The sequence below is a fragment of the Streptomyces sp. NPDC005775 genome, from assembly GCF_042871565.1.
Classification (GTDB): domain Bacteria; phylum Actinomycetota; class Actinomycetes; order Streptomycetales; family Streptomycetaceae; genus Streptomyces.
In genome coordinates this window covers 1-57,671 of record NZ_JBIAIU010000025.1, presented here as the reverse complement: position 1 = coordinate 57,671, position 57,671 = coordinate 1, and the positions used below count along the sequence as shown (strand labels likewise).

The window sequence follows — 57,671 nt, the reverse complement described above, 5'->3', positions numbered from 1 at the left end:
GCGAGCTGCTCCTCCGGCACCGGGTGCGAGCCGTCCACCACGTGCAGGATGAGATCGGACTCGCCGACCTCCTCCATGGTGGAGCGGAACGCCTCGACCAGGTGGTGCGGCAGGTGCCGTACGAACCCGACGGTGTCGGCGAGCGTGTAGATCCGCCCGCTCGGCGTCTCGGCCCGGCGCACGGTCGGGTCGAGGGTGGCGAACAGGGCGTTCTCCACCAGCACACCCGCACCGGTCAGCCGGTTGAGCAGCGAGGACTTGCCCGCGTTGGTGTAGCCCGCGATGGCGACCGAAGGCACCTTGTTCCGCTTGCGTTCCTGGCGCTTGATCTCGCGGCCGGTCTTCATCTCCGCGATTTCCCGGCGCATCTTCGCCATCTTCTCGCGGATCCGTCGCCGGTCCGTCTCGATCTTGGTCTCACCGGGACCGCGGGTGGCCATGCCACCACCGCCGCTGGAACCGCCGCCGCCCATCTGGCGGGACAGCGACTGACCCCAGCCGCGCAGGCGCGGCAGCATGTACTGCATCTGTGCCAGCGAGACCTGCGCCTTGCCCTCACGGGACTTGGCGTGCTGGGCGAAGATGTCGAGGATCAGTGCGGTCCTGTCGACCACCTTGACCTTGACGACGTCTTCCAGGTGGATCAGCTGGCCGGGGCTGAGCTCACCGTCGCACACGACGGTGTCGGCCCCTGTTTCGAGAACGATGTCGCGCAGTTCGAGCGCCTTGCCGGAACCGATGTACGTGGCCGGGTCGGGCTTGTCGCGGCGCTGGAAGACGGCGTCGAGCACCTGGGCTCCGGCCGTCTCGGCGAGTGCCGCGAGCTCGGCGAGGGAGATCTCCGCGTCGTGCACCGTGCCCGAGGTCCAGACACCGACGAGCACCACGCGCTCCAGGCGCAGCTGCCGGTACTCGACCTCGGTGACGTCCTCGAGTTCGGTGGAGAGTCCCGCCACACGCCGCAGTGCGGCGCGGTCGGAGCGGTCCTGCTGATCGCCGTCCCGCGCTCCGTCGATCTCGTGGCTCCAGGCGACGTCCTCTTCCATCAGGGCGTCGGCCCGAAGGCTTTCGGTGAGGCTCTCGGTGACGTTCTCCGTGGCACTCTGCGCGTCCTGCGCGTCCTGGGGAAGGGAAGAAGAGGAGGTCATTGGATCCTTACGTCGAGAGGAGTGGGTTACGTCAGTCACAACGCGTGACCTCCCGGGATGATTCCCCGAGGGGAGTTTCTCCGGTCCGGCCGCCGCGGCGACTCGTCGATAGTGGCACGGCGGGCCCGGCCCGTCACGCGGGTTTCCCGCTCCCCCGCGGTGTCGTACCGCGCCAGTCCGGATGCCCCGGCATGGGTGGTGTCTTCTTCCCGTACAGCCATCCGTCGAAGAAGGAGGTCAGGTCGCGACCGGCCACCCGGGACGCGAGGCCGGTGAAGTCGGCCGTGGCCGCGTTGGAGTCGCGGTGCTTCCTCACCCAGAGCCGCTCCAGCCGGTCGAAGGCGGGGCTGCCGATCTCCTGGCGGAGCGCGTACAGGACCAGAGCGCTTCCGTCGTACACCACCGGCCGGAACAGGCTGATCTTCTCGCCGGGCTCCGGCGCGGCGGGGCGTGCCGGCGGGCCGCCCTCGGCCCGCCAGCCGTCCGAGCGGGTGTAGGCGTCGCGCATCCGGCGCTCCAGCGGCTTGTCGGCGTGCTCCTCGGCGTAGCGCGCCTCGTACCAGCTGGCGTGTCCCTCGTTGAGCCAGAGATCGGACCAGGTACGCGGGGAGACGCTGTCGCCGAACCACTGGTGGGCGAGCTCGTGGACCATGACCGAGTCCACGTACCACTCGGGGAAGCCGGGCTCGGTGAACAGGCGGCGTTCGAAGAGGGAGAGGGTCTGGGTCTCCAGCTCGAAGCCGGTCTCGGTGTCGGCGACCAGCACGCCGTAGTTCTCGAAGGGATAGCGGCCGACCTGCTTCTCCATCCATTCCAGCTGCCCGGGCGTCTTCCTCAGCCAGGGTTCCAGCTTCTCCCGGTCGGCGGCGGGCACGACGTCGCGCACGGGCAGCCCGTGCGGGCCGGTGCGCTCGACGACGGTGGACCGGCCGATGCTGACCTGGGCCAGTTCGGTGGCCATGGGGTGGCCGGTGCGGTAGATCCAGGTGGTGCGGTCACCGTGCTCGATCCGCCCGGTCCGCTCACCGTTGGCCACCACGGTGAGGTCCTGCGGGGCGGTGACGCGGAAGGTGAAGTACGCCTTGTCGGCGGGGTGGTCGTTGCCGGGGAAGACCCGGTGGCCGGCGTCGGCCTGGTTGGCCATGGCGAGTCCGTCGGCGGTCCGCACCCAGCCCCCGTTGTCCTGCCCGCCCGCGGGGTCGCTGGTGTGCCGGACGGTGATGCGCAGCGGAATGCCTGCCGGGAGGTGGCCCAGCGGCTCGATGATCAGGTCCTCGCCCTCGGCCGCGAAGTCCGCGCGCAGGCCGTTGACGTCGACGGAGCGGACGGTGCCGCCGGTGAAGTCGAGGTTGATCCGGTCCAGCGGCGCGGTCGTCCGCGCGTCGATGGTGGTGACGGCGTCCAGCGGTTCGGTGTTGCGGCCGCGGTAGCTGAGGCCGATGTCGTAGGCGAGTACGTCGTATCCGGGGTTACCGAGGTGCGGGAAGAGCGGGTCCCCGATGCCGAGGGGCACCGGCGCGGGCAGGGTGGCGGCGACGAGGGTGGCCGATGCGGTGGCCAGCAGGGCGGCCCGCAGACGGCGGGAGAGGAACGGCATGGACTACGGCTACCAGCGCCGCCCCCGCCGTACCGGGACGGCGCGCACCGCGCCACCCGAACGAGAAGCCCCGTGGCGGAGGGGCGGGACGGCTGATCAGATCGCGGCGGCCGGGTGCTGGGCGCGGCTCACGTCGTACACGCCCGGTACGTCGCGCATGGCGCGCATCAGTGCCGGCAGCCCTGCGGCGTCGGGGAGTTGCAGGGTGTACGTGTGGCGCACGCGCTGTTCGCTGGGGGGTTCGACGGTGGCGGAGATGACCGCCGCGTCCGCTCCGGCGATTGCCTCGGTGAGGTCCGCGAGGAGCCGGGGCCGCCCGAAGGACTCCGCGACCAGGGTCACCCGGCATTCGGCCGCGTCGCCCCAGCTGACGAGGACCGGCACCCGGCCGACGGCCTCCATCTCGGCCACCGCCGGACACTCCAGCCGGTGCACGGTGACCACGCCGCCGCGCACCGTGAACCCCGTGACGTCGTCGGGGGGCACGGGGGTGCAGCAGCCCGCGAGGCGCACGGTGGTGTCGGGCCGCTCGACCACGGCGCTCACGGTGCGGCTGACCGTCCCGGCGGATCCGGACGGCGCGGGCCGGGCGGACCGGTCGGGCTGCGGGCCGGGCCCGCTGCCGTCGGACGCGCTCGCGGCGGCGGTTTCCGCGTGCTGGGGGTGCGCGGCGAGCCAGCCGGTGATGGCGATGCGGGCGGTGGGTGTCCGCGCGTGGTCGAGCCAGTCGGGCGAGGGTCCGGACGCGGCGTCCTCGGCGAGGAGCGGCTGGACCGTGTCGCCGTCGCCGAGCACGGTGCTGAGCGTGGCCAGCCGGCCGTTCACCCGTGCGCCGATGCAGCTGTGCGCGGCGTCCCCGTACTGCGCGTAGGCGGCGTCGACGCAGCTGGCGCCTGCGGGCAGGCCGAGCGTGCCGCCGTCGGTGCGGAAGACGGTGATCTCGCGGTCCTGGGCGAGATCGGCGCGCAGGGTGGTCCAGAAGGTGTCGGGGTCGGGGGCGGACTGCTGCCACTGGAGGAGCCGGGAGAGCCAGCCGGGGCGGGTGGGGTCGGCCCGTTCGCCGTCGGCCGGTTCGGTGCCCGTCGCCGTGCCGTCGGCGGCGTACGGATTGCCGAGCGCGATGACGCCGGCCTCGGCGACGTTGTGCATGCGGTGGGTGCGGATGAGGACTTCGGCCACCTCGCCGTCCGGACCCACCACGGCGGTGTGCAGCGACTGGTACAGGTTGAACTTGGGCGAGGCGATGAAGTCCTTGAACTCGGAGATGACCGGGGTGAAACAGGTGTGGAGTTCGCCGAGGACGGCGTAGCAGTCGGCGTCCTCGCCGACGAGCACCAGCAGGCGTCCGAAGTCGCTGCCTCGCAGTTCACCGCGTTTGATCCGGACGCGGTGGACGGAGACGAAGTGGCGTGGTCTGACGGCCACCTCGGCGGTGATGCCGGCCTCCCGCAGCACCGAGGCGACGCTGCCCGCGATGGCGGTGAGCGGGTCCGCCCCGGCGGTCGCGGCGGCGATCACCGTGCAGGTGTGCGCGTACTCCTCGGGGTGGAGGATCGCGAAGACCAGGTCCTCCAGCTCGGTCTTGAGCGCCTGAACACCGAGCCGTTCCGCGAGGGGGATCAGCACGTCGCGGGTGACCTTGGCGATCCTGGCCTGCTTCTCGGGGCGCATCACGCCGAGCGTGCGCATGTTGTGCAGCCGGTCGGCGAGCTTGATCGACATCACCCGGACGTCGTCGCCGGTGGCGACGAGCATCTTGCGGAAGGTCTCGGGCTCGGCGGCGGCCCCGTAGTCGACCTTCTCCAGCTTGGTCACGCCGTCGACGAGGTAGCAGACCTCCTCGCCGAACTGCTCCCGCACCTGGTCGAGGGTCACCTCGGTGTCCTCGACCGTGTCGTGGAGGAGGGAAGCGGTCAGGGTGGTGGTTTCGGCGCCGAGTTCGGCGAGGATGAGGGTGACCGCGAGCGGGTGCGTGATGTAGGGCTCGCCGCTCTTGCGCATCTGTCCGCGGTGCGAACTCTCCGCGAGGACATAGGCCCGGTGCAGCACGGAGAGGTCGGCGTCGGGGTGGTGGGCCCGGTGCGCCTCGGCGACATGGCCGATGGCGTCCGGCAGCCGGTCCCGGGAGACCGGGCCGAGCAGGGCGACCCGGCCGAGCCTGCGGAGATCGATCCGGGGACGGCCCCGCCTGCGGATGGGAGCACCTGGGTTGGTGGCCTCTGCGCTCATGGGGCACCTCCGGCAACGTCGACCGGCGGTGGGGAGGTGCGGTCGCGCCTCCGGGCCGGTGCTTGATGCTACCGACCCCACCACGTAGCGGAGTCCGGCTCTCGCCCAGCGTGAAACGGATCACCCATTCGAGCGAAGCCCTGCCGGTTCACCGTTTCGATCATTGCCGGTTCAGCGTTTCGTCCTGTACCGGTCCAATGTTTCGGCCGCTGCCTCAGCGTTCAGATCTGACCGTTCAGCGTTTTTCGCTCTTCATCCGTGCAGCGCTTCGAGCCAGGCCGGATCGATCACGCCCTCCGCGACGATCACGGCCGCCCCGGTCATCTCGATCTCGCCGTCCGGGTGCTCGGTGATCACCAGGGTGCCGCCCGGCAGATCGACGGTGTACGTGACCGGAGCCCCGGTCTCCGCCGGGTCCGCCGCGTCCCGGCGGGCCGCGGCGACGGCCACGGCACAGGCTCCGGTGCCGCAGGAGCGGGTCTCGCCGGAGCCCCGTTCATGGACCCGCATCGCGACATGGCGGGGCCCGCGGTCCACGACGAATTCGATGTTGACCCCGTCGGGGTAGACGGCGGCGGGCACGTACGACGGCTCGCTGAACAGGTCCCCGGCGTGCGCCAGGTCGTCGACGAACGCGATGGCGTGCGGGTTGCCCATGTTCACGTTGCGGGCGTCCCAGCTGCGGCCGCCGACCGTGACGGTGACCCCGTCGCCGGGAATCAGGGCGCGGCCCATGGAGACCGTGACGTCACCGTTCTTGGCGAGGTGCACCTTCTTGACACCGCCGCGGGTGGCCACCGCGAGATCGCCTTCCGCCACGGCACCGGCGCGCTGCAGGTAGCGGGCGAAGACCCGCACGCCGTTGCCGCACATCTCGGCGACCGAGCCGTCGGCGTTGCGGTAGTCCATGAACCACTCGGCCTCGTCCGCCATCGACCGCGCCTCGGGGTGGGCGGCGGACCGCACGACGTGCAGCAGACCGTCACCGCCGATGCCGGCGCGACGGTCGCACAGCCCGGCGACGAGGGACGCGGGCAGGTCGAGGGCGTTCTCCGGGTCGGGAACGATCACGAAGTCGTTCTCGGTGCCGTGGCCCTTGAGGAAGGCGATCTGCGAGGTGGTCACACGACAACTGTACGAGGCCGCGCCGACAGCCCGGCGAACGGCCCGCCGGACGCGGAGAGCGCCCGGACCGGTCCGTTCAGCCCCGCAGGCGTGCCACGCGCCAGACCGCCAGCGCGACCAGTACGGCGCACACCGCCACGTACAGCGCGATCACACGCCAGTCGGCCCGCTCCCCGGAACCTCTGGACGGCAGTCCCGGCCAGGTGTGCCCGACGCGACGGGCGGCCATCATGCCCCAGCCCGCGGCACAGCAGCTGATCAGCAGCCCCAGCATGGCGACCACCGGGCCGCCGTCGCCCACCTCGAAGGCGAGCGGGAAGGCGAACATCAGCGATCCCAGCGCGGCGAGCATGACGATCGGCGCGAGCTGCCAGATACGCAGCCGACGGGCGGGACGCAGCTCGACCTCGACCTCGGGGGCCACCACGAGCTCATCGGGCCCGTCGGGGCTCAGGCGTCCCGCGTCGTGCTGCGTGTCCGGTACGTCTCGTTCCGTGTCGCGAGGGCCGGCCTCCATCGCCACGCGCCCTCCCAACTCGGACTCCACTGGTCGATCGATGCTCGATGATGGCACGCCGCAGGTCGCCGAAATGACGGTCAGGGCTTCCCGATGCCATCACGTGATCAGGCTGTAACCGCTCGTTCGACCAACGCCAGCGCCCGGCCGTGGAGTTCCCCCCGGTGCTCCGCGGCGCCGTTCAGCCACTGGACGCGCGGGTCTCGGCGGAACCAGGAGTCCTGGCGGCGCGCGAAGCGTTTGGTGGCGCGCACGGTCTCGGTGCGCGCCTCGTCCTCGGTGCACTCCCCGGCCAGCGCGGTGAGCACCTGCTGATAACCGAGCGCCCGGGAGGCGGTGCGTCCCTCCCGGAGACCGCGCGACTCCAGGTCGCGCACCTCGTCCACGAGGCCGGCCTCCCACATCCGGTCGACGCGCACCGCGATGCGCTCGTCGAGCTCGGGCCGTGCCACGTCGACACCGATCTGGACGGCGTCGTAGACCGCGTCGTCACCGGGGAGGTTGGCGGTGAAGGGCTTGCCGGTGATCTCGATGACCTCCAGGGCCCGCACGATGCGCCGGCCATTGCTCGGCAGGATCGCCCGGCCCGCCTCGGGGTCGGCCGCGGCGAGCCGCTCGTGCAGCGCTCCGGAGCCGCGCTCGGCGAGCTCGGCCTCCAGTGAGGCCCGGATGCCGGGGTCAGTACCGGGGAATTCGAGGGCGTCGATCGCGCCCTTCACGTACAGACCGGAACCGCCCACCAGGACGGGTGTGCGGCCCTCGGCGAGCAGCCGGTCGATCTCGGTGCGGGCCATGCGCTGGTACTCCGCGACGCTGGCGGTCTCCGTGACGTCCCAGACGTCCAGCAACCGGTGGGGGACAGAGTCGCGCTCGGCGAGTGTCAGTTTGGCGGTGCCGATGTCCATCCCCCGGTAGAGCTGCATGGAGTCGGCATTGACCACTTCGCCCCCGAGCTGCTGGGCGAGGAACACCCCCAGGTCGGACTTTCCGGCTGCGGTGGGACCGACGACGGCGATGACCCGCGGTGCGGGAGCTGGACTTCTCACTGCCACAGTCTCGCAAACCTCGGGGCCGTTCCCGAATGAGTGAGACGCGGGCCGTGGGAAGGCCGCCCGGGCACGGGTCGCCGGGGTAAAATGGTGGCTACATATGGGTGGTTTCTCATGGTTCTGCCGTTTGTCCCACTTAACCGCCGATGCGGCGGCGGGTGAGTACGGGACGGCTCGGCGGGTATCGGGACCGGGGAGAGCACGCGCACGCAGCCCCCAGCAGAGAAGGTGTCCGATGGGCTTCATGGACAATTTGAAGGCGAAGCTGAGCCCGGCGAAGGACAAGGTGAGCGACCTCGCGCAGCAGCACGGGGGCAAGATCGACCAGGGGCTCGACAAGGCCGCGCGGGCGGTGGACGCGAAGACCAAGGGCAAGTACAGCGACAAGATCGTGACCGGCACGCAGAAGGCCAAGGGCGCGGTGGACAAGCTGGCCCAGAAGGACGGGGGCGGTACGCCGCCCGCGCCGGGCAGCACCCCGCCCGCTCCCTGAGACCGGGCCGCAGAACAGCACGAGGGCCGTGGAGCGGCATCGCTCCACGGCCCTTCCGGGTGGCCCGGTGGGTACGGCGACGGGTCAGGACCAGGCTGCGACCATGTAGCCCACGCCGTACGGTGCGTCGTCGTACAGCAGCCGCCCGTCCAGTCCGGCCCCCTCGGCCGCCCCGGCGAGCACCTGCCAGGGCGCGCGGCCCGCGGCCTTGAGTTCGTACGCCAGTGCCTCGTCCAGTGCGATCAGCGCGCCCGTGTCCGCCGCCCCCAGCGCTCGCGAGGCCTCCGCGTCGAATCCGGCGGCCCGCTCGTCCAGGTAGCCGGGCGCCTTCAGGGTGCGACAGGCGCTGCCGTCGCCCATCACCAGCAGCGCGACCCGGTCCGCGCGCCCGGCGAGCGCGCGCCCCGTCTCCGTGCAGCGGCCGGTCTCCAGCGGCTCCCCCACTCCGAGCGCCTCGACCGGGGTGCCCGCCCACCCGGTGCGGGCCAGCAGCCACGCGCCGACCGCGAGCGACGGGGCGAGCGGGCGCTCGGCGACCGCCCCCAGGTCCCGCCCCAGCCGTACGTCGAGGTCCACGCCGAACTCCTGGAAGCCGCCCGTGGCCCCCTCGGGGTGCGGGCCCCGGCCCGCGAGGCCGGCCGGACCGATCACGATCAGCAGATCGGGCCGGGAGGCCGCGAGGACGCCCAGCGCGTCGGTGCACGCGGTCCTCGCTCCATCGAGCTCGGGCGCGGCACCGGCGGCCACCTCGGGGACCAGCAGCGGCGGACAGGGGCAGACAGCGGCGGCGACAAGCATGAGGGGCAGCGTACTGGCCGGTCGCCGGAGCCCGCTCGGGGAGCTCGTACCGGCGCCGTCAGTCGCAGCCGCAGCCCGGTGCCGAGGCGGCGGGCAGCGGCGCCGGGGCGCCGATCCCGGGCAGGCCCAGCATGACGCCGGCCGGCTTGGCGGCCGGCGCGGCGGTGCGCTTCTCCCAGGCGTCCCCCGAACGGGTCCGCCGCACGCCGAGGGGTGCGCCCTCGGCCAGCAGGTGGTGCGGGGCGGCGTAGCTGATCTCGACCGTCACCACGTCCCCGGGCCGTACGTCCTCGTCCGGCTTGGTGAAGTGGACGAGGCGGTTGTCGGGGGCGCGGCCGGACAGGCGGTGGGTGGCGCCGTCCTTGCGGCCCTCGCCCTCCGCGACCATGACCTCCAGCGTGCGGCCGACCTGCTTCTTGTTCTCCGACCAGGAGATCTCCTCCTGGAGGGCGGACAGGCGCATGTACCGCTCCTGGACGACCTCCTTGGGGATCTGCCCCTCCATGTCGGCGGCGGGGGTTCCGGGGCGCTTGGAGTACTGGAACGTGAAGGCGTTGGTGAAGCGCGCCTCGCGGACCGCGTGCATGGTCTGCTCGAAGTCCTCCTCGGTCTCACCGGGGAAGCCGACGATGATGTCCGTGGAGATCGCGGCGTCCGGCATCGCGGCCCGCACCTTCTCGATGATGCCGAGGAAGCGTTCCTGCCGGTACGAGCGGCGCATGGCCTTCAGGATCGTGTCCGAGCCGGACTGCATGGGCATGTGGAGCTGCGGCATCACGTTCGGTGTCTCGGCCATCGCGGCGATCACGTCGTCGGTGAAGTCGCGCGGGTGCGGGGAGGTGAAGCGGACCCGCTCCAGGCCCTCGATCCGCCCGCAGGCGCGCAGCAGCTTGGAGAAGGCCTCGCGGTCACCTATGTCGGAGCCGTACGCGTTCACGTTCTGGCCGAGCAGGGTGATCTCGGAGACGCCTTCGGCGACCAGTGCCTCGATCTCGGCCAGGATGTCGCCGGTCCGGCGGTCCTTCTCCTTGCCGCGCAGCGCGGGGACGATGCAGAAGGTGCAGGTGTTGTTGCATCCGACGGAGATCGAGACCCACGCGGCGTAGGCGGACTCGCGGCGGGTGGGCAGCGTCGAGGGGAACGCCTCCAGGGACTCGGCGATCTCGATCTGCGCCTCCTCCTGGATACGGGCGCGCTCCAGCAGCACGGGCAGCTTGCCGATGTTGTGCGTACCGAAGACGACGTCGACCCAGGGGGCGCGCTCGACGATGGTGTCGCGGTCCTTCTGCGCGAGACAGCCGCCGACCGCGATCTGCATCCCGGGACGCTTCGTCTTCATCGGGGCGAGCCGGCCGAGGTTTCCGTAGAGCTTGTTGTCGGCGTTCTCCCGCACCGCGCAGGTGTTGAAGACGACGACGTCGGCGTCACCGTCGGCGCCCTCGGGCGCCCGTACGTAGCCGGCGTCCTCCAGCAGCCCCGACAGCCGCTCGGAGTCGTGGACGTTCATCTGGCACCCGTAGGTGCGCACCTCATAGCTTTTTCTGACGTCCACTGCTTCGCTCCGGTTGCCGCTGCTCATGCGACAAGGGTAGGCGCTGCGGGGACACCTCCCGTCGCGGGCGGCTTCCGGCCGGCATCACGGCAGCGGCGGCGGGTGTGAGATCCGGCGGCGCCCCTGGCCAGGGCCGGGAACCACCTGGCAGGATCGCCGCCATGCTCCCGGCTCTGTCCCGAATCGGCCGGCGTCGCTCGCTGCGGGCGGGCGCCGCCGCCGTCGTCGTGCTCGGACTGCTGCTCTGGTGGCTGCTCCCCCTCGGGAATCCGGCACCGAACGGAACGCTGACCTTCAGCACAGGGGTGCGCAGCGGCGTCTACCAGCGTTACGGCGAGCGGCTCGAGGGCGCACTCGCCAAGGACCTGCCCCAGGTGTCGATACGACTGCAGACGAGTGAGGGCTCACAGCAGAACCTCGCCCGGGTGGCAGCGGGCGAGGCGGACTTCACCATCGCCACCACCGATGCCGTCGCCACCTATCTGCGCGACGACAAGCCCGGCGCCGAGCGGCTGCGCGGCTGTGTCCGGCTCTACGACGACTACGTCCAGCTGGTGGTGGCCCGGAGTTCGGACATCCGCAGCGTCGCGGATCTGCGGGGCCGTGCGGTCGCGGTGGGGCAGCCGGGTTCGGGCGTGCGACTGCTGGCCGACCGCCTGATGACTGCTGCCGGGCTGGACCCCGTCAACGATGTGACGCCTGTGTCGGTGGGCATCGACACGATGCCCGAGCTGCTGGAGGATGGCCGGCTCGACGCGTTCTTCTGGTCGGGCGGACTGCCCACCACCGCGGTGGCCGATCTGTCGGAACGGTTCTCGATCCGGCTGATCCCGCTGGATGAGCCGCTGATCAAGCAGCTCCAGGCGGCGGGCGGCTCCAGCCGTTTCTACCGTTCGGCCGTGATGCCGGCCGATGCCTACGGCAACGCGCAGCAGGGACAGGCCGTGCCCACCGTGGCCGTCGCCAATGTGCTGGTGACCACGGACCGCACCGACGCGGCGATGACGGAGGCGTTCACCCGGACCGTGATCGACAGCCGCGACCGCATCGGCCGCGAGGTGCACGCCGCGCAGCTGGTGGACCTGCGGACGGCGATCTACACGGATCCGCTGCCGCTGCACGAAGGGGCCAAGCGCTACTACCGCTCGGTCAAGCCCTGAGAGGTTCGAGCGCTACTACCGCTCGGTCGACCCTGAGGGGCTGCGGTGGGTCTCCTCAGTCCTGCGGCCCGTTGCGCGGGACCGAGACCGTCACGCGCAGCCCGTGCGGATCGTTGCGCGCGCAGGAGAGCGAGCCGGCGCTCGCGGCGAGGAGCGCCTTGGATATGGACAGGCCGAGGCCCGATCCCCGTACGTTCTGATGCTGGGAGCTGCGCCAGAACCGGTCTCCGACGCGCTCCATCTCCTGCTCGGTGAGCCCCGGTCCGCCGTCCGCGACGACGACGGTGACGGACGTGCTGTCGGAGGCGACGGTGACCCGGACCTCCTCGTCCCCGGGGGTGAACTTGAGGGCGTTGTCGATGATCGCGTCGAGCGCGCTGGACAGGGCGATGGGGTCGGCCCAGGCGGTGACGGCCCCGATGCCGTCCGCCCGCAGCCGTACGCCCCTCTCCTCGGCCACCGGACGCCAGGAGGCGATCCGTTCGGCGCTGAGGGCGCCTATGTCCGTGAGCTGCAGATCGGCGTCGGCGTGCTCGGCCAGCGCCAGGTCGAGCAGGTCGTCGAGCACCTGGCCGAGGCGCTTGCCCTCGGTACGCACGGAGGCGATCTCCTGGTTCCCCTCGGGGAGTTCCAGGGCGAGCAGCTCGATCCGCAGCAGCAGGGCGGCCAGGGGGTTGCGCAACTGGTGCGAGGCGTCGGCCACGAAGGCGCGCTGCTGTTCCAGCACGTCCTCGACGTTGTCGGCCATCTCGTTGAACGACCGGGCCAGGCGCCTGAGTTCCGGGGGCCCGCCGGACGCCGCCACCCGGGACCGCATGCGGCCGATGGCTATGTCGTGGGCGGCGGCGTCCAGTGTCCGCACGGGGAGCAGGACCCAGCCGGTGAGCCGGTTCGCGGCGCCCACGGCCACCAGCATGGCGATCACCTCCCCCGCGGCGATCACCAGCCAGCCGCGGAGCGTGGCGGCGCGCATCTGGTCGGTGGGTGAGTCGATGACGACGACGGCGATCACGTCGCCGTCCCGCACGACGGGTGAGGCGACGACGACCCGGCCGTCCTGCCAGGGCCAGACCTGCGGCGGATCGTGGCTGCGGCGGCCGAGCAACGCCTCTTTGAACGCCTCGCGGCCCTCACCCTCGGCGGGCAGCAGCCAGGATGCCGGCGCCTTGGCCATGGCGGTGTCGTCGCGGTAGAAGACGCCGGCCCTGATGCCGTACACCGAGTCGTACGTCTGCAGCTCGCCCTGGAGGGTGCGGCGCCGTTCGTCGTAGCCGCTGGTGCGTTCGGTGATGAACTGGGCGAGGGCGGCGAACCGTGCCGTGTCGTCGATCCGGTCGATCACGACGCCCTGTTGCCGGGCCGCCGCCACACTGACGGCCAGGGGGAAGCCGAGCGCGAGCAGGACGCTCGCCATGAGGACGATGAGCAGCGGAAGCAGCCGGGTACGCAAGGGGAACGTGCGCCCTCTACGCGGCCGGCGCGACGAGGCGGTAGCCGACCCCGCGCACGGTCTCGATCAGGGCGGGCAGCCGCAGCTTGGAGCGCAGGGAGGCCACATGCACCTCCAGGGTGCGTCCCGTCCCCTCCCAGCTCGTACGCCACACCTCGCTGATGATCTGTTCCCGGCGGAACACCACACCGGGCCGCTGGGCGAGCAGAGCGAGCAGGTCGAACTCCTTGCGGGTGAGCTGGACCTCGCTCCCGTCGACGCTGACCCTGCGGGTCGGCAGCTCGATGTGCACGTGCCCCAGACGCAGCGCCGCCACGGGGGTGGGCGCGGTGTCCTCGGTGCCCGTCTTGCGCCGGCTGACGGCGTGGATACGGGCGAGCAGCTCCCCGGTGTCGTACGGCTTGGTCACGTAGTCGTCGGCGCCGAGGTTGAGTCCGTGGATGCGTGAGCGGACGTCGGCCCGCGCCGTCACCATGATCACGGGGACGGAGCTGCGCTTGCGGATCTTCCCGCAGACCTCGTTGCCGTCCTGGTCGGGCAGGCCCAGGTCGAGGAGCACGACGCCGAAGGGCTCCGTATCGGTGGGCAGGAGCGCCTGCAGGGCCTCCTCGCCGCTGCGGGCGTGCACCACCTGGAAGCCGTGCCGGGCGAGGATCGCGGACAGGGCGGCGGCGACGTGGTTGTCGTCCTCGACGAGCAGCAGTCTCATGGCCCCCCTTTTTCTTCCGGATGTGCGGTGTCCGTACGGTCGCGTACGCCCCCCGTTACTTCCCCGTACCGGGGCGTTTCACGTCAGGGTGTACCAGGGCATCCACTCCGATGACCGGTGGGCCAGTCAAGTACCCACCCGTTGCATTCGCGTTTCCGTTATGCACCCGGTACGCCCCGGGGCCCTGAAAGGCGTCCCGTTCACACGGAGTGTCCGGTTGCGGCCGGATCGTTATGCTCAATTTCCGCTCAGATGTAATGACGCTGGTCGCACTGCGTCACTAAGGTCCTTCCCAACCGAGGAGGACGGAGCATTAAGCCGATGAGCGGAGTTTCAGTGACCAAGGGCGCCGAGGACGCCGCACCCGCGGCCGGTGACGACCTGGTCGTGCTGAGCAACGTCAACAAGCACTTCGGCGCGCTGCATGTGCTCCAGGACATCGACCTGACGATCGCCCGCGGCGAGGTCGTGGTCGTCATCGGGCCGTCCGGGTCCGGGAAGTCCACGCTGTGCCGCACGATCAACCGCTTGGAGACGATCGACTCGGGCGCGATCTCGATCGACGGAAAGCCGTTGCCCGCGGAGGGCAAGGAGCTGGCGAGGCTGCGTGCCGATGTCGGCATGGTCTTCCAGTCGTTCAATCTCTTCGCGCACAAGACGGTGGTGGAGAACGTGACGCTCGGCCAGCTCAAGGTCCGCAAGGCGGACAAGAAGGCGGCCGAGGACAAGGCGCGTTCGCTGCTCGACCGGGTGGGTGTCGGAACCCAGGCCGACAAGTACCCCTCCCAGCTCTCGGGCGGCCAGCAGCAGCGTGTGGCGATCGCGCGTGCGTTGGCGATGGATCCGAAGGTCATGCTCTTCGACGAGCCGACCTCCGCGCTCGACCCGGAGATGATCAACGAGGTGCTGGAGGTCATGCAGCAGCTCGCCCGCGACGGCATGACCATGGTCGTCGTCACCCACGAGATGGGCTTCGCCCGCTCCGCGGCGAACCGGGTCGTCTTCATGGCGGACGGAAAGATCGTCGAAGAGGCCACGCCCGACCAGTTCTTCAGCAACCCGCGCAGTGACCGGGCCAAGGACTTCCTGTCGAAGATCCTTCACCACTGATGGAGCCTTCGGCGCCGGTCTCCGGACCGGCCGATCACTCACATCGCGTCAACTCTAGGGAATTTCACCATGCAGCTTCGTAAGGTCACCGCCGCCTCGGCCGCCGTGCTCGCCCTCGCCCTGACCGCCACCGCCTGTGGTTCCGACGACAAGGACGACGCGTCCGGTTCGGGCGGCGGCAAGAAGATCACCATCGGTATCAAGATCGACCAGCCGGGTATCGGTCTGAAGACCCCGGACGGCAAGTACACCGGCTTCGACGTCGATGTCGCCACGTACGTCGCCAAGGAACTGGGCTACGCCGCCGCGGACATCACGTTCAAGGAGACCAAGAGCGCCGACCGTGAGACGGCGATCGAGCGTGGCGACGTGAAGTTCATCGCCGCCTCCTACTCGATCAACGACAAGCGTCTGGCGAAGGTCGACTTCGCCGGCCCGTACCTCCTCGCCCACCAGGACATCCTGGTCCGCGCCGACGACACCTCCATCAAGGCGCCCGAGGACCTGAACAACAAGAAGCTCTGTTCGGTCGCCGGCTCGACCTCGGCGCAGAACATCCACGACACGCTGGCCCCGAAGGCGCAGCTCCAGGAGTACGGCGGCTATTCGGAGTGCCTGACCGGCCTGGAGAACGAAGCCGTTGACGCGCTGACCACCGATGACAGCATCCTGGCCGGTTACGCCTCGCAGGACGCCAACAAGGGCAAGTTCAAGCTGGCCGGCTTCAAGATGACCAACGAGAACTACGGCATCGGCCTGAAGAAGGGCGACGCCGACCTCAAGAAGAAGATCAACGACGCGCTGACCAAGATGGTCTCGGACGGTTCGTGGAAGAAGGCCGTGGACGCCAACTTCGGTCCGGCGAACTACAAGAACGAAGAAGCCCCGAAGATCGGCAACGTCGTCAAGTGAAGCAGGGCTGACCGGGCGCGCCGCCACTGAGGGCGGCGCGCCGTGCCCTCCTACACGCGGAAGCGCGGGAGATCGTGTTCGACTTTCTTGATGGTTACGACCTGCTTGGGGCGTTCTGGGTGACGGTGCAGCTCACCGTCTACTCCGCCCTCGGCTCCCTCATATGGGGAACGCTGCTGGCCGGCATGAAGGTCAGCCCGGTCCCCCTGATGCGCGGCTTCGCGACCGGCTACGTCAACGTGGTCCGGAACATTCCGTTGACCGTGATCATTCTCTTCTCTTCGTTGGGTCTGTACTCGACGCTCACCGTCAGTCTCGGTGCGTCCGACATCAAGGACATCAACTTCCGCCTGGCGGTTCTCGCCTTGAGCGCCTACACGGCCGCCTTCGTCTGCGAGGCCCTGCGGTCCGGCATCAACACGGTGCCGGTCGGTCAGGCCGAAGCCGCACGCGCTCTCGGCCTGAGCTTCACCCAGGTGCTGTGTCTGATCGTTCTCCCGCAGGCGTTCCGCTCGGTCGTCAATCCGCTCTCCAACGTGCTGATCGCGCTGACGAAGAACACCACGGTCGCTTCCGCGATCGGGGTGGCGGAGGCCTCATACCTGATGAAGGGCATGATCGAGAACGAAGCACAGCTGCTCCTGATCTCGGCCGTCTTCGCCTTCGGCTTCATCGTTCTGACCCTCCCGACCGGCCTCATCCTCGGCTGGGTGAGCAAGAAGGTGGCGGTGAAGCGATGACTTCGGTGCTCTACGACGCACAGGGGCCGCGCGCCAAGCGGCGGAACATCCTGTACACGGTCCTGTTCGTGCTCGGTGCCGCGGCAGTGGTGTGGTGGGTGTACGACGGTCTCGCCTCCAAGCACCAGCTCGACTGGGTCAAGTGGAAGCCGTTCTTCACCGGCGCCCAGCCGTGGGAGACCTTCATCTGGCCCGGCCTCCAGAACACACTGAAGGCGGCGTTCTTCGCCCTGATCATCGCGCTGCCGCTGGGCGCCCTGTTCGGCATAGGCCGGCTCTCGGACCACCGTCGGGTGCGGGTGCCGTCGGGCGTGGTCGTGGAGTTCTTCCGCGCCATTCCGGTGCTGATCCTGATGCTCATCGCGAACCAGGCGTACTTCGAGTACACCGAACTCGACCCGGAAACCCGCCTGCTGTACGCCGTGGTGACGGGCCTGGTGCTGTACAACGCCTCGGTGCTCGCCGAGATCGTGCGGGCCGGCATCCTGACGCTCCCCTCGGGGCAGACGGACGCGGCCAAGGCGATCGGCATGCGCAAGGGCCAGACCATGGTCTTCGTGCTGCTGCCGCAGGCGGTGACCGCCATGCTGCCCGCGATCGTCAGTCAGGTCGTGGTGATCGTGAAGGACACCGCCCTCGGTGGCGCGGTGCTCACCTTTCCGGAGCTGCTGGCGTCGGTCCGGCCGATGGCCGCGAACTACGGCGCGAACACCATCGCGTGCTTCACGATCATCGCCGTGATCTACATCGCGCTGAACTTCACCCTCACCTCGTTCGCGAGCTGGCTGGAGCGGCGGCTGCGGCAGCGGAAGAAGAGTGACGGCGTAAAGGGCGCACCGACGACGGCCGGTGAGCCGGTGCTGGTCATGGACTCAACCTCCACCTGACGCATCAGCGACGGATCTCCGCGCGAGGGGCGGTGGCGCACGCGCCACCGCCCCTCGCCGCGTTCCGGTGTCACTTGACGCACGCACCCCCAATAGGTTGCATACGTTCTGTGATCGCGCCCCGAGCCTCCGCCGCCGCATCTCCTTCGACGCCGCCCTCCGCCTCAGGGGCCGCCTCGGCCCCCTCGCTCCTCTCGTGCGTTTCCGCGCGGCCGGCCACGAGTGTTGCGGAGGCCGCGCCGTGGACCCGGTGATCATCGTCGGTGCCGGGCCGGTCGGCCTGGTGCTGTCGCTCGCCCTCGCGGCGCAGGGGGTACCCACCGTGCTCCTCGACGAGGACCCGGGCAAGGACGAGACGCGTCCGGCCCGCACGGTCGTGCTGCGCGAGGACACCGCCGGTCTGGTGGAACGGCTCGGTTGCAAGACGCTCCAGGACGAGGGTTTGCGCTGGTCGGGCTGGCGGTCCATGCGGCGCAGGCAGCTCGTACGGGAGCTGCCGCTCGGTGAGGGCTCTGCCGCCGGCGACCTGCCGGCCGCCCCCGTCCACGTACCGCAGCACGCGCTGATGCGGGGTCTGCGGGACGCGGTGGCGGCGCAGGAACTCGTGCAGACGGCCCGGCTCAGCCGCATCGACACGCTGGAGCAGGACCCCGACGGGGTCACCGTGCACACGCGGGAACCAGGTTCCACCTGGTGGCGCGGGAGTTACCTGGTCGGCTGCGACGGCGCGAGGTCCACCGTCCGCAAACTCCTCGACATCCGGTTCCCCGGGCGTACGGCGGTGGAGCGGCATGCCGTCGCCGCACTGCGCACCGAGCTGCCCTGGCCCGGCGAAGCCGTACTGCACCGGCTGCCGCCCTGGCGCACCGGCGGTGCCGAGGTCACCGCGCGGCCGCTGCCGGACGGTGTCTGGCGGCTGGACTGGCTGCTGCCGCCGCGCGGTGAGCTCGTCACGCCCGACGTGCTGGTCACCCGGGTCCGGGACACCCTGGAGGGCTGGTGCGGCGCGACGCCCCCGTACGAACTGCTGGACACCGGCGTGTACACGCTCCATCACCGGCTCGCCCGGCGGTGGCGGGTGAAGCGGGCCTTCCTCGCAGGGGACGCCGCCCATCTGCTGGGCGCCCTGGGCACCCAGGGGCTCGACGAGGGGCTCCGGGACGCCGAGAACCTGGCCTGGAAGCTGGCGCTGGCCTGGCACCACGGCGCGTCCGAGGCGCTCCTCGACAGCTACCAGGCCGAACGCCGGGCCGCCGTCGCCTCCCGCCTGCGCGCCGCCGACCAGTCGCTGCCGATACTGCGGGGCGGCGGGGGCCTTCGGACGCTGGTCCCGGGGATCGCACGGGGGCACGATTCGCTGCTGACCGACGGACATCTTGGCTGTGGGCCACTCGGTGCGCCCCCCTCCTACTCCCATTCCCCCCTTGCGCCCCCACGCGCCGAGGCGCACACCGCGGTGGGTACGCCCCCTGGTGCGCCGGTCGCCGATGTACGGGTCACCGCTCCGGACGGAACGCCCGTACGGCTGCGGGAGCGGCTGGGGCAGGGGCATCTGCTGGTGGTGCTCGTCGCGCCGGGGACCGGCGTCTGGGACCGGCGGCACTGGATGCGGGCCGGGCTCATGCCGCGGCTCGTCGAGACGGTCGACGCCCTTCCGGTGAAGGCCGAACTGCTGGTGGCCGAGAGCTATCCGGGTGCTTCCGCGCACACGGTGCTGCTGGTCAGGCCGGACGGCCATCTCGTGGAGTCGTTCGGAGGGGTCCGGCCGGCGGAGCTCCGCGCGGCGGCGGACGCGGCGCGCGGCGGCGCGACGCCCGCCTCCGTACGCTCCGGCCGGACCGCAGACGTCAATTGACCGACGCGGGCGCACATGGTCTACTCCGGAACATGACCGACACCGATGTGCGCCTGTGGCGGAGGGTCCACATGGACCTGCTCCGCTATGCGGGCTGCGTGTGTCGCCCGTCCTGCTGAATCGCCTTCCCCCGCTCCGCCGCGCGCCGTGACGTGCGTGGCCGGGGCGTCCACGCGAACTCTCAGGACGGTCCCTGTGTCTTCCTCCCCCTCCCCCGCGCCCGTACGCATGCCTGCCTCCGGCCCGACCGCTGCGGATCTGCTCGACTTCGTCCGCCGTACCGCCGCCGACACCGCGCTCATCGCCTCGCTCCCCCTCGACCCCGAGGGCCGTACCTGGATCCGGCTCGACGGGCCCGGCGGCAGTGAGGCATGGCTGATCGGCTGGCCGCCCGGCACCGGAACCGGCTGGCACGACCACGCCGACTCGGTCGGCGCCTTCCTCACGGCGGCCGGCACGCTGAAGGAGCACGCGCTCGCGGCACGACTGCCCACCGATGGCTGGAAGACCCTGGAGCTGGCCGAGGGCATCGACCGGTCCAGGGAGTTGACGGCAGGTCAGGGCAAGGCGTTCGGCCGCCACCATGTCCACGAGGTGCTGAACGAGTCCGCCACGGAACATGCCGTCTCCGTACACGCGTACTATCCGCCGCTGCCGCAGATCCGGCGCTACAGCCGCACCGGCGCGGTGCTCCGTCTTGAGCAGACCGAACGTCCGGAGGACTGGCAGTGAGCGACGTACAGCATGAGGGCGGCGACCACCCGATCGGGATCGACGGGCTCCTGGAGCGGGTCCGAGCCGGATACGAGCGGCTCGGACCCCAGGAGGCGAAGGCGGCGGCGGATGACGGCGCGCTGCTCGTGGACATCCGCTACGCGGCACTGCGGGCACGGGACGGGCTGATCCCGGGGGCCCTGATCGTCGAACGCAACGAACTGGAATGGCGGCTGGACCCGCAGGGGAGCCATCGCGCGGCGGAGGCCGTGAGTCACGGTCTGCGGGTGGTGGTGATCTGCGACGAGGGGTACGCGTCGAGCCTCGCCGCCGAGTCGCTGCACCGGCTCGGGCTGCACCGGGCGACGGACCTGATCGGCGGTTTCCAGGCCTGGCGCGCGGCAGGGCTGCCGGTCGAGGGGTGACCTGCGGCCGCAGCGGCTCGGGGGCCGTCGGTCACGGTCTCGTCGGTTCGCGGGCATCGGTCACCGGCTCGTGACCGCTTCCACCGGGCGGGTCTGCAGGGCCAGCCTGCCGGGCAGCGCCGTCGCGACCAGAGCGAGCAGGGCGGCGCCGCCCACCACCGTCGCGTACACCAACGGCACCACGGTGGGCGCCGCGCCGCCCGTCATGCCGATGCTGAAGGCGGTCAGTACGGCGAGCGCGATGCCGGTGCCGAGGGTGGTGGCGACGACGAGGACCGACAGGGTCTCGATGCGGAGCATCCGCAGCACTTGGCGGCGCGTCGCCCCGGCCAGCCTCAGGAGCGCGAACTCCTTGAGGCGCTCGGAGACCGACATGGCGAGGGTATTGACGACGGCGATGGCGGTGAACGCCAGGATCAGCCCCATGGCGAGCAGGTTGACCTCGGCGTTCTCCTGCTGCCGGTCCGCCTGGAGCCGGTCGGCGGTCGCGGGGGCGACGACCGTGACGCCGGGGAACTCTCCCAGAGCGGCTGTCAGTTCACCGCGGCTCGCGTCCCCTGCGACCAGAACGGTCGCCGCGAGGGGATTGTCCATGTGCGGGGCGACCAGGCCGTGCGGCAGCGTGATGTCGCCGAAGCCCAGCCCCCGCTGGTAGACGGCCGCGACCCTGAGCGTGGCGGGGGTGCCGTCGCCCAGGTGCAGCTTCAGTGCGTCGCCGGGGCGCAGGCCGAGCTGGTCGGCGGCCAGTTCGCTGATGGCGGCGGTGCGGGAACCGGCGGTGAACGCGGCGAGCGAACCGCGCGTCACATCGGGGTCCCAGGTGCGGGCGAGACCTGTCGCGGTGACCCCCTGGGCCCGGTACTTGGTGAGTCCGACCCGGACGGTGGTGCGGACCACCTCCGTCGCGGCGGTGACCCCGGGTGCCGTACGGACGGCATCGGCCGCCTCCGACGGGACGCCGGGCCCCTGCGCGCCCAGCACCCAGGTGGCGCGGGTGCCCTCACGGGCCTGCGCCAGGGCCGCGTCGCCGAGGGTGGGCTGGACGAAGAGAACCGTGCAGGTCATGCCGATGAGCAGGGTGAGCGGGGTGACGACGGAGGCCATCCGGGTGGAGTTCCCGCGGATGTTCGCCGTGGCCAGGATGCCGGTGTGCCCGGCCACCCGGAGCGCGCCCGCCAGCAGGAAGGCGGCCGCCCGGACCAGGAGCGGGCCGAGCAGCGACACCGCGGTGGCCAGCACCACCACGGCCAGGAAGGTGACGGGGGTCGAGGCGGCCTCGGTGTGCAGAATGCTCAGCACGGCGACGAGGACCAGGCCCCCGATGAGCAGGGCCAGACCGGCGGCGATACGGCCCCGGGCCGGGCTGCGGCGCTCGACCGCCGACTCGGCCATGGCCTCGGCGGGGCGGAGACGGGCGATACGACGGCCGGAGATGCGGGCGGCGGCCCAGGCGCCGAGAAGGGTGACGGCGAGGGCGGCGCACGCCGGAAGGATGCCGGCCGTCCGCTCCAGCGTCGCGGGGACCACACCCATGTCGATGAATCGACTGTGCAGCCAACCCGCCAGCGGCAGCCCGGCCAGGGCGCCCAGCACCCCGGCGACGGCGCCTACCACCAGCGCCTCCCTGCCGAGCAGACGGCGGATCTGGCGTGACGTGGCGGCGATCGTACGCAGCAGCGCCAGCTCGCGGTGGCGTTGCTGGATGGAGAGCGCGAAGGTCCCGACGACCACGAGCACGGCGACCAGCAGCGAGGTTCCGCCCATGGCGCCCCCCATGGAGACCAGCTTGACCCGCGCGCCCGCGGCATCCAGGAACTCGACCGGGCCGCGTTCGTCCCCCGTCGAGACCTGGGCGGTGGTGCCGTCGAGGGCTTGCGTGACCCGCTGCTTCAGCCGGTCGGTGTCCGTACCCGCTGCGGGCAGCACACCCAGGGCGGAGACCTGGCCCGGGCGGGCTGCGAGGCGTTCGGCTTCCGGCGTGGAGAAGAACAGTGAGGTCTGCTGCCGGAGTCCGCCGTCGCCGTCCGGGGCGGCGATGCCGCTGACCCGGTAGGTGCGAGGAGCCTGCGTGGACTGCACGGTGAGCCGGTCCCCGGTCGTCAGGCCGGCCCGGTCGGCGAGACCCCGGTCGATCACCACGTCGCCGGCCGAGGCCGGGGCGCGGCCTTCGACGAGGGCGAACGGGGTGAGCGGGGCGGACTCCCAGGAGTGTCCGTACGAGGGCGTGCCGCCGCTGCCCGCACGTTCGGAACCGGCCGGCAACGGCTCGGCGAGGAAGGTCAGCTCGGGGACGACCCCGCGCACACCCTCCAGGGTGCGGATCCGGTCGGCGGTGGCGGCGGGGAGCCAGGCCCGCTCGGTCACCGGTTTGGCCTTGTGCTTGACCTTCGTCTTCCCGTTGCCCTTGTGCTTCACGGTGGTGCGGTGGACGTTCTGGTCGGCGGAGACGACGAGCGGGGTCGCGGCGTAGCGCTCGGTGGCGATCCGGCCGCGCAGGCCGGTCTCCAGGAGGGTGCCGCAGGCGGTGACGAGGGCGGCGGCGCACATGAGGGCCAGCAGCGCGCCGAGAAATCCGCCTTTGCGGTCGCGGATCGTACGCAGGGCGTAGCGCAGCATCATGACGCGTCCGTCTCTCTTCTGTTGTCGTCCGTGCGGACGCCGTGAGGGGCATGGGCGTTCTCGCCGTGAGGGGCACGGGCGTCCTCGCCTGGTCCCGGGAAGGCCAGCAGCCGGGTGTGGACCGTGCGGGCACCGGACGGGGTCTCGGCTTCGGGGCGCTTGTAGCGGTTCATGAGGGCGATGTACTCCTCGAAGAACTGCCGCAGTTCCGGAAGGGTGAGCCGCAGGGAGCCGCGTGAGTACGCATGCGCGTCAGCCCACTCGTCCGTGCCCCCGCAGTCCGCGGCTGCCGCGCTCTCGCGTTGGAGCCGCTCGAAGAGTGCGAGGTCGGCGGCGTACGTGTGACGGTTCAGCTCGTCCATGACGATCCGCATCCCGGGTGTCCGGCGGGACGGCGGCGGGAACCGGCGGTCACCGGGCACGGCCCGCCACCAACGCGCACGGCGCGCGCCCGGATCCTGCGGCACGGTGTCGGCGACGAAGCCGTACCGGGCCAGCTCCCGCAGGTGGTAGCTGGTGGCGCCGGTGTTCAGGCCCAGGGCGCGGGCGAGGATCGCCGAGGTCGCCGGGCCGTGCAGGGTGAGGTGCTGAAGGAGCTGCTGACGTCGGGGCTGGGCGAGGGCCTTGAGGGCGGCCGGCTCCGTGATCTCGGTACCGCCGGGCTTCTCTGGCATGCGTCACACACTGCTCTGTGCACAGATGTCTGCGCACGGGAGCGGTCCGGTGTCTTCGTGGGGGGCTAACCCCCGTGCGGAGGTCGGCCCCCCCACTAACCCTCGTACGGGGCTCACTCCCGCGATACGGATACGGGACTCACCCCCGGCTCGGACGCGGCCGGCCGCCGGCGGGACTCAGCCCCGGACACCCGGAGAGGACTCACTCGCCCTGGACGCCCGGGGGACTCCCCCCCGGATGCCCGGGTGGGATTCATCCCGTACGCGCCGCACCCGCATACGGGCCGCACTCCCGGACCCCGGCACTGCCCCATGCGTGGCCGGGACGTGCCCGCTCGCCGGAAATCCGTTGCGACACACCCGTATGGCCTTGCTCGGGTGGAGCGAACCGCGGACCGGACGGACATTCGCCTCAACGGCGAGAACCACCGCGGCATCGCCATCACACCGCCACGGCATCGCTTCGCCACCGCTACGACGGGGAGCCCCGCACCCATGCCGACCACCGCCACCGCTCTCACGCCCGACGAACTCGATGTCCAGGCCGCTCGCCTCCACGACACGGAGGCCTGGCAGCAGATCGTCACGGGCTGGGACCTCACCGTCCCCGAATCCCCGGGCACCGTCCCACCCCGTGAGGAGCAGGACCGCCCGGCCCCGTCGGGTGACTGGCGCGATCTCCTGTCCGTGCCGGTGGATCAGCTCATCGCCGACACGGTGCGTGCCCTGCCCGCGGCCCTGCCGCGCGAGCGCCCGCTACCCGGGCGTCTCGGTGCGGTACTGCCCGACCGGCTGCACGCCTGGCGGCGCATCGGACAGCCGGAGGTGCAGCCGTCCGTCCATCTCGCCCACGCCCGCCAGATCCTGACCGAATGGGGCTGGCAGAACACGCCCTACCGGCTCCGCAACGCCCGGGGCGCCCGCTGCGTCTGTGGCGCCATGCTCACGGCGCACCGCCTGGGCTATGGATCGGTGCACACCGTCGACCGTGCCGGCGCCTGGCTGATCTCCGAGCTTCGCTCGCAGGGCTGGACCGGGCTGATCGGTCCGTGGAACCGCTACCCAGGACGCACCGCCGCGGACGCCCTCGCCCTGATCGACGCCACCATCAGCCGTGCGGCCCGCGCCGGGCAGTAACGCCGTGACGGCATGACCGGCCAGTCGGACGGCAACGGCGGCGGGGGCACGGGGGCGGGGCATGGGGGCGGCGGCACGGCCGCGGGCCACCGCTGACGCCGAGAGGCTCGACGAGGCACCGGAGGAGCGACAGGCGACGACAACGCTCAGAAGGGCTCGTCCAGCCCCTCGGTGTCCTCGCCCTCTTCCTCCAGGGCCCGCCGCACCACGCGCAGGGCCATGCCCTCCCCGTACCCCTTGCGGGCGAGCATGCCCGCGAGGCGGCGGAGCCGTTTGTCGCGCTCCAGGCCACGGGTGGATCTGAGCTTGCGCGCGACGAGCTCACGCGCCGTCTCCTCCTCCTGCTCGGAGTCGAGCCGGCCGACGGCCTCGTCGATCACGGCGGAGTCCACTCCCTTGGTCCGCAGCTCACGGACGAGGGCGCGGCGGGCCAGACCGCGGCCGTGATGCCGGGAGTCCACCCAGGCATCGGCGAACGCGGCGTCGTCGATCAGTCCGACGTCCTCGAAGCGCGACAGCACTTCTTCGGCCGCCTCGTCCGGGATCTCCCGCTTACGCAGGGCGTCCGCGAGCTGTTTGCGGGTGCGTGGAGTCCCGGTGAGCAGTCGCAGGCATATGTTGCGCGCCTGCTCGACCGGGTCTCGCGGTTCCCCCTTCTCGGCCCTCGACGAGGAGGGGGAACCGCTGTCCCTGGAACGGGAGCGGGAACGGCGCCCCGCCCCCTCACCGAATCCGGCTGCCGAGCCCCCACCTCTGCCACGGCCGGTCCTGGCGACCGGCTCGTGGGAGAGGTCGGACTCGTTGTCGGATCCGGCCGTGTGTCCGGCGGCGAATTCGGAGCCGGGCCCCGCACCGGGATCGGCGGCGCTGCCCGGCCACTCCGTACGACGCGTCACGGTCTAGCTCTTGGCCGCCGCCGACTTGGCCGGCTTGGCCTTGCCGGCCGGAACGGGCACCGACTTCGCCGCACCGTCGGCCGGAGCCGCCGCCGTGCCTGCCGCGTCCGCGCCGGCTTCGGCGGCGGGTTCGGCATCGGGCCGGACTCCGACGCCCAGCTTCTCCAGGATCTTCCTCTCGATCTCGTTGGCGAGATCGGGGTTGTCCTTGAGGAAGTTGCGGGCGTTCTCCTTGCCCTGGCCGAGCTGGTCCCCCTCGTACGTGTACCAGGCGCCGGCCTTGCGTACGAAGCCGTTGTCCACGCCCATGTCGATCAGACCACCCTCGCGGCTGATCCCGTGGCCGTAGAGGATGTCGAACTCGGCCTGCTTGAAGGGCGGCGCGACCTTGTTCTTGACGACCTTGACGCGGGTGCGGTTACCGACCGCGTCGGTGCCGTCCTTCAGCGTCTCGATACGGCGGATGTCGAGCCGGACCGAGGCGTAGAACTTGAGCGCGCGACCACCGGTGGTGGTCTCCGGCGAGCCGAACATCACACCGATCTTCTCGCGGAGCTGGTTGATGAAGATCGCGGTGGTCTTGGACTGGTTGAGCGCGCTGGTGATCTTCCGGAGCGCCTGGCTCATCAGTCGGGCCTGCAGACCGACGTGCGAGTCGCCCATCTCGCCCTCGATCTCCGCACGAGGCACCAGGGCCGCGACGGAGTCGATGACGATCAGGTCGAGGGCGCCCGAGCGGATCAGCATGTCCACGATCTCGAGGGCCTGCTCACCGTTGTCCGGCTGGGACAGGATGAGGTTGTCGATGTCGACCCCGAGCCGCTTCGCGTACTCCGGGTCGAGGGCGTGCTCCGCGTCGATGAAGGCCACCGTGCCGCCGAGCTTCTGCGCGTTCGCCACCGCGTGCAGCGTCAGCGTCGTCTTGCCGGAGGACTCGGGTCCGTACACCTCCACCACACGGCCTCGCGGCAGGCCGCCGACGCCGAGCGCGACGTCGAGCGCGGTCGAGCCGGTGGGGATCACTTCGATGGGCTCGTTCGGCCGCTCGCCGAGGCGCATCACCGCGCCCTTGCCGAATTGCCGTTCAATCTGTGCGAGTGCGGCGTCCAGCGCCTTCTCGCGGTCGTTGCCTGCCATGGGTTCCACCCGATTTGCTTGAGTCGATCGCTTCACGTCAAAGACGCTAACCCCTGCCACTGACAATGGGCCTCGACGTCCTCCCGGCCTGTGGACAACTCCACGGTCGAGCCCGGGAAAACCCGGCCGGAATCCCATGAGAATGGATGTTCGATTTTGGTGTCAAGCGCACCACGCCACACCGACTCGACCTCAGGATAGCGCCCCGAGATCAGGCATTTAGGGCGCAAGGCCCCCATATATGACGTCAGCGTGACATCGGCAGGGAAAGGGGCGATCCAGGCCGGAGAGGGTCCACGTCTAGGAGCGCGGCCGCGGGCCCCGCGGCTCCCCGTCCTCCCCCTGGGCGCCCTCGGCCTCGGGGGCGCGCCAGAGTCGGGGCAGTCGTACGGAGACCGATTCGCCGCGTCGCCCCTGATGGCGCCCGTGCACCCGCGGGTCGTCCGTGACGTCATAGCGCTTCACATAAGCGCCGAGGAAGGCCTGCAGCGTGGCGACGGCCGGGATGGCGATCAGCGCGCCGACCGCGCCCATCAGCGCGGTACCGGCGATGACCGAGCCGAAGGCGACCGCAGGGTGGATGTCGACGGTCTTCGAGGTCAGCTTCGGCTGCAGCATGTAGTTCTCGAACTGCTGGTACACCACGACGAAACCGAGGACCCACAGCGCGTACCAGGGGTCGACGGTGAACGCGATCAGCATCGGCAGGGCGCCCGCCAGATACGTACCGATCGTGGGGATGAACTGTGAGACGAGTCCCACCCAGACCGCGAGCGCCGGTGCGTACGGCACTCCGAGGGCCAGCAGCAGGATGTAGTGCGCGACGCCGGAGATGAGCGCCATCAGACCGCGCGAGTAGAGGTATCCGCCCGTCTTGTCGACGGCGATCTCCCAGGCCCGCAGCACTTCGGCCTGGCGGCTGGGAGGGAGGACGGAGCACAACCCGCGGCGGAGCCGGGGCCCGTCGGCCGCGAAGTAGAACGAGAACAGGAAGATCGTGAGCAGCCGGAACAGACCGCCGAGGACCGTGGTGGACACGTCGAGCACGCCGGTCGCACTGTTCTGGACGTACTTCTGCAGCCAGTCGGAGTGCAGCAGGCTGTCCTGCACCTCGACGCGGGAAAGCTCTGTGCGGAAGGTCTGGTTGACCCAGTTGATCACCGAGTCGAGGTACTTCGGGAAGTCCTCCACCATGTCGACGATCTGCCCCGCGAGCATCGAACCGAGCAGCGCGACGAACCCGGCGCCAGCGATCAGCACGCCCAGGAAGACCAGGAAGGTGGCGAAGCCCCGGCGCATGCCGCGGGCCGACATCCGGCTCACCGCGGGCTCGATCGCGAGCGCCACGAAGAACGCGATCAGCACATTGATCAGCAGACCGATGAGCTGGTCGAAGGCCCAGCTGCCGAGCCGGAAGCAGGCGTAGAGCGCCAGTGCCAGCACCATGGCACGCGGCAGCCAGCCGGGCATGCGGGCCTGCCCGGTGCCGGACGGCGGGGGCGGTGGCGCGGCCGGCGGGACGGGCGGGTCGAGGGGCGGCTGGGTCTGGGCGGTCTCGTCTGTCGGTGCCACGGGGCAAGTCTCGCCTACTGCTCGGCCAACCGGTCGCGCACCCCGGGGACGTCCCGCCCGCCGCACCGCGTCGAGCTGCGCCTCAGCGCTTGTCCGCAGGGATGCCGACGGCCGTGCAGACCCCGCGCCAGACGTCCTTGGCCTCCCACCCGGCGTCGAGGGCCTGGCAGACGGTGCGCCCGCCGAGTTCCGCCATCACATGGTCGCGCGCGAAGGAATCGGCGTACCCCGCGCCGAAGTGGTCCGCCATCCGTTCCCAGAAAATCGTCAACCGCATGCCACCAGTATCCCGCTCCTGAGAGTGCAGCCTGGCCGCCCGGCCCTGTCGGGAGCGCTTGCCGTCCTACGGTCGGTGCATGGCTGGAACCGGAACAAGTCCCCTCGACCGTGCCGAGCAGTTCATCTGGCTCACCGCCCGCGTCCTCGAACAGCGGCGGTTCGCCCATCACTTCCTGGGAGGAAGCGCGGACGCCGTGGAGACGGCACTCGCCGCCTACCTGAACGACGATGGCGGGTACGGGCACGCGCTCGAACCCGATCTGCGCGGCCCCGTCAGTCAGCCGCTGCACACGGCGCACGCGCTGAGCGTCCTCGACTCCATCGACCGCTGCGGCGGACTCCGCGTGGAGCGGATCTGCCGCTTCCTGACCGACGTCTCCACCAAGGAGGGAGCCTTACCCGCTCTGCTTCCCTCGCAACGCGGCTACCCGGCCGCGCCGTTCATCCCGATCGTCGACGATCCGCCGGCCGAGCTGCTGGTCACCGGGCCCGTCGTCGGGCTGCTCCACCGCAATTCGGTGTGGCACGCCTGGCTGTTCCGGGCCACGGACTTCTGCTGGGCGGCCGTCGACGCCCTGGAGGTGTCGCACCCCTACGAGATCGAGGCCGCGGTCGCCTTCCTCGACGGCGCTCCGGACCGGCCGCGGGCCGAGGCCGCGGCCGACCGGCTCGGACGCCTGGTGCGCGACCAGCGGCTCGCCGTCCTGACCCCGGAACGGCGGGCCGAGTACCCCGTGGCTCCCGGGTACGCGCCGGGCGAGCAGCACTTTCCGTACGACTACGCCCGCGCACCCGAATCACTCGCCCGCCGGTGGTTCACCGACGCGGAGATGGATCGTGCGCTGGACCACCTCTCGGCCGGACAGCAGGCCGACGGCGGCTGGCCGGTGACCTGGCGGCAGTGGGCCCCGGGGACCGCCCTGGAGGGGCGCCCCCTGGTCACGCTCCGCGCCCTCCAGACGCTGCAGGCGTACGGGCGTGCCCTCGGCTGAGCGCTGCCGCGCAGGACCGGCGCGCGCCGGCTAGCCGAGCGCGCGCACTCCGGCGGTGACGGCCACCGCGACCCCCACGACGACGAGGAAGGGTGCGCGCAGGACGAGGGCGACGGCCGCCGCGGCAAGGCCCGCACCCCTGGCGTCGAGCACCAGCTGCTGCCCGTCCCCGAAGGCCTGCTGCGCGGTCAGGGCGGCCAGCAGAGCAACGGGCAGGAGGGCCGCGAGACGCTGCACGAGGGGGCGTTCCAGGACGCCGGCGGGCACCAGGAGGCCGAGGAGCTTGGCGAGGTAGCAGCCCGCGGCGGTCAGCGCGATGGCGATCCAGACGTTCATCGGCCGTCCTCCGGCATGGTGCTGCGGGCTTCCCCGGTGACGGGGGCTTCCCCGGTGACGGGGGCTTCCCCGGTGACGGGGGCTTCCCCGGTGGTGCCGGCTTTCACTTTCCCGGCATCGCGGGCTCCCTTGGGGCTCGGTGCCCTGTCCTTGCCGCGTCCCGTCAGGAAGAGGACGACGGGCGCCGCGAGCGCGGACAGCAGTACGGGCACCCCCGCCGGCAGCACGGGCAGCAGGCCGAGGGCGAGCAGAACGGCGAGCGCGGCGGTGACCCGCTCCGTCGCGCTCTTCAGCATCGGCGCGAGCAGGGCGAGGAAGACGGCTGGGCCCGCCGCGTCCAGCCCCCAGGCGGCGGTGTCGCCGAGGGCCTCGGCACCCAGCGCGCCGACCAGCGTGGTGAGGTTCCACAGCACGTAGAGGGTGAGTCCGGTGACGGTGAAACCGATGCGGGCCGCGCGCCGGGTGGGCTGCGGCAGCGTCACGGCGGTCGTCTCGTCGATGACCCACTGGGCGGCAAGGGGACGCACGGCACGGGGCAGCGCGAGAAGCTGTGACAGCCGCAGGCCGTAGAAGGAGTTGCGTACGCCGAGGAAGAAGGCGCCGGCCGCGGCGGTGTAGGGGTTGCCGCCTGCGGCTAGGGCGCCCACCAGGGCGAACTGGGAGGCTCCGGTGAAGACGAGGAGGCTGAGCGCACAGGTCTGCAGCAGGCTCAGTCCGGAGCCGGCCGAGGTGACACCGAAGGCGAAGCCGGAGAGGCCGACGGCTATGCCGACGCCGAGAGCGTCACGCACGACGGCCGCGTCCGGCTTGGCCCCGGGGACGGGCGCACGGCCGTCGGACGGGCCGGCCGCGCTCTGAGGGGGTGCTGTCTGTTCTGCCACGGCCGGCACGCTACTCGCGCAGGCAGGGGCCGGTCTTGTACGTTCTTGCGCGTTCGCGCTGGTAGGCGCCGGGTGGCACCCCCACGATCCGGGTGAAGTGACGGTTGAGATGCGGCTGGTCGGTGAAGCCGACCGCGGCGGCGGCCGCGGCGGGGGCGGTGCCCGCGTCGAGCATCCGTCGCGCACGACGCACCCGGGCGTCGGTGAGCCAGGTGTGCGGCGGCATCCCGTACTGCTTCTTGAAGGCCCGGAGCAGGGCGAACGGGCTCGTGCCGAGTTCGGTGGCCAGCGCCTCCAGGGTGGGGGGCGCGGTCATCCTGGCCTCCAGCACCGCACGGGCACGCACCGCGTCCCGCGCCCCCGCGGCCCGGGGCGCCGGGGCGGGCAGGGCGCTGCCGTGCCGGGTGAGCAGGCGCGTGACCAGGACCCGCAGCACACTGTCCGCCGCCAGTGCGTTGCCCTCCTCCGCTGCCCGGTGGACCTCGCCGATGAGCCGCGCCGCATACCGGTCGGCCACCTCGGTCTCCGTGAAGCCGACGGTGCCGCGGAGGTTCGTCATCTCCGCCGCGATGTCGTTGATCACCTGAGAGGACGGGTAGAGCGTGGCGTACACCCAGCCCTCGGGGACACCGGCCCTGGCGGTGTGCGGCACCTCCGGATTGATCATGACGACGGAGCCCGGTCCCGCGTGGACGGTGCCGCCGGGCAGCTCGACGTCTTCGACGCCCTGGGTGACAGCGCCGAACACATAGCCCTCGTGGCTGTGGCGCGGGAAGGTGTGGCGGATGTAGCGGGCACGCAGCAGGTCGAGGTCGGGCAGTTCCGCGTACTGCCAGTGCCTCGCCCACTCCGCCGGTCCCGCCGCTCCCGCCATGCTCGAATTCTCGCAGCACGCGGTCCGCGGCCCTTCGGCGCAATGGCCGCGTGGGTCGCGAGCCCGGGTCACGGGCGGCCGCACGAGGCCGGCCGGGGGCGGCTTCGGGGCCGTTGTCAGTGGCGGGGTGCACGATGGGGATATGACCGGCTCCGCACTCGATGCGTTCTCCCCCGCGACCCGCAGTTGGTTCACGGGGGCCTTCAACGCGCCCACGGCCGCGCAGGAAGGTGCCTGGCGGGCGATCGGCGAGGGGTCGGACGTCCTGGTCGTCGCGCCGACCGGCTCGGGCAAGACCCTGGCCGCCTTTCTGGCCGCTCTGGACCAGCTGACGGCCGTCCCGCCGCCCGCCGAGGCGAAGAAGCGCTGCCGGGTGCTGTACGTGTCGCCGCTCAAGGCCCTCGCCGTCGACGTGGAGCGCAATCTCCGCTCACCGCTGACCGGCATCCGCCAGGAGTCGGTGCGGCTGGGGCTCCCCGAGCCCGAGGTGCGGGTGGGAATCCGATCCGGCGACACCCCGCCCGCCGAGCGCCGCTCGATGGCGACGCGTCCGCCGGACATCCTGATCACCACACCCGAGTCCCTCTTCCTGATGCTGACGTCCTCGGCGCGCGACGCGCTGGCCGGAATCGAAACGGTGATTCTCGACGAGGTGCACGCGGTCGCGGGCACCAAGCGCGGCGCCCATCTCGCCGTGTCGCTGGAGCGCCTCGACGCGCTGCTGCCCCGTCCGGCCCGGCGGATCGGCCTGTCGGCCACGGTCCGCCCGGTCGACGAAGTCGCGCGTTTCCTGTCGCCCCAGCGGAAGGTGGAGATCGTCCAGCCGCCGTCCACCAAGCGGTTCGATCTGTCGGTGGTCGTGCCGGTGGAGGATCTGGCTGAGCTCGGCGGCTCCCCCGCCACCGACCCGGACTCCGGGCAGACGGACAAGCCGTCGATCTGGCCCCATGTGGAGGAGCGGATCGTCGATCTCGTCCAGGCCCACCGCTCCACGATCGTCTTCGCCAACTCCCGCCGTCTCGCCGAGCGGCTCTGCAACCGGCTCAACGAGATCGCGTACGAGCGGGCCACCGGCGAGACCATGCCCGAGGCCCACTCCCCCGCCGAGCTCATGGCGGAGTCCGGGGCGGCGAAGGGCGCGCCCCCGCTCCTCGCCCGGGCCCACCACGGATCGGTCTCCAAGGAGCAGCGCGCCCAGGTCGAGGAGGACCTCAAGGCGGGCCGGCTGCCCGCGGTGGTCGCCACGTCCAGCCTGGAGCTGGGCATCGACATGGGAGCCGTCGACCTGGTCATCCAGGTGGAGTCGCCGCCGTCGGTCGCTTCCGGGCTGCAGCGCGTCGGCCGGGCCGGGCACCAGGTGGGCGCGGTGTCCACCGGCGTCGTCTTTCCGAAGTACCGGGGCGATCTGGTGCAGGCGGCCGTGGTCACCGAGCGGATGCGCGAGGGGTCCATCGAGGCCCTGCGGGTCCCGTCCAACCCGCTGGACGTGCTGGCGCAGCAACTGGTCGCGATGGTCGCCCTGGACAGCTGGCAGGTGGACGACCTGCTGGCGGTGACCCGCCGGGCCGCCCCCTTCGCCTCGCTCCCGGAGTCGGCCTTCACCGCCGTGCTCGACATGCTCGCCGGCCGCTATCCGTCCGACGCCTTCGCCGAGCTGCGTCCTCGCGTCGTCTGGGACCGCATCGCCGGGACGGTCACGGGACGGCCCGGCGCCCAGCGGCTCGCGGTCACCTCCGGCGGCACCATCCCCGACCGAGGCCTCTTCGGGGTCTTCCTCGCCGGCTCCGACCCCAAGAAGGGCGGCGGCCGGGTCGGTGAGCTGGACGAGGAGATGGTGTACGAGTCCCGGGTCGGCGACGTCTTCACCCTGGGCACCACGTCCTGGCGGATCGAGGACATCACCCGCGACCGGGTCCTCGTCTCACCGGCGCCCGGCGTCCCGGGACGGCTGCCGTTCTGGAAGGGCGACCAACTGGGCCGCCCGCTGGAGCTGGGGCGGGCGCTGGGCGCCTTCCTGCGCGAGCTCGGCGGGCTGTCCCCCGAGGACGCCCGGAAGCGACTGCTGGCGGCGGGCCTGGACACGTGGGCCGTGGACAACGTGTTGTCGTACATCGACGAGCAGCGCCGGGCGTGCGGCCATGTGCCGGACGACCGGACCATCCTCGTCGAACGGTTCCGGGACGAGCTGGGCGACTGGCGCGTCGTCGTGCACTCCCCGTTCGGCGCCCAGGTGCACGCCCCGTGGGCCCTCGCCCTCAGTGCCCGCCTCGCCGAGCGGTACGGCATGGACGCCCAGGTCATGCATGCCGACGACGGCATCGTGCTGAGGCTCCCGGACGCCGACATGATGGGTCTCGACCTCCTCGACTTCGACCCCGCGCAGGACGCGGCCCAGGACGCCGGCGGCGCGCCGCTCCCTCCGGCCAACATGGCCCTCGACAGTGACCAGCCCCCGGTCGGAGCCGCCGATGTCGCCTTCGACAAGGGCGAGATCGCGCAGATCGTCACCGATCAGGTCGGTGGCTCCGCCCTGTTCGCCTCCCGGTTCCGCGAGTGCGCGGCCCGCGCGCTGCTGCTGCCGCGGCGCAGCCCCGGCAAGCGGACCCCGCTGTGGCAGCAGCGTCAGCGGGCCGCCCAGCTCCTCCAGGTCGCCTCCGAGTTCGGCTCGTTCCCCATCGTGCTCGAAGCGGTCCGCGAATGCCTCCAGGACGTCTTCGACGTCCCCGGCCTCACCGAGGTGATGGGTGACCTGGAAGCCCGCCGAATCCGCCTGGTCGAGGTCACCACACCGGAGCCCTCCCCGTTCGCCCGCTCGCTCCTGTTCGGCTACGTCGCACAGTTCCTGTACGAGGGTGATTCGCCGCTCGCCGAGCGGCGGGCCGCCGCCCTCTCGCTCGACTCCCATCTCCTGGCCGAACTGCTGGGCCGCGCGGAACTGCGCGAACTGCTCGACGCCGAGGTCCTGACCGAGCTGGAGCAGGAGCTCCAGTGGCTGGCCGAGGACCGCCGGATCAAGGACATCGAAGGGGTGGCCGACCTGCTGCGCGTCCTCGGTCCGCTCACCGATCCGGAGCTGGCCGAGCGCGGCGCCGAACCTCAGTGGGCGCAGGAGCTTTCCACGGCCCGCCGGGCCATCCGGGTCCGGATCGGCGGGGGCGACCACTGGGCGGCCATCGAGGACGCGGGCCGGCTGCGCGACGCCCTGGGCACAGCGCTTCCCGTCGGCGTCCCCGAGGCGTTCACCGAACCGGTCAAGGACCCTCTGGGCGACCTCCTCGCCCGCTACGCCCGTACGCACGGCCCGTTCACCTCCACCGCGGCGGCCGCCCGCTTCGGCCTCGGCACCGCCGTCACCGACGGAGCGCTGCAACGGCTCGCGGCCTCCGGCCGGATCGTCCAGGGCGAGTTCCACCCCGCGGGCATCGGCCAGGAGTGGTGCGACGCCACGGTGTTGCGGCGGCTGAGGCGCCGCTCGCTCGCCGCGCTCCGCCATGAGCTGGAGCCGGTGCCTCCCACAGCGCTGGCCGGGTTCCTGCCCCAGTGGCAGCATCTCGGCGACAACAGTCTGCGGGGAGTCGACGGGCTGGCGCGCGCCGTCGAGCAGTTGCAGGGCGCGCCCGTCCCGGCCTCCGCGCTGGAGAAGCTCATCCTTCCCAGCCGTGTGAGCGGCTACTCCCCGGCGCTCCTGGACGAACTCACCACCACCGGCGAGGTCGTGTGGGCCGGTGCGGGCGCCCTGCCCGGCAAGGACGGCTGGCTGTGTCTCTATCCGGCGGACAGCGCGCCCCTGCTCCTGCCTCCTCCGCGCCCGCTCGAACTCAGCGCGCTGCACGAGTCCGTACTGACCGCGCTCAGCGGCGGGTACGGGCTCTTCTTCCGCCAGATCGCCGATCAGGTCCGCGCCACCACACACCCGGACTCCACGGATCCGCACCTCGCGGACGCCCTCTGGGACCTCGCCTGGTCGGGCAGGCTCACCAACGACACTCTCGCCCCGCTGCGGGCGCTCCTCGGCTCCGGGCGCACGGCCGGATCGACCGCGCACCGCGCCAAGCGCAATGTTCCGCGCGGCCGTTACGGCTCGCTCACGGCTTCGGCCCGCCCCGTCTCGCGCACCGGGCCACCCACGGTCTCCGGCCGCTGGTCCCTGTTGCCGCCCGCCGAACCCGAACCCACGCACCGGGCACACGCCCTGGCCCGGACTCTTCTGGACCGGCACGGCGTCGTGACGCGCGGCGCGGTCCAGGCCGAGGGCGTCGAGGGCGGCTTCTCCGCCGCGTACCGCGTGCTGTCCGCCTTCGAGGACAACGGGCAGGCGCGCCGCGGCTACGTCGTGGAGGGGCTGGGTGCGGCGCAGTTCGCCATGGACGGCGCCGTCGACCGGCTCCGCGCGGCCTCCACCGCCCGCGACCGTACGGAACCGGGGGTTGACCCCCGGGCCCTGGTCCTCGCGGCGGCCGACCCCGCCAACGCCTACGGCGCGGCCCTGCCGTGGCCCGAGCCCCCGGCCGGGGCCGGGCATAAACCCGGACGCAAGGCGGGTTCCCTCGTGGTCCTGGTCGACGGCGAACTGACGCTGTACATGGAGCGCGGCGGCAAGACTCTGCTGGCCTGGCCCACCGATCCGGACGACCCGGCGCTCCGCGCCGCAGCGGCGGCCCTGGCGGCCGCGGCCCGCGCCGGAGCCCTCGGCACGGTCACGGTCGAGCGCACCAACGGCGCCTCGTCCCTGACCTCGCCCCTCGGCCGCACCCTGGAGTCGGCCGGCTTCCTCGCCACCCCGAGAGGCCTACGCCTGCGCGCCTGACCGGGGGCACACCGAAGGCTGCGCGCCCGAAGCCACGGCCACACCGAGAGGCCCGCACGCCCGAACCCACGGCCACATCGCACCGCCCTGCACCGCGCCACACCGCAGCACCCCACCTCACCCACAGATCAAAGCTCCCCGACCGCACCATCCATCCATCCACCCATCCATCCGGCCTCCCTTCATCCGGCGCATCATGGACGTATGCCCGAAGGAGACACCGTCCTGCAGACCGCGAAGCGACTGCACAGCGCCCTGGCCGACCAGGTCCTCACCCAGTCCGATCTGCGCGTCCCACGGTTCGCCACCGCCGATCTCACCGGCCGGACCGTTCTCGACGTCTCCGCGCGCGGCAAGCACCTGCTGACGCGTATCGAGGGCGGCCTCACCCTCCACAGCCATCTGCGGATGGACGGCGCCTGGCGCGTCTTCGCCCCCCACGAACGCTGGCGGGGCGGCCCCGCCCACCAGATCCGTGCCGTCCTGGCCAACACCACGCACACCGTGGTCGGCTACCGCCTCCCCGTTCTCGAGCTCCTGCGCACCAAGGACGAGGAGCAGACCGTCGGTCACCTCGGCCCGGACCTGCTGGGCCCGGACTGGAACGCCGACACCGCGCTGCGCAACCTCCTGGCCGATCCCGGCCGCCCCCTCGGCGAAGCCCTTCTGGACCAGCGCAACCTGGCCGGCATCGGCAACGTCTACAACTGCGAGCTGTGCTTCCTGGCCCGCGCCACGCCCTGGCTCCCCATCGGACTGCTGCCTGAATCGACGGCCGTCCTCCTGGTCAGCACGGCCAAGCAGCTCCTGGAAGCCAACCGCGACCGCCCGGTCCGCACCACCACCGTCGGCGCCCGCCCCCGAGCCGGCGCCGCTCCGGCGCCCCGTACCCGTCGCCCGGTCGAGAACCTCTGGGTCTACGGCCGGGCCCACCGTCCCTGTCTGCGCTGCGGGGCCCCGATCCGCAAGGTGGAGCAGGACATCCGCCCCACCTATTGGTGCCCCCACTGCCAAACGGGCCCCACCCCCTGACGGGCACCCCGCCACGGCAGGGACTGTTGACGACCCGTCAGATTCGGCCGTACGGTCCGGTCATGCCTCTCGCCGCGTACGACCTCACCGGCCGCTCCGCGTTCGTCACCGGCGCCGGCGGCGGAATCGGCCGGGCCTCGGCCGCCCTGCTGGCGGAAGCCGGCGCCACCGTCCATTGCGCCGATCTCGACGAGAAGGGTCTCCTGGAGACGCTCGCCCTGATCGCAGCCGCAGGTGGCGAAGCCCACACCCATCCGCTCGATGTCACCGACCGCAACCAGCTCCGGGCCGCCGTCGCGGCAGCCGGAGATCTGGACATCCTGGCGGCCGTCGCCGGAATCATGCACACGAGCAGCGTCCTGGAGACCGAGGACGAGGACCTCGACCGCGTGCTCGCGGTCAACTTCAAGGGGGTTCTGTACGCCTGCCAGGAAGTGGCCCGCACGATGGTCGCGCGCGGCGCCCCCGGCTCACTGATCACGATGGCCTCGGGTGCGGTCGACTCCGCGAGCCCGGGCCTGCTCTGCTACAGCGCGGCGAAGGCCGCCGTCGTCCAGCTGACCAAGACCCTGGCCACCGAGCTGGGCCCCCGGGGCATCCGGGTCAACGCGGTCGCCCCCGGCTGGATCCGTACCCCCATGACCGCCCGCCACGACGCGGAGCAGCAGCAGCGGGCCGAGACCACGATGGTGCGCATCTCGCCCCTGGGCAGGGTCGGCGAGCCCGATGACGTCGCGCACACGGTGCTGCATCTGGCGTCGGACGCGTCCGCCTTCATGACCGGCCAGATCCTCCGCCCGAACGGCGGCGTCGCCATGCCCTGGTAGCGCGCCACGCCCTGCCGACGGTCCAGGGCCGGCGGCCCGTACGCCGGGCGGGGCCCTTCGTCCGCCCGGACGGGTTCCAAGCACGCCAGGAACGGCCCGTCCCGCGCCACGACGGGCCGGAGATCGAGCCAGGCATCGACGGGCCGGGAATCGAGTCGGGCATCGACGGGCCGGAGGTCGAGCCAGGTATGGATGAGCTGGATATCAGCGCCTGCCAGGTCCGGCCCACCTCACGCACGCCCTCGGCACACCGCCGCAGCAGACCCGCCCCCGCGTCGAATATCCCGGTCGGCCGGGCGGTCTCGGCCACGTGCACCGGCAGGAGGCTGAGGCCCCATCCACCCGCCGCGACCACACCCTCGACCGGTCCCGCGTGCGCCGGCTCCAGCACCAGCCGGAGCACGGCCCACCACCACACACCGCCGAGCACGAGCGCGGGCACCCATCTCCGCACCATGGCTGCCTCCTTCGCCGGACCCGGGGCCTGTCGTTCGGAGCGCGCGGGGCTCGCGGGTTCGGTGCCAGGCGTGATCCGAACGGAAGACCCTAGCCCTGCCCGCTCCCTCGGCGGGAGAGCGCACCGGCGCAGTACCGGCGCGCACCACGCGCTCGCACGCCACCTACCCACCTACGCGCCGGGCCGCCAGACCGCCTATCCGCCAGACGCCTTAGCCGCCTGACACCAAGACACCAGACGCCCGCCTACCACCTGCGCCCCGCGGACGGCCGCCCATCGCCACGGCGGCCCTGTTCAGAGGGGAGCCCCCACCGCTTCCGGTGGGGGCTGCTCGACTGCCGTTCAGTCCTTGTCGTCACGGTTCAGGGAGTCCTTGACACCGTCGGCGCGCTCCCGGGCCTCGCCCATGGCGCCCTTGGCCTTGCCCTTCGCCTGGTCCGTCTTGCCCTCGGACTCCATGCGCTTGTTGCCGGTCATCTTGCCCATGGCTTCCTTGGCCTTGCCGGCGACCTTGTCCTTGGCGCTCTCGTCGGTCATCACAGCTCCTCGCGTCTTGCGATCCGGCCTCACCGCTATGGGCAGGCCGGCTGGAATGGGGCCCGGCGGAATCCCGCCGGGAGGTCGGAGAAGCCGGTCAGGCGCTCTCCGCCTGGAACATCCACGCGTGCTTCTCGAGGTCAGCGGTCAGCGCGATGAGGATGTCCTGGCTGACCGGGTCGGGGTCGCCCGTCACCTCGATCCGCTCGCGCATCCGGCCGATCACGATGCCCAGTGCGTCGACCAGGGTCTTCACGGCGTCGACGTCCTTGACCCAGCCCTCGGGCACGGAGTCGATGGCCGTGGTGCTGGCGATCGTCGCCGACCGCCCGTCCGGATTGACGCCCAGCGCGGACGCTCGCTCGGCCACCGTGTCCGAGTGCTGGCGGGCGGTGTCGACGACCTCGTCGAGCTGAAGGTGAACGGACCTGAAACGAGGCCCGACCACGTTCCAGTGGACCTGCTTGGCCACCAGGGAGAGGTCGACAAGGTCCACCAGGGCGCCCTGAAGGGCCTCACCCACGGACTTGAGGTCGGTCTCGGACAGCGGGCTCTTCACCACAGACATGCACGTCTCCGATCTGGTATCCGTTCCGTTCAGCACCAACCACGATGGCACAAACGAAGCAAAACGGTCATCCGGGGAGGTGTTCGAAAAGATTGTTCCCCGGTCTCAGTCATGCGCCTGCCCGCAGGAAGCCCGACAACACCCCCCATTTGCGTCCGCCGAACCACGGGGGGACCGATGGGCCGTCCCGGTCACGCCCCGTTGCCCCGTGAACGCACCGGAGCCCCGGCCCGCCCCCTGAAGGGGAAGGACCGGGGCTCCGGTTTCACACCGAACCGCGCGGGTCAGGCGGCGACGACATCCACCGCTTCCGCGGGCGCCTTGATGGTCACCCGCCCCGTCGGTACACCCGTCACCGACGAAACGGAGACGGAATTGAGCATGGGGCGCACCGGTACAGGTACCGGATCGCCGGCCGCTGCCGACTCGGCCAGCTCTGCCAGGGACAGCTCATCGCTCACTTCACGCATGAGCTGGGACATCCGTACATCAAGCGCGTCGCAAATGGCGGAGAGCAGTTCGGAGGATGCCTCCTTCTGCCCCCGCTCCACCTCGGAGAGATAGCCGAGCGAAACTCGGGCGGACGAGGAGACTTCGCGCAGAGTACGGCCTTGGCGCTGGCGCTGCCGACGCAGCACGTCACCAAGCAGGCGACGGAGCAGAATCATCGGTGGCTCCCTCCTCGGACCGCGTAGCCGCATCCTTCACGCCCCACCGTACCGCCTAGCGCTGCGGCCGTGCGGGGAGCGATGTCGTGTTCACTCAGGGCTGCAAACATCAATTCCCCCCGTAGTGTTCCGTATCCTGTGCGCTCGCGTACCCGCCGAGTTCGCCGGAGAGCAGTTCGAGCACGCTCCGCACGCTCTCTCTACGGATGTCCGACCGTCCACCGTTCAACCGCAACGCGGTCACTTTCACGGTGCCGGAGGGGCCGCAGACTGCGACGAAGACCGTTCCGACCGGTTGGCCGTCCTGCGGTTCGGGGCCGGCGACACCGGTCGTCGCCGCTCCCCAGTCTGCGCCGAGCGCCCGGCGCACGCCTGTCGCCATCTGGTGCGCGACCTCGGCATCCACTGCCCCTCGCGTCGTCAGAAGCTCCGCGTCCACGCCCAGGAGTTCACTCTTGAGGGGGGTCGCATACGCCGTCACCGACCCGCGGAAGGCCTGTGAGGCACCGGGGACGGAAGTCAGCTCAGCGGCGACCAGGCCGCCGGTCAGCGACTCGGCGACGGCGAGGGTCTCTCCCCGCCCGACGAGCAGTCGCAGCACCTCGGCCGCGGCAGTCACCGCTCGGCCTCCGCGGCCCCGCGCTTCCCGGAGACCCGTTCCGCGCCGTCGGCCCCCTCAGGGACCGTCCCGGCGGTTTCGGGGCCTCGGAAGACCCGCGCCTCACCCTCGGCGCTCTCCGGCGCCGCCTCGGCGTTCCCGGCGGCCTCCTGGGCGAGGGCCGCCTTCTCCGCCACCAGCCCCTGGCGCCGCAGCACGACGGCCTGGCGGACATAGTCCAGGCCGGTGACGACCGTCAGCACGACGGCCACCGCCATCACCCAGAAGCGCAGCGTGGCCAGCGGGCCGGTCAGCGCCAGGACGTACATCCCGACAGCCGTCCCCTGGGCCAGCGTCTTCATCTTCCCGCCCCGGCTGGCGGGAATCACACCGTGCCGGATCACCCAGAACCGCATCAGCGTGATGCCGAGTTCGCGGAAGAGGATCACACCGGTGACCCACCAGGGCAGGTCACCGAGGTACGACAGGCAGATCAGCGCCGCGCCCATGATCGCCTTGTCGGCGATCGGGTCGGCGATCTTGCCGAAGTCCGTGACCAGGTCGTACTTGCGCGCCAGATGTCCGTCGAACACGTCGGTGATCATCGCGACGGCGAACGCGGCCCAGGCGATCGAACGCCAGGCCGGGTCGTAACCGCCGTCGTGGAGCAGCAGCACGACGAACCCGGGGACCAGCACCAGCCGCGCCATGGTGAGGAGGTTGGCGATGTTCCACAGGCTGGCCTGATTGACGGCCGCAGCACCCAGTTTTCCGCCGCGGGCCGGCGTCGCGCCGGAACCACCTGCCGCGGATGCCGGGACTCCGGTCATCTGGCTACCTCCACAAGCTCACAGCACTCCGCCACCAGATCCACGCCTTCGGTGCCCACTACCTTCGCCTCGACCATACGGCCCGGGACGAGACCCTCGCGTGCGGTGAAGAGCACCTGCCCATCCGTTTCGGGCGCCTGGTGGGCCGCTCTGCCCACGGCGCGCGACTCGTCCTCCGTCGGCTCGACCGACTCGACCAGCACCTGGAGCGACTCACCCACGCGCTCCTCGGCCCGCTGCGAGGTCAGCTCCTCGGCCAGCTGGGAGATGTGCGCGAGACGCTCGGCGATGGTGTCGGCGTCCAGCTTGTTCTCGTAACCGACCGCCTCGGTGCCGTCCTCGTCGGAGTAGCCGAAGACGCCGATCGCGTCGAGGCGGGCACCGGTGAGGAACCGTTCCAGCTCCGCCAGGTCCGCCTCGGTCTCGCCGGGGAAGCCCACGATGAAGTTGGAGCGCGCACCGGCCTGCGGCGCCTTGCTCCGGATGGTGTGCAGGAGCTCCAGGAAGCTGTCGGTGTCCCCGAAGCGCCGCATCGCGCGCAGCACGCCGGGGGCCGAGTGCTGGAACGACAGGTCGAAGTAGGGCGCGACCTTCGGCGTCGAGGTCAGTACGTCGATCAGACCGGGCCGCATCTCGGCCGGCTGCAGATAGCTGACGCGGATGCGCTCGATGCCCTCGACGTCCGCGAGCTCCGGAAGGAGTGTCTCCAGGAGACGGATGTCGCCGAGGTCCTTGCCGTACGAGGTGTTGTTCTCGGAGACCAGCATGACCTCCTTCACGCCCTGCTCCGCCAGCCAGCGGGTCTCGCCCAGGACGTCCGAGGGGCGCCGGGAGATGAAGGAGCCGCGGAAGGACGGGATGGCGCAGAAGGAGCAGCGCCGGTCACAGCCCGAGGCCAGCTTCACGGAGGCGACGGGGCTGGTGCCCAGCCGGCGGCGCAGGGGGGCCCGCGGACCGGAGACCGGCGCGACACCCTCCGGAAGATCGGCGGGGGCCGGCGCGGCCTCCTGCGCGTGACCGGGCAGGGCCACCGCGGCGTCCTGGCGCTCGGCCGGGCTGATGGGCAGCAGCTTGCGGCGGTCCCGCGGGGTGTGGGAGGCGTGGATGCCACCGTTGAGGATGGTCTGGAGGCGGTCCGAGATGTCTGCGTAGTCGTCGAATCCGAGGACTCCGTCCGCTTCCGGCAGGGCCTCGGCGAGGTCCTTGCCGTAGCGCTCGGCCATGCAGCCGACGGCGACGACGGCCTGGGTCCGGCCGTGGTCCTTCAGATCATTGGCTTCGAGCAGGGCATCGACGGAGTCCTTCTTGGCGGCCTCGACGAATCCACAGGTGTTGACCACGGCGACATCGGCATCGGAGGCATCCTCGACGAGCTCCCAGCCGTCCGCTGCCAAGCGGCCTGCGAGCTCCTCCGAGTCCACCTCGTTACGGGCGCAGCCAAGAGTGACAAGGGCGACGGTACGGCGTTCGGGCATGGGCTCAAGACTACTTTGTCCCGGCACTGGCCCTGCCGTGCAGGGTTCGGGAGTCACAGGGAGTGACGAAGGCGGCGAGCGCCCGGCACGATGGCCGGGCGCTCGCCGCCTCGGAACTGCTGGGTCCTGCGATCAGCCGACCTCGGGGTCGCCCTTGGTGTACGAGAGCCGCTCGACCTGTCCCGGCTGGAACTGGTCCTCGACCTTCTTGCCGTTGACGAAGAGTTCGATCGATCCGGCGTTCCCGAGAACGAGGTCGACGCGCTCCTTGTCCTGGAACGTCTTCGACTCGCCCTGCTGGAGGGTTCCGTCGAAGAGGGACCGGCCGTTGTGGTCCTTGGCGGAGATCCAGCTCTTGCCCTGGCTCGCGCTGAGCCTGACCGTCACCTTGTCCTGGGGCGCTGCCGCGATGGCACTGTCCGAGGGGGCCGGCTTGGGATCGACGGGCTTGCTGGACGCCGGCTTGGGTGTGATCTTGTCGGATGTCGGGCCTTCGGCGACCTGGCCGGCGGTCGAGGGCTCGTCACCGCCCTTGAAGAAGGTGAAACCGACGAATCCGACGACGGCCACGATGGCCGCGACCATGGCCGCGGTCCAGTTGGGCCGACGCGGTTCCGAACGGATCCGCTCAGCTTCGAACAGTGGTGCTGCCGGTGTGGGTGCGGGACGGCCGCCGCGCTCGGCGTCGTACTGCGAAACCAGCGGTTCCGGATCGGTGCCTACGGCACGTGCGAGCGTTCGGATATGGCCGCGGGCGTACACGTCGCCGCCGCAGCGGGAGAAGTCGTCCTCCTCGATCGCGTGCACGATGGGGATGCGCACCCGGGTGGACGTGCTGACCTCTTCGACCGTGAGACCTGCGGCGATGCGAGCCTGCTGAAGCACTCGACCGATCGAAGGGCGGTCGTCTTCGGGGGAGTTGCCGATGGACACGGGGGCGCCTTTCGAGCGTGAGCCACCTGCTGGGTGTTCAGTCTAGGGGGGGTACGAAAGGGTGGGGCAACCGGGAGGGACGACTTTGTACGCCATCAGATTCGAACAGAGTCGGATCAGCCGGACCGCCCCGGGAAGGAACATCCTGCTGTCCCTCCCTTCAACTTGACGTACGGCTCGGCGAAACGGTTGCTCGCAAAAAGCTTACGAACCGGTTTCCCCGCGGATCAGTGCCAACACCCCGTCGAGCTCGTCCGGTTTCACCATGACGTCGCGCGCCTTGGAGCCCTCGCTCGGCCCGACGATGTTCCGCGACTCCATGAGGTCCATCAGCCGGCCGGCCTTCGCGAACCCCACCCGCAGCTTGCGCTGGAGCATGGAGGTGGACCCGAACTGGGTGGAGACGACCAGCTCAGCGGCCTGGCAGAGCAGATCGAGGTCGTCGCCGATGTCCTCGTCGATCTCCTTCTTCTGCTTCGTCCCGACCACCACGTCGTCGCGGAAGACGGGGGCCATCTGGTCCTTGCAGTGCTGGACGACCGCCGCGACCTCGTCCTCGGTGACGAAGGCGCCCTGCATACGGGTGGGCTTGTTCGCCCCCATCGGCAGGAACAGCCCGTCACCCTTTCCGATGAGCTTCTCGGCTCCGGGCTGGTCGAGGATGACGCGGCTGTCGGCCAGCGACGAGGTCGCGAAGGCGAGCCGGGAGGGCACGTTCGCCTTGATCAGACCGGTGACGACGTCCACGGATGGCCGCTGGGTGGCGAGCACCAGGTGGATTCCGGCGGCGCGGGCCAGCTGGGTGATGCGGACGATCGAGTCCTCGACATCACGGGGGGCCACCATCATGAGGTCGGCCAGCTCGTCGACGATCACCAGCAGGTACGGGTACGGCGACAGCTCCCGCTCACTGCCCTCCGGCGTCTTGAGCTTGCCGGTGCGCACGGCGTGGTTGAAGTCGTCGATGTGCCGGTAGCCGAAGGCGGCGAGGTCGTCATAGCGCAGGTCCATCTCGCGCACGACCCACTGAAGGGCCTCGGCGGCCTTCTTGGGGTTGGTGATGATCGGCGTGATCAGGTGGGGGATGCCCTCGTACGCGGTCAGCTCGACGCGCTTGGGGTCGACCAGGACCATCCGGACGTCCTCCGGCGTCGCCCTTATCATCACCGAGGTGATCAGGCAGTTGATGCAGGAGGACTTCCCGGAGCCGGTCGCACCGGCCACCAGGACGTGCGGCATCTTGGCGAGGTTCGCCATCTCGTAGCCGCCCTCGACGTTCTTGCCGAGCGCGACGAGCATCGGGTGGTCGTCCTCAGCCGCGTCCGCGAGCCGCAGCACGTCGCCGAGGTTGACCATCTCCCGGTCGGAGTTGGGGATCTCGATGCCGACGGCGGACTTCCCCGGAATCGGGGAGATGATCCGGACGTCCGGGCTGGCGACGGCGTACGCGATGTTCTTGGCGAGCGCCGTGATCCGCTCCACCTTCACGGCGGGCCCGAGCTCCACCTCGTAGCGCGTCACCGTGGGACCGCGGGTGAAGCCGGTGACCGCGGCGTCGACCTTGAACTCGGTGAACACGTTGGTCAGGGACGCGACGATCGCGTCGTTGGCGGCGCTGCGGGTCTTGCCGGGGCCGCCGCGCTCCAGCAGGTCGAGCGACGGCAGCGAGTAGGTGATGTCGCCGGAGAGCTGGAGCTGCTCGGCCCTGGACGGCAGCGGCTGCGACTGCGACCTCTCGGGGGCCGGCTTGGTCAGGTCGGGCACGCCCCCGGACGGCGAGGCGGCCCTCTCCCCCGGCCTCCGGGCGGGCTCCGCCTCCCGGGCGCCGGGCACCGGAGTGCCTGTGCGCTCCCGGTCCACGGACACGCCCTGGGTGAGATCGGCGACGACCGGCGAGGGCGGCATCCCGTTGAGCACCGCCCCGTCGAGCGCGGCGGCCGCGGCGGCCGCGACGTCCACGGCGTCCATCGTGCGGTTCATCGCCGGCTGCACGGAGGGCCTGCGCGGCCTGCGGCGCTTGGAGAGCGCGTCGCTCTCCGCGCGGTCGGCGTCGTACTCCTCGGGCGCCTCGGAACGGCGCACGGAGGAACGTCGCGAACGGGCGGGCAGCGACTCACGCCACTGTTCGTCGTACCGCTCGTCGTCGTCCTCGTCCAGCGCCTCCGGGTCGTACACCGGGTCGATGATCCCCAGCTTGGAACCGAGGAGCCGCAGCCGCTGCGGAATGGCGTTCACCGGGGTCGCCGTCACGACCAGCAGTCCGAAGACGGTCAGGAGCAGCAGCAGCGGTACGGCGAGCACCTCGCCCATGGTGAAGATCAGCGGCTTGGAAGCGGCCCAGCCGATGAGGCCGCCCGCGTCCTGCATGGCCTCGGTGCCGTCCTCGCGCCCCGGCGATCCGCATGCGATGTGGACCTGCCCGAGCACGCCGACGACCAGCGCGGAGAGCCCGATGACGATCCGGCCGTTGGCCTCCGGCTTCTCCGGATAGAGGATCAGCCGTACGGCGACGGCGCCCAGCAGTATCGGCACCAGGAGGTCGAGCCGGCCGAACGCCCCGGTGACGAGCATCTCGACGAGGTCGCCGACCGGGCCGCGCAGGTTCGACCAGGTGCCCGCGGCGACGATCAGCGCGAGGCCGAGGAGCAGCAGCGCGACGCCGTCCTTGCGGTGGGCGGGGTCGAGGCCCTTGGCGCCGCGTCCTATGCCGCGGAACATCGCGCCGACGGCGTGGGCCGCGCCGAGCCAGACGGCGCGCACCAGGCGGTACACACCGCTGGTGGGCGACGGCGCCGGCCTGGGCGCGGCGGCCTTCTTCGCCACCGCCTTCTTCGCCGGTGCTTTCCTGGCGGGGACTGTCTTCTTCGCCGCGGTCTTCCTGGCGGGCGCGGCTTTCTTCGCCGCACCCGGGCCACCGCCGACGCGCTTCGCGGTGCCCGCCGTGCCCTGGGAACCCTTGCCGGACGTACGTGAGGCCATGGGGCCGAGGTTACCGGTGTCTGCGGCAGTGAACACGTGCGCGTGCCGGTTCACCCGACCGTGTCGCCGTACGGCGGCCGCAAACTGACGCGCCCTCACCGGTGACCTGACGTGGAACGCCGGACGCCCGGAACGGTCCGGGGGGGGCGGAGCCCGGCCACCGACCGGCCGCACTCTCCGGCCAGTTGCCGCCACGCCGCACCGAAGGGCCCCGCGGAAAGGGGCGGTCCGCCCTGCGGCCGCGTTACGAGGAGAGGGTGGCGGGTCCGCCGCCGGTGCCGGGCTCCAGCGCGTCCAGCGCCCGGCGCAGGCCGGTCAGCTTCCGTTCGAGGTGAGCGGCGGTGGCCACGGCCGCGGCGTCCGCAGACTCGTCGTCCAGTTGCTTGGAGAGGGCCTCGGCCTGCTCCTCGACTGCCGCGAGCCGTGCGGAGAGTTCGGCCAGCAGTCCGGCGGGCTCCTTCTCGCGGTGCGCGCCCCCGTGTCCGCTGCCCTCCAGCTGGAGCCGGAGCAGCGCCGCCTGCTCACGCAACTGGCAGTTCTTCATGTACAGCTCGACGAAGACCGAGACCTTGGCGCGCAGCACCCAGGGGTCGAAGGGCTTCGAGATGTAGTCCACCGCACCGGCCGCGTAACCCCGGAAGGTGTGGTGCGGACCGTGATTGATCGCGGTGAGAAAGATGATCGGGATGTCCCTGGTCCGCTCCCGCCGCTTGATGTGCGCCGCGGTTTCGAAACCGTCCATGCCCGGCATCTGGACATCCAGCAGAATGACCGCGAAATCGTCCGTCAGCAGCGCTTTGAGCGCTTCCTCCCCTGACGATGCCCGCACCAGTGTCTGATCGAGCGCAGAGAGGATGGCCTCCAGCGCCAGCAGATTCTCCGGCCGGTCATCGACCAGGAGGATCTTGGCCTTCTGCACCATGGCCCGCCCTCCTCGCCCCGGCATTGCACCGGGCGCCGCCCCAGGGGACGGCTCCCTTGCGCCGTCCGTCCTTGTGCCGGTCATGGTAGCCGCACCCCGCCCGGCACCACACCCTGTCACCGCGATGTCACTGTGCACACAGGGAAAACGCGGCGAGAGACCAGAAGGTTCCCCGGAAACCGCGCTCCCACACTCCTCCCGACGGGGTCAGTCAACAAATCACGATCGATGCCCGCAATTAGCGATCACTCTCCGCGCATCCACTGCTCCATAACCGACAGAAGATGATCGGAATCGACCGGCTTGGTCACGTAATCGGATGCTCCGGACTCGATCGCCTTCTCGCGGTCGCCCTTCATCGCCTTCGCGGTCAGCGCGATGATCGGCAGACCGGCGAACTGCGGCATCCTGCGGATCGCCGTGGTCGTCGCGTAACCGTCCATCTCCGGCATCATGATGTCCATCAGCACGACCGTCACATCGTCGTGCTGCTCCAGGACTTCGATCCCCTCGCGCCCGTTCTCCGCGTACAGCACCGAGAGGCCGTGCTGCTCCAGCACGCTGGTGAGCGCGAAGACGTTACGGATGTCGTCATCGACGATCAGCACCTTCTCACCGCCGAACCGGAACGTCCTGCGGGCCTCGACGGGCTCCTCCTGGCCACCGAGCGTCCACGGCTCCTGCGGGGCTTGCCTGTCCGGCGAGGGGGCTGCCCGGTGCGGCAGCGCGGGCTGCTGCGGCGCACCGCCCAGAGCCTTGCGGCGACGCCTCATCAGCCCTGCCGCGCCACCCGCGTCGTGTGCGCCCCCCTGGTCGTGTGCGCCCCCCGGCATCCCGGAAGCCTCCCCGAACGTCTGGAAGCCCTGCCCGGGGCCCGCCTCCGGCAGCCGGCCGCTCTCGACCGCGGCACCATGGATCTCGATGGGGCCGGGGCCGATCTGCGGGTATCCCTGCGGCGGCAGTTCGCTCGGGTGCAGCGGCAGGTACAGCGTGAACGTCGAGCCGCGGCCGGGCTCGCTCGCCGCATGGATCTCGCCACCCAGCAGCCGCGCGATCTCCCGGCTGATGGAGAGGCCGAGGCCGGTCCCGCCGTACTTGCGGCTGGTCGTCCCGTCCGCCTGCTTGAACGCCTCGAAGATCACCAGCATCTTGCTGGACGCGATCCCGATACCGGTGTCCGTCACCGAGAAGGCGATCAGGTCGGCGTCGGCGTCCCGCAGCGAACCGGCTTCCAGCAGCTGTTCCCGGATGGCGTCGGGCACCTCGGCACCGGCGTGCCGGATCACCAGCTCGACGGCGCCGCTGTCGGTGAACTTGACCGCGTTGGAGAGGAGATTGCGCAGCACCTGAAGCAGTCGCTGTTCGTCGGTGTGCAGCGTGGCCGGCAGTTCCGGTGACACCCGTACGGAGAAATCCAGCCCCTTTTCCGCTGTGAGCGGCCGGAACGTCGCCTCGACGTAGTCGACCAGCTGCACCAGCGCGATCCGGGTCGGGCTGACGTCCATCTTGCCCGCCTCGACCTTCGACAGATCGAGGATGTCGTTGATCAGCTGGAGGAGATCGGAACCGGCTCCGTGGATCGTCTCGGCGAACTCCACCTGCTTCGGGGACAGATTGCCCTCGGCGTTGTCCGCGAGGAGTTTGGCCAGAATGAGCAGTGAGTTGAGCGGTGTCCGCAACTCGTGCGACATGTTCGCCAGGAACTCGGACTTGTAGCGCATGGAGACGGCGAGCTGTTCGGCGCGTTCCTCCAGGACCTGGCGCGCCTCCTCGATCTCGGTGTTCTTGACCTCGATGTCGCGGTTCTGCTGGGCCAGCAGCTCGGCCTTCTCCTCCAGTTCGGCGTTGGACGCCTGGAGGGCCTTCTGCCGGTTCTCCAACTCCTGCGACCGGTCGCGCAATTGCTCGGTGAGCTCCTGCGACTGCTCCAGCAGCTTCTCGGTCGTGGTGTTGACGCTGATCGTGTTGACGCTTGTGGCGATCATCTCGGCGAGCTGGTTGAGGAAGTCCCGCTGGATGTGGGTGAACGGCTGGAACGAGGCCAGTTCGATCACCCCGAGGACCTTTCCCTCGAAGAGCACCGGCAGCACGATCACGTGCGCGGGCGGCGCCTCGCCGAGACCGGAGGAGATCTTCAGGTATCCCGGCGGCACGTTGTCCACCTGGATCGTCCGCTTCTCCTCGGCCGCCGTGCCGATGAGCGTCTCCCCGGGCCGGAAGGACGTCGGCATGGAGCCCGCCGAGTAGCCGTAGCTGCCGCGCATACGGAGCTCGTACGCGCCCTCCCTGTCACCCTCCGCACCCAGCGCGTCGGTGTCCCCGGTCGCCGTGGCGAGGAAGAAGGCGCCGTGCTGCGCGGAGACGACCGGGGTCAGCTCGCTCATGATCAGCGAGGCCACGTCGTCCAGATCGCGCCGCCCCTGCATCAGGCCGGAGATCCGGGCGAGATTGCCCTTCAGCCAGTCCTGCTCCTTGTTGGTGGCGGTGGTGTCGCGCAGGTTGGCGATCATCGTGTTGATGTTGTCCTGGAGGGACTGGATCTCTCCGGCCGCGTCCACATCGATCTTGAGATTGAGATCGCCCCGGGTCACCGCGGTCGCCACGGCCGCGATGGCGCGCACCTGACGCGTCAGGTTCCCGGCCATCTCGTTCACCGACTCGGTGAGGTCGCGCCAGGTGCCGTCCACGTCGCGCACCCGCGCCTGGCCGCCCAGCTGCCCCTCGGTGCCCACCTCGCGGGCCACCCGGGTCACCTGCTCGGCGAACGAGGACAGCCGGTCGACCATCGTGTTGATGGTGTTCTTCAGCTCCTGGATCTCACCACGCGCGTCGATGTCGATCTTCTTGGTGAGATCGCCCTCGGCGATGGCCGTGGTGACCGTGGCGATCTGGCGCACCTGCCCGGTCAGGTTGGACGCCATCGAGTTCACGGACTCGGTGAGGTCCTTCCACGTACCGGAGACACCGGGAACCCTCGCCTGGCCGCCCAGCTCGCCCTCCGTGCCCACCTCGCGGGCGACCCGCGTCACCTCGTCGGCGAACGACGACAGCGTCGTCACCATCGTGTTGACGGTGTCCGCCAGCTCGGCGACTTCGCCGCGCGCCTCGACGGTGACCTTCTTCGTCAGGTCACCATTGGCGACCGCGGACGAGACGCGGGAGATGTTCCGCACCTGACTGGTCAGGTTGTTGGCCATCAGGTTGACGTTCTCGCTCAGGTCCTTCCAGATGCCCGTCGCGCCACGCACCCGGGCCTGGCCGCCGAGGATGCCCTCGGTACCCACCTCCCGGGCGACCCTCGTCACCTCGTCACCGAAGTTCATCAGCTGGTCGACCATCGTGTTCACCGTCGTCACCAGTTCGAGGATCTCGCCCTTGGCGTCGACGGTGATCTTCTTGGAGAGGTCACCGTTGGCGACCGCGGTGGTGACCTCGGCGATGTTGCGGACCTGGAGGGTCAGGTTGTTCGCCATGCCGTTGACGGACTGGGTCAGGTCCTTCCACGTACCGGACACGCCCTGCACCTCGGCCTGACCGCCGAGAATGCCCTCCGTGCCCACCTCACGGGCGACCCGCGTCACCTGCTCCGCGAAGTTCGAGAGCTGGTCGACCATCGTGTTGAGGGTGTTCTTCAGCTCCAGGATCTCGCCGCGCGCGTCCACGTCGATCTTCTGCGACAGATCGCCCCGCGCCACAGCCGTGGCGACCTGGGCGATGTTACGGACCTGCGCGGTGAGGTTCCCGGCCATGCCGTTCACCGAATCGGTCAGATCGCGCCACACGCCGGCCACGCCGGGAACCTGTGCCTGACCGCCGAGGCGCCCGTCCGTGCCCACCTCACGGGCCACCCGGGTCACCTGCTCGGCGAAGGCGGAGAGCTGGTCGACCATCGTGTTGATGGTGTTCTTCAGCTCCAGGATCTCGCCGCGCGCGTCCACGTCGATCTTCTGCGACAGATCACCCCGCGCCACCGCCGTGGTCACCTGCGCGATCTGGCGCACCTGGGAGGTCAGGTTCCCCGCCATGAAGTTGACGGAGTCCGTGAGCTCCTTCCACGTACCGCTGACGCCGTCGACCCGCGCCTGCCCGCCGAGGCGGCCCTCCGTACCCACGTCACGCGCCATCCGCGTCACCTGGTCCGCGAAGGAGGACAGCTGCGCCACCATCGTGTTGACGGTGTTCTTCAGCTCCAGCATCTCGCCGGCCACGTCGACGGTGACCTTCTGCGACAGATCACCGTTGGCGACCGCGGTCGTCACCTGCGCGATGTCGCGCACCTGACCCGTCAGGTTGCGGAAGGCCGTGTTGACGGAGTCCGTGAGGTCCTTCCAGGTGCCCGCCGCGCCCGGCACCTCGGCCTGGCCGCCCAGCCGGCCCTCGACGCCGACCTCCCGGGCCACCCTGGTCACTTCCGAACCGAAGGACTGGAGCTGGTCGACCATCGTGTTGACGGTGTTCTTCAGCTCCAGCATCTCGCCGGCCACGTCGACGGTGACCTTCTGCGACATGTCACCGCTGGCCACCGCCGTCGTCACCTGCGCGATGTCCCGCACCTGGATCGTCAGGTTGCGGAAGACGGTGTTCACCGAGTCGGTGAGGTCCTTCCAGGTGCCCGCGGCGCCCGGCACCTGCGCCTGCCCGCCGAGCACACCCCCGCCACCGACCTCGCTGGCCACGCGGGTGACCTCGTCCGCGAAGGTGCGCAGCGTCTCGGTCATCTGGTTGATCGTCTCGGCGAGCTGGGCGACCTCGCCGCGTGCGCTCACCCGCACCTTCTGCGACAGATCACCGTTGGCGACCGCCGTCGTCACCTCCGCGATGCCACGCACCTGGGAGGTGAGGTTCCCCGCCATCGTGTTGACGGAGTCGGTCAGGTCCTTCCAGACCCCGGCCACACCCGGCACCGTCGCCTGCCCGCCCAGTTCGCCCTCGGTACCCACCTCACGGGCGACGCGGGTCACCTCGGAGGAGAACGAGGACAGCTGGTCGACCATCGTGTTGACGGTGTTCTTCAGCTGCGCCATCTCGCCGGCGACATGGACGGTGACCTTCCGCGACAGGTCGCCCTTGGCCACCGCCGTCGTCACAAGGGCGATGTCGCGCACCTGCGCGGTCAGCCGGTACGCCATGGTGTTCACGGAGTCCGTGAGGTCCTTCCAGGACCCGGACATCCCGCGCACCTGGGCCTGGCCGCCCAGCTTGCCCTCGGTGCCCACCTCGACCGCGACCCGCGTCACCTGCTCGGTGAACGCCGACAGCTGGTCGACGAGGTTGTTGACGGTACGGGCGACCTTCAGGAACTCGCCGCGCAGCGGCCGTACCGTCTCGTCCGCCGTGTGCGAACGCAGCTCCATCCGCTGTTCGAGATCACCGTCGGCCACCGCCGACAGCACCCGTCCGACCTCCGAGACCGGACGCGCGAGATCATCGACCAGCTCGTTCGACGCGTCGATCGCGGCGGCCCAGGAGCCCTCGCAGGCGCCCGTCTCCAGCCGCTCGGTGAGCTTGCCCTCCCGGCCGACCACCCGCCGCACGCGCGCGAGCTCACCCGTGAGGTGGACATTGCGGTCGGCGACCTCGTTGAAGACCGCCGCGAGCTCGGCCATGACACCGTCGCCGGACACGGTCACACGCCTGCGGAAGTTCCCGTCACGCATCGCCACCAGACCGGAGAGCAGTCTGTTGAGTGCGGCGGCGTCGACTTCGACGGTTCCATTGCGCTGCTTCTTCACGGGCTGTCCGCCTTTACTGCGCGTGCCTGTTCCCCGCGCCGCCACGTCAGACTCCACCGTGTCCCTCCCGCAGGGGTTGACCGAATCACTCGGGCCTTGTCCGAGAGCTTGCCCAGATCCTCTGTGGCTCACCGCCACTGCCCACCGTCGACGGGTGACCATGAGGACGTCAAATCGTTGAAACGTACCAGGCCGGAACCTGTGGGGGTGCAACCTCCCATGGTTGTCCCACATCCCTCCGGAGGGAAGCCCACACTTGTCCGGTCACAGGCCTGTTCCTGCCCGTCCTTGCCCGAACCCGGCCCTCGTGTATCCGGCACCTGCACGGAGCGTCTAGCCTGGCAGGCGAATCGAAGCGGCGAGAAACGGGCACAGGACTCGGGGAAGCGACGAGACACCAAATGGGGAGTGCTGTGATCACGGCGCGCGCGGCTGCCACCTTCGACCCGGTGGGGCGCTCCGTCGCGACGGCCCGCGCCTTCGTCCGGGACACCCTCCAGGGGTGGGGGTACACCGATGTCGTCGACGACGCCGTGGTCCTCACCAGCGAGCTCGTCACGAACGCGGTGGTCCATGCGGGCACGGCGGCGGACGTACTCTGCCTGCGCACGGACGAGGGCGTCCGGGTCGAGGTCTCCGACCACTACCCGGAACGGGAGATTCCGCTCCAGTCCACCGCGCTGGACTTCGGCAGCCCCGACCGCGAGGGCGGCCGCGGCCTGCTCCTGTGCGCGGCGCTCGCTTCCCGCTGGGGAGTCGAGTACTCCCCCACGCACAAACATGTCTGGTTCCAGCTCGATCTCCCCGACCGCCCGGTGGGCATCCGCTCCGCGGGCCCCCTGCTTCCGGTGGACCTGCTCCCCGTCACCGACGAACGGGTCAGGGTCGCCGTCGTGCAGATCGACAGTTCGGGCTCCATCGCCGCGTGGAACGACGACGCCTCGTTTCTGTTCGGGCACACCGCGGAGCAGGTCACCGGCAAGCAGTTCACCGACTTCACCGCCTGGCCGCAGACCCCGGGCACCAACACCGGCATCGCCGACGCGCTGCGCCTCTCCCGCTGGGAGGGCAGCTACGGCGTCCGTGCCGCCGACGGCCGCACGATCCAGGTGTACGGATCCCACTTGCGCGTCCGTGACACCGGGGGCGAGCCCTCGACGGTGTGCCTGCTGGTACGCGACTACGAACGCGCCGTGCTCCAGTCACCGGTACGCACTCCGGTCTCCGACGCGACCACCGAGAGCCGCACGACGGACCCGTTCGAGGTCTTCATCGGCTCCCCCGCCCCCGACGACCTCGACGGACTGCTCCAGCGCACCGTCGAACGGGCCCGCGACATGCTCGACGCCGACGCCGCGTTCCTGCTGCTCGCGACGGACGACGAGACCGAACTGGAGGTACGGGCCACGACCGGCCTGCCCTCCGCCCGCCAGCGCTTCGCACGGGTCCCCGTCGAGGCCGGCACCGGACGGTACGGCTCCGCACGCATGCCGGCCGTCCACGAGGACCTCGACGCCGTGCCCGGCGCCGTCCCCCTGCTCGGCGACACGGGCATGCGCTCGGTGGTCACGGTCCCGCTGAAGGTCGAGGGCCGCCTGACGGGCTCCCTGGGCGTCGCGGCCGAAGCCGCCGGCCGGTACTCGAACGAGGAGGCGCTGCGCCTCCAGTTCGCCGCCGACCGCATCGCCCTGGCGGTCGAATCCGCCCGCCTGGGAGAGTTGGAACGGCTGCGCCGCGGCTCGCTCTCGTTCCTCGTCGAGGCGTCCGACCTGCTGGCCGGCACGCTCGACCGGGACCAGACACTCGCCCTCATGGCGCAGATGACCGTTCCCACCCTGGCCACGTGGTGTGCCGTCTACACGATCGCGGACCAGTCCTCGGACCCGTACCTCTCCTACGTGCTGCACGAGGACGAGGAGCTCATCGACGGCCTCAAGGCCCTGCTTTCCAAGATCTCGCCGCCGGACCCGGTGCCGACTCCCGGCGCACGTATCTGGTCCGCGCCCTCCGAGGCCGCCCATGAGGCGGCGCTGCGCACCTCGATGCGCAGCATCGGCCTCGGAGACCCGGGCGGCCTCGGCGCGGGCATCCGCTCGACACTCGCCACCGCGGCCGCGGTGGGCGGGGAGACCGTGGTCCTCCCACTCGTCGCCCGCAACCGGGTCATCGGCATGCTCACGCTCGGCAAGCCGTCCGACGACCACTTCCGCCAGGAGATCCTGGAACTGGCCGAGGACCTGTCCCGCCGAGCCGCCCTGGCCCTGGACAACGCCCGCCTCTACTCGGAGCGCACGGCGATCAGCCAGTCCCTCCAGCGCAGCTTGCTGCCCCCGGGCCTGCCCGACGTCCCCAATGTCGAGATCGAGGTCATCTACCGGGCAGCCGGCGAGGGCAACGAGGTGGGCGGCGACTTCTACGACGTCTTCCCGATCCGTGACGGCGCCTACGGCTTCGCCATCGGCGACGTCTGCGGTACGGGCCCCGAGGCGGCGGCGGTGACGGGCCTGGCCCGGCACGCCCTGCGCCTGCTCGCCCGCGAAGGCTTCGGCGGTCCCGCCGTCCTGGAGCGGCTCAACGCCGCCATCCTCGACGAGGGCGCCCGCAGTCGCTTCCTGACCCTCCTCTACGGGGAGTTGTGGCCGCAGGAGAACGGCAGCGCCCTTCTCAAGGTGGTCTGCGCCGGTCATCCGCTGCCGCTGCGCCTGCGCCAGAACGGCTCGGTCGAAGCGGCGGCGGAACCCCAGCCCCTGCTGGGCGTCATCGAGGACCTGGAGCTGTACGAGCAGACGGTGACTCTGGACCCGGGCGACGTCCTCCTGTGTGTGACCGACGGTGTCACCGAACGCCGGGAGGGCACGCGCATGCTCGGTGACGACGGCCTGGCGGACGTACTGGCCAACTGCACGGGTCTCACCGCGGGTGCGGTGGCGGCACGCATCCTGCGGGCGGTGGAGCGATTCGCCGCCGAGCCGGCCTCGGACGACATGGCCATCCTCGCGATGCGCGTCCCCGAGCCCCCGGTCGCTGTATAACGGGCCGGCGCCGGACGGTCGGGAACACCTCCGGATACGAGAAAGGCCCCCGCCATGTGGCGGGGGCCTTTCTCCTGTACGAGCCCCAATGCGGAATCGAACCGCAGACCTTCTCCTTACCATGGAGACGCTCTACCGACTGAGCTATTGGGGCCTTGCTGCCCTGCGGCAACGAGCTAAAGCATACCCTGAATCGGGGGGTGCGCAAAACCGCCTGTCGCACCGTCACCACCCGGCCCCACCAGCCCTGTTCCCACGCAGGGCCCTCTCCCTGGCGACTCCCCCACCACGTGCGCCGGCGAACTGGTCGGGAACGCAGAAAAGCCCCGTGCCACAAGGGCACGGGGCTTTCTACAATAATTGTTCGGCGGCGTCCTACTCTCCCACAGGGTCCCCCCTGCAGTACC

General features: G+C 70.9%; 45 protein-coding genes and 1 tRNA gene (1 of these 46 running past the window's edge). 16 read left to right on the top strand and 30 right to left on the bottom strand.

Going from position 1 to position 57,671, the window contains the following annotated elements:
* The 6 genes from hflX to miaA form a co-directional block, all read right to left on the bottom strand.
* A protein-coding gene (hflX, locus tag ACFYPA_RS36020; protein ID WP_359084815.1) for a GTPase HflX crosses the window boundary here: on the bottom strand, positions 1-1,148 show its 5' portion. Its footprint begins 373 nt before the window's first position; the window shows 1,148 of its 1,521 coding nt (coding positions 1-1,148); it begins with the start codon at positions 1,146-1,148; its stop codon lies off the left edge, out of view.
* A gap of 133 nt (positions 1,149-1,281) precedes the next feature.
* A complete protein-coding gene (locus tag ACFYPA_RS36015) occupies positions 1,282-2,745 on the bottom strand; it encodes a M1 family metallopeptidase (RefSeq protein ID WP_359320343.1) in 1,464 nt (487 codons plus the stop codon).
* Between the two features lie 96 nt (positions 2,746-2,841).
* A complete protein-coding gene (locus ACFYPA_RS36010; RefSeq protein ID WP_359084819.1) occupies positions 2,842-4,974 on the bottom strand; it encodes an HD domain-containing protein in 2,133 nt (710 codons plus the stop codon).
* Positions 4,975-5,226: 252 nt separating this feature from the next.
* The gene (gene dapF, locus ACFYPA_RS36005; RefSeq protein WP_359320346.1) at positions 5,227-6,099 is read right to left on the bottom strand and encodes a diaminopimelate epimerase; all 873 of its coding nucleotides are present in this window, start codon (positions 6,097-6,099) and stop codon (positions 5,227-5,229) included.
* Positions 6,100-6,175: 76 nt separating this feature from the next.
* Positions 6,176-6,616, bottom strand: a complete 441-nt coding sequence (locus tag ACFYPA_RS36000) for a hypothetical protein (protein WP_359320349.1) — start codon at positions 6,614-6,616, stop codon at positions 6,176-6,178.
* Between the two features lie 107 nt (positions 6,617-6,723).
* Complete coding sequence (gene miaA / locus ACFYPA_RS35995; RefSeq protein ID WP_359320352.1) at positions 6,724-7,662, bottom strand: tRNA (adenosine(37)-N6)-dimethylallyltransferase MiaA; 939 nt, start codon at positions 7,660-7,662, stop codon at positions 6,724-6,726.
* 238 nt (positions 7,663-7,900) lie between these two features.
* Here miaA and ACFYPA_RS35990 point away from each other — a divergent pair, with 238 nt between their 5' ends.
* Positions 7,901-8,158, top strand: coding sequence for an antitoxin (locus tag ACFYPA_RS35990; protein WP_359084825.1), 258 nt, complete (start codon positions 7,901-7,903; stop codon positions 8,156-8,158).
* An 84-nt stretch (positions 8,159-8,242) separates the two neighbouring features.
* Here the strand turns inward: ACFYPA_RS35990 and ACFYPA_RS35985 are convergent, their stop codons facing one another.
* Complete coding sequence (locus ACFYPA_RS35985) at positions 8,243-8,956, bottom strand: class III extradiol dioxygenase subunit B-like domain-containing protein (protein ID WP_359084827.1); 714 nt, start codon at positions 8,954-8,956, stop codon at positions 8,243-8,245.
* A 58-nt stretch (positions 8,957-9,014) separates the two neighbouring features.
* On the bottom strand, positions 9,015-10,535 hold the full coding sequence (gene miaB / locus ACFYPA_RS35980; RefSeq protein ID WP_359084829.1) for a tRNA (N6-isopentenyl adenosine(37)-C2)-methylthiotransferase MiaB: 1,521 nt from the start codon (positions 10,533-10,535) through the stop codon (positions 9,015-9,017).
* A gap of 134 nt (positions 10,536-10,669) precedes the next feature.
* Here miaB and ACFYPA_RS35975 point away from each other — a divergent pair, with 134 nt between their 5' ends.
* The gene (locus ACFYPA_RS35975; RefSeq protein ID WP_359084831.1) at positions 10,670-11,668 is read left to right on the top strand and encodes a TAXI family TRAP transporter solute-binding subunit; all 999 of its coding nucleotides are present in this window, start codon (positions 10,670-10,672) and stop codon (positions 11,666-11,668) included.
* A gap of 55 nt (positions 11,669-11,723) precedes the next feature.
* Here ACFYPA_RS35975 and ACFYPA_RS35970 read toward each other — a convergent pair whose 3' ends face one another.
* Positions 11,724-13,118: a HAMP domain-containing sensor histidine kinase gene (locus tag ACFYPA_RS35970; protein ID WP_359320355.1), complete on the bottom strand. Its 1,395-nt coding sequence runs from the start codon at positions 13,116-13,118 to the stop codon at positions 11,724-11,726.
* A gap of 16 nt (positions 13,119-13,134) precedes the next feature.
* Entirely contained in the window at positions 13,135-13,827 is a 693-nt protein-coding gene (locus tag ACFYPA_RS35965) for a response regulator transcription factor (RefSeq protein ID WP_359084835.1), read from the bottom strand.
* Positions 13,828-14,148: 321 nt separating this feature from the next.
* Between ACFYPA_RS35965 and ACFYPA_RS35960 the strand changes: the two genes are divergently transcribed.
* From ACFYPA_RS35960 to ACFYPA_RS35925, 8 genes are all read left to right on the top strand, one after another.
* Positions 14,149-14,937, top strand: coding sequence for an amino acid ABC transporter ATP-binding protein (locus tag ACFYPA_RS35960; protein ID WP_359320357.1), 789 nt, complete (start codon positions 14,149-14,151; stop codon positions 14,935-14,937).
* Between the two features lie 69 nt (positions 14,938-15,006).
* The gene (locus ACFYPA_RS35955) at positions 15,007-15,849 is read left to right on the top strand and encodes a glutamate ABC transporter substrate-binding protein (protein WP_359320360.1); all 843 of its coding nucleotides are present in this window, start codon (positions 15,007-15,009) and stop codon (positions 15,847-15,849) included.
* 74 nt (positions 15,850-15,923) lie between these two features.
* Positions 15,924-16,589, top strand: coding sequence for an amino acid ABC transporter permease (locus tag ACFYPA_RS35950; RefSeq protein ID WP_359320363.1), 666 nt, complete (start codon positions 15,924-15,926; stop codon positions 16,587-16,589).
* Positions 16,586-17,476, top strand: a complete 891-nt coding sequence (locus ACFYPA_RS35945) for an amino acid ABC transporter permease (protein ID WP_359320366.1) — start codon at positions 16,586-16,588, stop codon at positions 17,474-17,476. The genes ACFYPA_RS35950 and ACFYPA_RS35945 overlap by 4 nt, the downstream gene beginning before the upstream one ends.
* A 241-nt stretch (positions 17,477-17,717) precedes the next feature.
* The gene (locus ACFYPA_RS35940; protein ID WP_359320369.1) at positions 17,718-19,331 is read left to right on the top strand and encodes an FAD-dependent monooxygenase; all 1,614 of its coding nucleotides are present in this window, start codon (positions 17,718-17,720) and stop codon (positions 19,329-19,331) included.
* Positions 19,332-19,363: 32 nt separating this feature from the next.
* On the top strand, positions 19,364-19,450 hold the full coding sequence (locus ACFYPA_RS35935) for a putative leader peptide (RefSeq protein ID WP_311307652.1): 87 nt from the start codon (positions 19,364-19,366) through the stop codon (positions 19,448-19,450).
* A 109-nt stretch (positions 19,451-19,559) separates the two neighbouring features.
* A complete protein-coding gene (locus ACFYPA_RS35930; protein ID WP_359084876.1) occupies positions 19,560-20,063 on the top strand; it encodes a cysteine dioxygenase in 504 nt (167 codons plus the stop codon).
* Positions 20,060-20,470, top strand: a complete 411-nt coding sequence (locus tag ACFYPA_RS35925; RefSeq protein ID WP_359084847.1) for a rhodanese-like domain-containing protein — start codon at positions 20,060-20,062, stop codon at positions 20,468-20,470. The genes ACFYPA_RS35930 and ACFYPA_RS35925 overlap by 4 nt, the downstream gene beginning before the upstream one ends.
* A gap of 60 nt (positions 20,471-20,530) precedes the next feature.
* Here the strand turns inward: ACFYPA_RS35925 and ACFYPA_RS35920 are convergent, their stop codons facing one another.
* Positions 20,531-23,089 carry an FtsX-like permease family protein gene (locus ACFYPA_RS35920; protein ID WP_359320372.1) on the bottom strand — a complete coding sequence of 853 codons (2,559 nt, stop codon included), beginning with the start codon at positions 23,087-23,089 and terminating at the stop codon, positions 20,531-20,533.
* Positions 23,086-23,763, bottom strand: coding sequence for an ArsR/SmtB family transcription factor (locus ACFYPA_RS35915; protein ID WP_389136793.1), 678 nt, complete (start codon positions 23,761-23,763; stop codon positions 23,086-23,088). Before ACFYPA_RS35915 ends, ACFYPA_RS35920 begins: the two co-directional genes overlap by 4 nt.
* 495 nt (positions 23,764-24,258) lie before the next feature.
* Here ACFYPA_RS35915 and ACFYPA_RS35910 point away from each other — a divergent pair, with 495 nt between their 5' ends.
* Positions 24,259-24,900 (top strand): hypothetical protein, encoded by a 642-nt coding sequence (locus ACFYPA_RS35910; RefSeq protein WP_359084850.1) that lies wholly within the window; start codon positions 24,259-24,261, stop codon positions 24,898-24,900.
* Between the two features lie 146 nt (positions 24,901-25,046).
* Here the strand turns inward: ACFYPA_RS35910 and recX are convergent, their stop codons facing one another.
* From recX to ACFYPA_RS35890, 4 genes are all read right to left on the bottom strand, one after another.
* On the bottom strand, positions 25,047-25,796 hold the full coding sequence (gene recX, locus ACFYPA_RS35905; RefSeq protein WP_359320377.1) for a recombination regulator RecX: 750 nt from the start codon (positions 25,794-25,796) through the stop codon (positions 25,047-25,049).
* 3 nt (positions 25,797-25,799) lie between these two features.
* Positions 25,800-26,933 carry a recombinase RecA gene (recA, locus tag ACFYPA_RS35900; RefSeq protein WP_359084853.1) on the bottom strand — a complete coding sequence of 378 codons (1,134 nt, stop codon included), beginning with the start codon at positions 26,931-26,933 and terminating at the stop codon, positions 25,800-25,802.
* A 300-nt stretch (positions 26,934-27,233) separates the two neighbouring features.
* Entirely contained in the window at positions 27,234-28,403 is a 1,170-nt protein-coding gene (locus ACFYPA_RS35895) for an AI-2E family transporter (protein WP_389136821.1), read from the bottom strand.
* Positions 28,404-28,587: 184 nt separating this feature from the next.
* Positions 28,588-28,782 carry a DUF3046 domain-containing protein gene (locus ACFYPA_RS35890; protein ID WP_359084854.1) on the bottom strand — a complete coding sequence of 65 codons (195 nt, stop codon included), beginning with the start codon at positions 28,780-28,782 and terminating at the stop codon, positions 28,588-28,590.
* Positions 28,783-28,861: 79 nt separating this feature from the next.
* On the opposite strand from ACFYPA_RS35890, the gene ACFYPA_RS35885 reads away from it, so the two are divergent.
* Positions 28,862-29,776: a hypothetical protein gene (locus ACFYPA_RS35885; RefSeq protein ID WP_389136788.1), complete on the top strand. Its 915-nt coding sequence runs from the start codon at positions 28,862-28,864 to the stop codon at positions 29,774-29,776.
* Positions 29,777-29,806: 30 nt separating this feature from the next.
* Here the strand turns inward: ACFYPA_RS35885 and ACFYPA_RS35880 are convergent, their stop codons facing one another.
* Genes ACFYPA_RS35880 through ACFYPA_RS35870 form a run of 3 tightly spaced genes read right to left on the bottom strand, consistent with a single transcriptional unit; the run spans position 29,807 to position 31,867 of the window.
* Positions 29,807-30,112 carry an AzlD domain-containing protein gene (locus ACFYPA_RS35880; protein ID WP_359084856.1) on the bottom strand — a complete coding sequence of 102 codons (306 nt, stop codon included), beginning with the start codon at positions 30,110-30,112 and terminating at the stop codon, positions 29,807-29,809.
* Positions 30,109-30,993 (bottom strand): AzlC family ABC transporter permease, encoded by an 885-nt coding sequence (locus ACFYPA_RS35875; RefSeq protein WP_389136786.1) that lies wholly within the window; start codon positions 30,991-30,993, stop codon positions 30,109-30,111. The genes ACFYPA_RS35880 and ACFYPA_RS35875 overlap by 4 nt, the downstream gene beginning before the upstream one ends.
* A 10-nt stretch (positions 30,994-31,003) precedes the next feature.
* A complete protein-coding gene (locus ACFYPA_RS35870; RefSeq protein WP_359320386.1) occupies positions 31,004-31,867 on the bottom strand; it encodes an AraC family transcriptional regulator in 864 nt (287 codons plus the stop codon).
* A 142-nt stretch (positions 31,868-32,009) separates the two neighbouring features.
* Between ACFYPA_RS35870 and ACFYPA_RS35865 the strand changes: the two genes are divergently transcribed.
* The 3 genes from ACFYPA_RS35865 (at position 32,010) to ACFYPA_RS35855 (ending at position 38,533) form a co-directional block, all read left to right on the top strand.
* Entirely contained in the window at positions 32,010-36,674 is a 4,665-nt protein-coding gene (locus ACFYPA_RS35865; RefSeq protein WP_359320388.1) for a DEAD/DEAH box helicase, read from the top strand.
* A 204-nt stretch (positions 36,675-36,878) separates the two neighbouring features.
* Positions 36,879-37,706: a DNA-formamidopyrimidine glycosylase family protein gene (locus ACFYPA_RS35860; protein ID WP_359320391.1), complete on the top strand. Its 828-nt coding sequence runs from the start codon at positions 36,879-36,881 to the stop codon at positions 37,704-37,706.
* Between the two features lie 62 nt (positions 37,707-37,768).
* On the top strand, positions 37,769-38,533 hold the full coding sequence (locus ACFYPA_RS35855) for an SDR family NAD(P)-dependent oxidoreductase (protein ID WP_359320394.1): 765 nt from the start codon (positions 37,769-37,771) through the stop codon (positions 38,531-38,533).
* 799 nt (positions 38,534-39,332) lie between these two features.
* Here the strand turns inward: ACFYPA_RS35855 and ACFYPA_RS35850 are convergent.
* From ACFYPA_RS35850 to ACFYPA_RS35805, 10 genes are all read right to left on the bottom strand, one after another.
* Complete coding sequence (locus ACFYPA_RS35850; RefSeq protein WP_359320397.1) at positions 39,333-39,527, bottom strand: CsbD family protein; 195 nt, start codon at positions 39,525-39,527, stop codon at positions 39,333-39,335.
* Positions 39,528-39,624: 97 nt separating this feature from the next.
* On the bottom strand, positions 39,625-40,095 hold the full coding sequence (locus ACFYPA_RS35845; RefSeq protein ID WP_359084864.1) for a DNA starvation/stationary phase protection protein: 471 nt from the start codon (positions 40,093-40,095) through the stop codon (positions 39,625-39,627).
* Positions 40,096-40,379: 284 nt separating this feature from the next.
* The gene (locus ACFYPA_RS35840) at positions 40,380-40,763 is read right to left on the bottom strand and encodes a helix-turn-helix transcriptional regulator (RefSeq protein ID WP_359084865.1); all 384 of its coding nucleotides are present in this window, start codon (positions 40,761-40,763) and stop codon (positions 40,380-40,382) included.
* A gap of 109 nt (positions 40,764-40,872) precedes the next feature.
* Positions 40,873-41,382: a nicotinamide-nucleotide amidohydrolase family protein gene (locus tag ACFYPA_RS35835; RefSeq protein WP_359320400.1), complete on the bottom strand. Its 510-nt coding sequence runs from the start codon at positions 41,380-41,382 to the stop codon at positions 40,873-40,875.
* Positions 41,379-42,191 carry a CDP-diacylglycerol--glycerol-3-phosphate 3-phosphatidyltransferase gene (gene pgsA, locus ACFYPA_RS35830; RefSeq protein WP_359084868.1) on the bottom strand — a complete coding sequence of 271 codons (813 nt, stop codon included), beginning with the start codon at positions 42,189-42,191 and terminating at the stop codon, positions 41,379-41,381. The genes ACFYPA_RS35835 and pgsA overlap by 4 nt, the downstream gene beginning before the upstream one ends.
* The gene (rimO, locus tag ACFYPA_RS35825) at positions 42,188-43,666 is read right to left on the bottom strand and encodes a 30S ribosomal protein S12 methylthiotransferase RimO (RefSeq protein WP_359084870.1); all 1,479 of its coding nucleotides are present in this window, start codon (positions 43,664-43,666) and stop codon (positions 42,188-42,190) included. The genes pgsA and rimO overlap by 4 nt, the downstream gene beginning before the upstream one ends.
* A gap of 132 nt (positions 43,667-43,798) precedes the next feature.
* Positions 43,799-44,599, bottom strand: coding sequence for a RodZ domain-containing protein (locus ACFYPA_RS35820; protein WP_359087069.1), 801 nt, complete (start codon positions 44,597-44,599; stop codon positions 43,799-43,801).
* 204 nt (positions 44,600-44,803) lie between these two features.
* A complete protein-coding gene (locus tag ACFYPA_RS35815; protein WP_359320403.1) occupies positions 44,804-47,578 on the bottom strand; it encodes a DNA translocase FtsK in 2,775 nt (924 codons plus the stop codon).
* Positions 47,579-47,822: 244 nt separating this feature from the next.
* On the bottom strand, positions 47,823-48,500 hold the full coding sequence (locus ACFYPA_RS35810) for a response regulator (RefSeq protein ID WP_359320406.1): 678 nt from the start codon (positions 48,498-48,500) through the stop codon (positions 47,823-47,825).
* Between the two features lie 245 nt (positions 48,501-48,745).
* Positions 48,746-54,232, bottom strand: coding sequence for a HAMP domain-containing protein (locus ACFYPA_RS35805; protein ID WP_359087075.1), 5,487 nt, complete (start codon positions 54,230-54,232; stop codon positions 48,746-48,748).
* Between the two features lie 401 nt (positions 54,233-54,633).
* On the opposite strand from ACFYPA_RS35805, the gene ACFYPA_RS35800 reads away from it, so the two are divergent.
* Positions 54,634-57,264, top strand: a complete 2,631-nt coding sequence (locus tag ACFYPA_RS35800) for a SpoIIE family protein phosphatase (protein WP_359087077.1) — start codon at positions 54,634-54,636, stop codon at positions 57,262-57,264.
* Positions 57,265-57,345: 81 nt separating this feature from the next.
* On the opposite strand, the gene ACFYPA_RS35795 is transcribed toward ACFYPA_RS35800, so the two are convergent.
* Positions 57,346-57,418 (bottom strand) — tRNA-Thr (locus tag ACFYPA_RS35795).
* Between the last annotated feature and the right edge of the window lie 253 nt (positions 57,419-57,671).

Excerpts from the sequence above, each read along its gene's own strand:
- ACFYPA_RS36015 (WP_359320343.1), bottom strand. The coding sequence starts at position 2,745 with ATGCCGTTCCTCTCCCGCCGTCTGCGGGCCGCCCTGCTGGCCACCGCA.
- ACFYPA_RS36010 (WP_359084819.1), bottom strand. The coding sequence starts at position 4,974 with ATGAGCGCAGAGGCCACCAACCCAGGTGCTCCCATCCGCAGGCGGGGC.
- ACFYPA_RS36000 (WP_359320349.1), bottom strand. The coding sequence starts at position 6,616 with ATGGAGGCCGGCCCTCGCGACACGGAACGAGACGTACCGGACACGCAG.
- ACFYPA_RS35990 (WP_359084825.1), top strand. The coding sequence starts at position 7,901 with ATGGGCTTCATGGACAATTTGAAGGCGAAGCTGAGCCCGGCGAAGGAC.
- ACFYPA_RS35985 (WP_359084827.1), bottom strand. The coding sequence starts at position 8,956 with ATGCTTGTCGCCGCCGCTGTCTGCCCCTGTCCGCCGCTGCTGGTCCCC.
- miaB (WP_359084829.1), bottom strand. The coding sequence starts at position 10,535 with ATGAGCAGCGGCAACCGGAGCGAAGCAGTGGACGTCAGAAAAAGCTAT.
- ACFYPA_RS35975 (WP_359084831.1), top strand. The coding sequence starts at position 10,670 with ATGCTCCCGGCTCTGTCCCGAATCGGCCGGCGTCGCTCGCTGCGGGCG.
- ACFYPA_RS35965 (WP_359084835.1), bottom strand. The coding sequence starts at position 13,827 with ATGAGACTGCTGCTCGTCGAGGACGACAACCACGTCGCCGCCGCCCTG.
- ACFYPA_RS35960 (WP_359320357.1), top strand. The coding sequence starts at position 14,149 with ATGAGCGGAGTTTCAGTGACCAAGGGCGCCGAGGACGCCGCACCCGCG.
- ACFYPA_RS35955 (WP_359320360.1), top strand. The coding sequence starts at position 15,007 with ATGCAGCTTCGTAAGGTCACCGCCGCCTCGGCCGCCGTGCTCGCCCTC.
- ACFYPA_RS35945 (WP_359320366.1), top strand. The coding sequence starts at position 16,586 with ATGACTTCGGTGCTCTACGACGCACAGGGGCCGCGCGCCAAGCGGCGG.
- ACFYPA_RS35935 (WP_311307652.1), top strand. The coding sequence starts at position 19,364 with ATGACCGACACCGATGTGCGCCTGTGGCGGAGGGTCCACATGGACCTG.
- ACFYPA_RS35930 (WP_359084876.1), top strand. The coding sequence starts at position 19,560 with ATGCCTGCCTCCGGCCCGACCGCTGCGGATCTGCTCGACTTCGTCCGC.
- ACFYPA_RS35920 (WP_359320372.1), bottom strand. The coding sequence starts at position 23,089 with ATGATGCTGCGCTACGCCCTGCGTACGATCCGCGACCGCAAAGGCGGA.
- ACFYPA_RS35915 (WP_389136793.1), bottom strand. The coding sequence starts at position 23,763 with ATGCCAGAGAAGCCCGGCGGTACCGAGATCACGGAGCCGGCCGCCCTC.
- ACFYPA_RS35910 (WP_359084850.1), top strand. The coding sequence starts at position 24,259 with ATGCCGACCACCGCCACCGCTCTCACGCCCGACGAACTCGATGTCCAG.
- recA (WP_359084853.1), bottom strand. The coding sequence starts at position 26,933 with ATGGCAGGCAACGACCGCGAGAAGGCGCTGGACGCCGCACTCGCACAG.
- ACFYPA_RS35895 (WP_389136821.1), bottom strand. The coding sequence starts at position 28,403 with ATGCCCGGCTGGCTGCCGCGTGCCATGGTGCTGGCACTGGCGCTCTAC.
- ACFYPA_RS35890 (WP_359084854.1), bottom strand. The coding sequence starts at position 28,782 with ATGCGGTTGACGATTTTCTGGGAACGGATGGCGGACCACTTCGGCGCG.
- ACFYPA_RS35885 (WP_389136788.1), top strand. The coding sequence starts at position 28,862 with ATGGCTGGAACCGGAACAAGTCCCCTCGACCGTGCCGAGCAGTTCATC.
- ACFYPA_RS35880 (WP_359084856.1), bottom strand. The coding sequence starts at position 30,112 with ATGAACGTCTGGATCGCCATCGCGCTGACCGCCGCGGGCTGCTACCTC.
- ACFYPA_RS35870 (WP_359320386.1), bottom strand. The coding sequence starts at position 31,867 with ATGGCGGGAGCGGCGGGACCGGCGGAGTGGGCGAGGCACTGGCAGTAC.
- ACFYPA_RS35865 (WP_359320388.1), top strand. The coding sequence starts at position 32,010 with ATGACCGGCTCCGCACTCGATGCGTTCTCCCCCGCGACCCGCAGTTGG.
- ACFYPA_RS35860 (WP_359320391.1), top strand. The coding sequence starts at position 36,879 with ATGCCCGAAGGAGACACCGTCCTGCAGACCGCGAAGCGACTGCACAGC.
- ACFYPA_RS35855 (WP_359320394.1), top strand. The coding sequence starts at position 37,769 with ATGCCTCTCGCCGCGTACGACCTCACCGGCCGCTCCGCGTTCGTCACC.
- ACFYPA_RS35850 (WP_359320397.1), bottom strand. The coding sequence starts at position 39,527 with ATGACCGACGAGAGCGCCAAGGACAAGGTCGCCGGCAAGGCCAAGGAA.
- ACFYPA_RS35845 (WP_359084864.1), bottom strand. The coding sequence starts at position 40,095 with ATGTCTGTGGTGAAGAGCCCGCTGTCCGAGACCGACCTCAAGTCCGTG.
- ACFYPA_RS35840 (WP_359084865.1), bottom strand. The coding sequence starts at position 40,763 with ATGATTCTGCTCCGTCGCCTGCTTGGTGACGTGCTGCGTCGGCAGCGC.
- pgsA (WP_359084868.1), bottom strand. The coding sequence starts at position 42,191 with ATGACCGGAGTCCCGGCATCCGCGGCAGGTGGTTCCGGCGCGACGCCG.
- rimO (WP_359084870.1), bottom strand. The coding sequence starts at position 43,666 with ATGCCCGAACGCCGTACCGTCGCCCTTGTCACTCTTGGCTGCGCCCGT.
- ACFYPA_RS35815 (WP_359320403.1), bottom strand. The coding sequence starts at position 47,578 with ATGGCCTCACGTACGTCCGGCAAGGGTTCCCAGGGCACGGCGGGCACC.
- ACFYPA_RS35810 (WP_359320406.1), bottom strand. The coding sequence starts at position 48,500 with ATGGTGCAGAAGGCCAAGATCCTCCTGGTCGATGACCGGCCGGAGAAT.
- ACFYPA_RS35800 (WP_359087077.1), top strand. The coding sequence starts at position 54,634 with ATGGGGAGTGCTGTGATCACGGCGCGCGCGGCTGCCACCTTCGACCCG.